Raw genomic sequence first — 54,887 nt, 5'->3', positions numbered from 1 at the left:
CGCGCTCGGACTGGCCGCCGGGGCGGCCGCGCCGGCGGGCGAACTGGCGGCAGCGGAGAAGCACCTGGGGATCGGCCGGGACGAGGTGGAGAAGCTCTGCCTGGCCGTCGAGCGGGTGCTGTCCGAGCACCGGCCGCTGGCCCCCGCGGCGATCCGGGAGGCGGTCGGCGACGCCGTCCGACCGCTCGGCGAGGCGGGGCGCAGGCGCGGCCTCACCAGCACCCTGCCGCTCGCCCTCGGGCTGATGCAGTCCCGCGGGCGGATCCGCCGGGTGCCCGTCAACGGCCGTCTGGACCAGCAGCGTTACGGCTACGTCGGCTGGGACCAGCCGGTCGCCGGGGACGCCGTCGACCTCGCCCACCGCTACTTCTCCTGGGCCGGCCCGGCCACCCTGCGGCACTTCCGCTGGTTCTCCGGCTTCACCGCCGCCACCGCCCGCCGGGCCGTCGCCGAGGCCGGCCTGGTACCGCTCGGGCCCGGCTCGGAACTCCTGCTGCCGCCCGGACTCGCCGAGGAGTTCGCCAGGTTCGAGGTGCCGGACGAGCCGCACTACACCCTGCTCTCCGGCATCGACGGCATCCACCTGCTGCACCGCGACCTGCCCCGGCTGCTCGACCCCGCCGACGCCGCCCGCCCGCTGCCCACCGGCCGGGCCGGGCGGGTCTTCGGCACCGAGGCGGACCCGCAGACCCACGTGGTGCTCGACCGCGGCCGGATCGTCGGCCTCTGGGAGTACGACACCGAGCGCTCCGAGCTGGTCCTGCTGCCCTTCGTCCCGCTCGACGACGCCCTGCGGGAGGCGGTCGCCCGCACCGAGGCCTTCGTCCGGGACGACCTGGGCGACGCCCGCGGCTTCAGCCTCGACTCGCCGAAGAGCCGGGCCCCGAAGATCGCGGCCCTGCGGGAGGCGGCCGCGCGGGCCCCCGGTGCCCGGGGCCCGGCCGCGGGTGTCCGGGGTCCGACCGCGGGCGTCCAGCGTCCGGCCGCGGGTGTCCGGGGCCCGGCCGCCGGGTAGCGTACGGGCCATGCCGACCACCCCGACCGACGAGGTCCTGATCATCACCGGCGCGAGCCGCGGCATCGGTGCCGCCACCGCCCTGCTGGCCGCCCGCCGCGGCTACCGGGTCTGCGTCAACTACCGTACGGACGAGGCCTCGGCGGCCGCCGTCGTGGACGCGATCCGGGCCGAGGGCGGCACCGCCCTCGCGGTCCGCGCCGACGTCTCCCGCACCGCCGGGGTGGAGCGGCTGTTCACCACCGTCGACGACGAACTCGGCCCGCTCACCGGGCTGGTGAACAACGCCGGCACGCTGGAGAAGCAGTGCCGGCTGGAGGAGATCGACGAGGACCGGCTGAACCGGATCTGGGCCGCCGACATCACCGGCCCGTTCCTGTGCGCGGCGCAGGCCGTCCGCCGGATGTCCACCCGGTACGGCGGGCGCGGCGGCGCCATCGTCAACGTCGGCTCGGCCGCCTCCCGGATCGGCTCGCCGAACGAGTACGTCGACTACGCGGCCGCCAAGGGCGCGGTGGACTCGATGACCCGCGGCCTGGCCCTGGAAGTCGCCGCCGAGGGCATCCGGGTCAACGCGGTACGGCCGGGGCTGATCCACACCGGCATCCACGCGCTCGGCGGCGAGCCCGGCCGGGTCGACCGGGTCGCGCCGAACCTGCCGATGCGCCGCGGCGGGCAGCCGGAGGAGGTCGCCGAGGCGATCCTCTTCCTGCTCTCCCCGGCGGCCTCGTACACCACGGGGGCGTTCCTGGAGGTATCGGGCGGGCGCTGAGCAGCCCGCTCCGCCCCGGCCGGGAGCGGTTTCGGCCGACGTCGTCCCGCCACCGGACGACCCGCTCCGGTTTCCTTCCGCCGGTACGCCCCCGCCCGTACGGTGGTGGCCATGACCGACGCCTTCATCGACATCCCCGGGGTGCGCAACTTCCGTGACGCGGGCGGGATCGGCGCTCTCCGCCGGGGCGTGCTGTACCGCTCCGGGTCCTTCCACACCCTCACCGAGGAGGGCGCCCGGCGGCTCGAAGCCCTCGGCCTGCGGACGGTGTTCGACCTGCGCAGCGCGTACGAGCTGGAGTCCTGGCCGGACCAGCGGCACGGCCTCGACCACGGCGCCGTCAACCTGCCGACCCTGCCCCCGCACCCCAGGAACGGCGACCGGCCCTGGCCCGAGGACCAGGCCGCCCTCTACCCCTTCATGGCCGAGACGGCCGGCCCCTCGATCGCCGCCGTCGTGCGCCGCCTGGCCACGCCGGACACGCTGGCCGCCGTCGTCCACTGCGCCGTCGGCAAGGACCGCACCGGGCTCACCATCGCCGTCCTCCAGTCCCTGCTGGGAGCCTCCGAGGCCGAGATCACCGCCGACTTCCTGCTCTCCAACATCGGCCTCGGCCTCGACAAGGGCCCCATCCCGTACTTCGACGAGACCGGCACCGAGCGCCTCTCCCGCCCGGTCGACGCCGAGCTCCTGGCCTCCTCCCTGGCCTGGATCCACGACCACCACGGCACCGTCCCCGACTACCTCCGCCACCACGGCACGACGGACGCCGAACTCGACGCCGTCCGCGCCCACCTGTCGGACTGAGCGGAACTCAGCCCGCCCGGCGCTCGAAGCACCACCACTGGGTCGGGGCGTCGACGTCCTCGTGCTGGTGGACGTCGGCGTCCGGGGCGTCGCCCGCCGTCAGGGGCTTGCCACTGATGAAGCTGCTGACCGTGTAGGTGCCGGGGGCGTCGACGTGGGCCTCCAGCAGCCACTCCTGGGCGCCGAAGGCGTTCGCCCACCACTGCTGGATCCGGACGCCGTCCTGCGTCGAGGCTCCGGTGACGTCCAGGCGCTTGCCGCTGTGGACGTTCTCGATGTGGAACAGCGCGCCGCCCGGGTGGACGGCGGTGAGGCGCCAGAGCTGGGCGTCGCCGCCGTCGTCCGCGCCGAGGACGATCCGGGCACCGCCGCGCCGGGAGGCGCCCGCGACCTGCAGCAGCAGGCCGCTGCCGACGTTGCGGACGAGGTAGTTGCCGTCGGTGATCTCGGAATCCGTCACGCTCGCAGTCTGCCACCGGGCACCGACAGGCCCCGTACGGCCGGGGAAGCGGAGGAGTTTCCACCGGACCGGCTGCGCCCCCTATGCTGCGGCGAATGTCCACCGAGCAGATACCGTCGCACCGTCAACAGCCCACCTTCGCCGAAGCCGTGGCCGCCCTGGAGGCCGTGGTCGCGGCCGGGGACGACGAGCAGTTCGGGCCCGCCCTCGGGCTGGTCGGCGGGCTGTTCGGCGCGGCCGACCCGGCGGAGCGGGTGGCGGCCGGCCCCCGGCTGGCCGCGCTGCTGCCGGACGCCCCGCCGTTCCCCCGCGCGCACCTGGCGATGGTGGTGGGCGCCTGCGTCGAGCACGGCGCCGACCCGGTCGCCTGCTCCGGCCCGGTGCTGGCCGGCCTGCGCGGGGCGCTGACCGGCGCCCAGCTGCTGGTGCGGCGGTGGGTCTCCACCGGCGGCGGCCCGCTGCCCGACGCGGAGCAGGACGATCCCGCCGAGGCGCACGAGCGGATCGCCGACCCGGCGCACCTGGACGAGTGGCACGCGCACCTGGCCGTGGTCGCCTGGTGGACGCTGCACCTGTGGCAGCAGGCGGCCTGGGCGGTGTACGCGCACGCCGAGGTCCGGGCCGAGGCCCGCGCCTCGGGCGTGACCGAGGTGCTCCTGGAGCTGTTCGACCGCTACCGGGGCGAGCAGCACGACTTCAAGGGCCTGGTCCACCTGGCGCTGATGCTGGACGACGAGCCGCTGCTGGTCCTCGACCGCCCCACCGGCACCGGCTACCTGCTGCGGATGAGCGGCCTGAGCGACACCTTCCAGCTGCACACCCTGCTCGCCGACGTGCTGATCGGCGGCGGCCACCTGCCCGGCGCCCCGCAGGACCGGGAGGTGGTGGCGCTGGCCCGGACGGCGTTCCTGGACGGCCGCCGGGTGATCGCCACCGGCGCCTTCAACCTGGTCGCGCCGGACGGCTCCTGGATCTGGAACGAGGGGACGCCGAGCGACGTCCCGGTGGTGGACGGGGTGCGCACCCTGGTGCTGGAGCCGCTGCCGTACGAGCGGAGCTGGTCGGCCGGGCGGTTCATCCAGGAGGTCCCGGGCGACCTGCGGCTGGAGCGGGTGCTCGACCCGGCGGAGGCCGCCCGCCGGCTGGCCGCCACGGTGCCGGGGCAGACGCCCGCCGAGGCGTTCCGGTAGGAGGCCCCGACGGCCCCGCAGGTCCACCGGGTTATGGTCGGAAACCGACACAGCCCCTACGAGTGGAGTCGACGATGGCGAAGGTCCCGAACGTTCTCGCGGCGGCCGCGCCCGCCGCGCTGACCGCGGCGAGCGGTCTGGTCGGCGGTTACGGCGTCGCCCGCTGGAGCGGCCGGCGCGAACTGGGCGGCGCGGTGCTGGCGGTGGCCGGTGCCGGGGCGGCCGCGCAGTGGCGCCGCAGCTCGGGCACGGGCACCGCGGCGGCGCTGACCGGCCTGTACGTGGCCGCCTTCGGCGGCTCGCACCCGCTGGCCAAGCGGATCGGCGCCTGGCCGTCCGTCTTCGCCGTGACCGGCGTGGTCGCGGCGGCCTCCACGGCCGCGACGGCGCTCTCGGCCCGCCGGAAGTAGCCCGCCGGAGGCGGCCTTCCGGAAGCAGCCGGCCGGACGCAACCTTCCGGAAGCAGCCGGCCGCCGCCGGGGGCGGCCGGCCCGGCCCGCGGGCGCGGCCGGCTACCGGACCGCCGCGCCGAACCGGGCCTCGAAGGCGGACCGGTTCGCGGAGACCGGCGAGCGGTCCCAGACCGCGAACACCACCCGCTCGAAGGCCGCCCCGTACCGGGCCAGCGCCCCCTCGAAGGCCTCGGCGACCTGCGCCGGGTCGTTGCGGAACACCCCGCAGCCCCAGGCGCCGAGCACCAGCGTGCGCACCTCGTGCCGGGCGGCCGCCGCGAGCACCCGCACGGCCCGCTCGGCGAGCACGTCCCGGACGTCCGCACCCGGCGAACGTCGTTCCAGCTGACCGGCGTTGGGCGCGGGCGAGGTCAGGAAGGTGACCGGGTACAGCTGTGCCAGCAGCTCGCCGCGCCCGTCCCGGATCACCGGCACCGCCGGCGAGACGATCACCCGGTGGCTGTACCGGAGGTCGGTCGAGGCCCGGTGCGCCTCGTAGTAGTCCGGCGCCTCCAGCAGGCAGCTGTACAGCAGCGCGCTGCGGCACAGGTCCTCCTCCTGGGCGCGGGCGCCGCGCAGGTAGCCGCCGCCGGGGTTGCGCGCGGAGGCGAAGTTCAGCACCCCGACCGGCCCCGCCCCGGCCGCGACCAGCCGGCGGGCGGCCTGGATGCTCCCCTCGGCCGTCACCTCGATCCGCCCGGCCGCCGGCCCGGGACCGGCCTCCCCCGCGGCCAGCAGCGCCGCCAGGCCCTCCGGCGCGTACGACACCGTACCGGCCTTCGCCGCCGCCAACTCCTCCCCCACCTGCACGAGTTCGCCCCCGGTCGTCCGGTAGCTCCCCCGCTCGGCGATCCCCTCGTTCACCCGTGCCACTTCGTGCAGTCTGCTGCTCATGGCCGCGACGCTACGGGACCGCCGCGCCCGCGCGCCACAGGTTATTCTCACCCCCAGAACAACACCTCGGGGCGCCCCGGGGAAGCGCGAAGGGCCCGCTCCGGGGGACGGAGCGGGCCCTTCGTGCGTTTCAGCCGGGTCGGCGGTCGACTACCGCCGGTGCGGCGTCAGTTCTTCCAGCGCGGCTTGCGGTCGTCGCGGTCGAAGCCGCCCGAACGGCGGTCGTCGCGGTCACGGCCGCCACCGAAGCCGCCACGGTCACGGTTGAAGCCACCGCGGTCGGACTGCGGACGGCCGCCGGAGCGGTGGTCGTCGCGGCGCGAGAACGGACGGCTGCTGCCGCCGCGCTCGTCGCGGTCCCGGCCGAAGGACGGGCGGTCGCCGAAGGAGCGGGCCGGACGGTCGCCGAAGGAGCGGCCGCCGCGGTCGTCGCGGTCACGGCCGCCACCGAAGCCGCCGCGGTCGCGGTCGAAGCCGCCCGAGCGACGGTCGTCGCGGTCACGGCCGGCGCCGAAGCCGCCACGGTCACGGTTGAAGCCACCGCGGTCGCGGTCGAAACCGCCCGAACGGCGGTCGTCGCGGTCACGGCCGGCGCCGAAGCCGCCACGGTCACGGTTGAAGCCACCGCGGTCGCGGTCGAAACCACCGGAGCGACGGTCGTCACGGTCGCGGTCGCGGCCGCCACCGAAGCCACCGGAACGGCGGTCGTCGCGGTCACGGTCGCGGTCACGGCCGAAGCCGCCCGAACGGCGGTCGTCACGGTCACGGTCACGGTCCCGGTCGCGGTCGCGGTCACGACCGAAGGCCGGGCGCTCGCTGCGCGCCTCGCGGTACGACGGGGCGCGGTCCTCGGCCTGCGGCGCGGCGGCCTCGGCGGCGGCCGGAGCGGCCTCGGTCCGCTCACCGGACTCGGTCTCGGCCTCGGCGGCCGGCTCCTCGTCCTCGATGCCCAGCTCGGCCCGCTCGCGCGCCGCACGGGCGGCCAGACGGTCGGCCTCCTCGCGCAGCTCGGTGGCGCGGCGCTGCGCGCGCTCCAGCTGGCGGGTCATGTCGGCGAGCTCGCGCTCGGCGGCACCGGCGATGTTGGCGGCGCTCTCGGCCTGGACCTCGGTCAGCGAGCGGGCGCCGGTGATCTTGGCGACCTCCGCGTCGAAGGCGTGGTCCAGGATGTGGCGCGAGGCGTCGACGCCCGCGTCCTCCATCAGACGGAAGACGCCGCGGCGCTGGTGCGGCAGCACCAGGGTGACGACGGCGCCGGAGCGGCCGGCCCGGGCGGTGCGGCCGGAGCGGTGCAGGTAGTCCTTGTGGTCGCCGGCCGGGTCCACGTTCAGGACCAGGTCGATGCCGTCGACGTGGATGCCGCGGGCGGCGACGTCGGTGGCGACGACGACGTTGGTGTAGCCGTCCTTGAAGTCGCCGAGGACGCGGGTGCGGGCGCCCTGGGTCATGCCGCCGTGCAGCGCGTCGGCCTTCACGCCGGCCTCGATCAGCTGCTCGGCGACGCGGTCGGCGCCCATCTGGGTGCGGACGAAGATGATCGTGCGGCCCTTGCGGGCGGCGATCGCGTTGGTGATCGGCGCCTTGTCCTTGGGCTTCACCACGAGGATGTGGTGGGTCATCGTGGTGACGGCGCCGGCCGACGGGTCGACCTCGTGGGTGACCGGGTTCTTCAGGTAGCGCTTGACCAGGGTGTCGATCTCGTTCTCCAGGGTGGCGGAGAACAGCAGGCGCTGGCCGCCGGCCGGCACCTGGTCGAGGATCTCGGTGACCTCGGGCAGGAAGCCCATGTCGGCCATCTGGTCGGCCTCGTCGAGCACGACGGTCTTGACGTCGTCCAGCTTGGCGGAGCCGCGGTTCAGCAGGTCGCGCAGACGGCCGGGGGTGGCGACGAGGATGTCGACGCCGCGCTCCAGCGCGTAGATCTGGTTCGACATCGAGGTGCCGCCGCAGACGACCTTGAGGCGCAGGCCGAGCACCGAGCCGAACGGCTCCAGGGCGTCGGCGACCTGCATGGCCAGCTCACGGGTCGGGACCAGGATCAGGCCGCGCGGGTGCTTCGGCTTGGTGCGCTCGCCGTCGGCGAGGCGGGTCAGCAGCGGCAGACCGAAGCTGAGGGTCTTGCCGGAGCCGGTGCGGCCGCGGCCCAGCACGTCCTTGCCGGCCAGGGCGTCCGGGATGGTCGCGGCCTGGATCGGGAACGGGGTGGTGACGCCGCGCTTGGCGAGGGCGCGCACGACGTCGTCGTGCAGGCCCAGGTCGCCGAAGGTGACGGTCGGCTCGGCGGCCGCCTCCTCGGTGGCCTCCACGGCCTCGGCGATCACCTCGTCCGCGGCGGTGTCGAGGGTGTCGGTGGCGTCGGTGACATCGGCGGCGGCCTCGTTCGCGGGCATGGCGAAGCGGGCGTCGTCAACGAGAGACATGCAAAACCTTCCGGAAGTGGCACGCGCCAAAGTCCGGGGTTCTGTTTCACAACCGCCTCTATGCGGTCAGCCACGGATCGCCGGAACGCGCCAAGGGCGCCAGATGGGAGTAGGGCGCCAGTCAAATGGATCAAACGAACGATCTACCACCATAGACGAGCCTGGGGATCGGAGGCAAACTCCCTGCTCAATCCGCTAATGCCCGAGCACGCGAGGGCTCGGGGCCGAGGAACCGGAGCTGCCGGAGGACGGGTCCGGAGCCGGCGGGACGGTCGCGGCGGGCGAGCTGTGCTCGGGCGCGGGAGTGCCGGACGGGCGGCTGCTGGGGGTGGCCGAGGGCGACCCGGCCGAACCGCCGCCGGAACGGCCCTCGCCGGTGCCGCCCGCCCCGCCGGTACCGCCGGAGCCCGCCGCACCGCCGGACCCGCCGACGCCACCGCCCGGGTGCGGCGCGGGACTTGTGTTCGCACCGCCCGCCGCACCGCCGCCCGCACCGCCGTCGGGAGCGCCCGGCCCCGGCACCGGGACCACCCCGGCCCCCGCGCCGCTCGACCCCGGCGCCGAGTCGCCGGGCGCCGGGACGGTGGCCCCGTTCGACCCGGCGTCGCCCTGGAGGCCCCCCGGCCGCTCGGGGTGGCCCGAGGCCCCGCCCGCACGCCCCGTCCCCGGGGAGGCCGAGGACCCGCCCGTCGCCCCCGGCCGGACCGCCGGACCGGCCTGCCCGACCGGCGCCACGCCGTGCTTCTCCTCCGCGGCCGGGCCGACCGACATGCACCCCGTCAGCCCCAGCCCGGCCATCGTCAGCAGCGCCGCCGCCCGTACCGCACGCGAGCGCGGGACCGTCGCCGCCCGCCCCTGAGCCGTACGGGCGGCGGCCAGCCGCACCCGCACCGCCCGTACCGCCCGCACCGTCCGCGCCGCCCGCACCGAAGCCACTGAGGTCCCTCTCTACCGCCCCACCCGGGCCGCCCACTCGCGCGCGGCCGCTTTCGGTGCCCAACGCGCGCCCGGCCCGGCGGGACACGGGCAGCGGGCAAGCTCGCCCGGCGGAGGCGGTGCGGTGCCCGCTCCGCCGCCCGCTTCGGCCCCGCTCCGGCGCCCGCGCCGCCGGCCGCCTCGGCGCACGCTCCGGCGCCCGGTCAGCCCCAGAGCGCCGAGGCCAGCTCCGCGCCCGCGAACACCGCGGCCAGCCCCGCCGCCACGCTGCCGGCCACATTGGCCAGCGCGTACCGCCCGGCGCCGGTCTCGGCCAGCCGCAGGGTCTCGTACGAGAAGGTCGAGTAGGTGGTCAGTGCCCCGCAGAGCCCCGTCCCCAGCAGCAGCTGGACCTGCGAGGAGGCCGCGCCCGCCGCCACCGCGCCGGTCACCAGCCCGAGGATCAGGCAGCCGACCACGTTCACCGTGAACGTGCCCCACGGGAACACCGAGTCGTGCCGGGACTGCACCGCCCGGTCGGTCAGGTACCGCAGCGGCGCGCCGACCACCGCGCCCGCCACCACCAGCAACCAGTTCACTCCGCCGTCTCCCCCGGGCCCGCCGTCCCCCCGCGGCCCGGTCCCCTGCCCGGGCCCCGGCCCGCGTAGGTGACCACCTCGCAGCGGTCCAGCAGCACCAGGCCCTCCGCCACCATCCCGTCCAGCTGCGGCAGGAACGCCCGCACCCGCTCCTCCTCGTCCACGATCACCACCGCCACCGGCAGGTCCTCGCTCAGCGACAGCAGCCGCGTGGTGTGCACCAGCGACGACGCCCCGAACCCCTCGATCCCCCGGAACACGCTCGCCCCGGCCAGCCCGGCCGCCCTGGCCCGGTGCACGATCTCGCTGTACAGCGGGCGGTGGTGCCACCGGTCGCTCTCCCCGACCAGCACCGTCAGCCGCAGCGCGGGCCCGCCCAGCCGGCTCACCGCGCACCCCGTCCGGCGCCGCGGCGGACCGCCCGGTGGATCAGACGCCGGGTCAGCCCGGCCGCCGCCCACACCGCCACCAGCGCGCCCACCAGCGTCAGCCCGAGGTAGGCCAGGGCCGGCCCGGGCCGGCCGCCCTCCAGCAACCGGCGGATGTCCACGGCGTACGTCGAGAAGGTGGTGAACCCGCCCAGCACGCCGGTGCCGAAGAACGGCCGCACCAGCGGATGCGGCTGGCGCCCCTCGGTGATCACCACCAGGAACACCCCGATCACCGCGCAGCCCACCACGTTGACCAGCAGCGTCGTCCACGGGAAGGCCGACGGCCCGGTCTGCCAGACGAGCCCGGCCGCGTACCGCGCGGTCGCCCCGATCGCCCCGCCCGCGGCGACCACCGCCACCGCCCGCCCCTGCCCGCGCAGCACCGGCGGCCGGCCGGGACCGCGGCCGGCGCGGGCCCGCACCACGGCGTCGTTCACGGCGCCCTCCGAGGTCGTCACAGCCCCATCAAACACCGGGCTCCGCCACCTGGCACACCGTCATCCGACACCGGACAATGATCCGGTGGAGATGACCCGGGAAGAGTTCGAAACGCTGGTCAGCGATGCCCTCGACCAGATCCCCCCGCAGCTCGCGGCCATGATGGACAACGTCGCGGTCTTCGTCGAGGACGAACCCGACCCGAGCGACCCGGAACTCCTCGGCCTCTACGAGGGCACCCCGCTCACCGAGCGCGGCGAGTGGTACGCGGGCGTGCTGCCCGACCGCATCCTGATCTACCGCGGCCCCACCCTGCGCCACTGCGGGACCCGCGAGCAGGTGGTCGAGGAGGTCCGCACCACGGTCATCCACGAGGTCGCCCACCACTTCGGTTTCGACGACCACGAGCTCGACGAACTCGGCTGGTCCTGACCCCGCCCCGGCCCGCACCCTCACCCGGGCGAAACCCGTTTTGTCGATCCGCCCCGAATCCCATATGCTTCTCGACGTCCCCGAACGCTGGGAGACAGCGGGACAGGCCACAAGCCCTCATCGTCTAGTGGCCCAGGACGCCGCCCTTTCAAGGCGGTAGCACGGGTTCGAATCCCGTTGGGGGCACGCAGTACCGTAGTAAAGTGCAGTGCGCAAGACCGCAAGACCCTGAGTGGTTCGCCACTTCTAGGTCCCGTGGAGCAGTTGGTTAGCTCGCCACCCTGTCAAGGTGGAGGTCGCGGGTTCAAGTCCCGTCGGGATCGCTCGTCTCGCAAGAGACGGTGCAGTACGGCCAGGTAGCTCAGTTGGTACGAGCGTCCGCCTGAAAAGCGGAAGGTCGCCGGTTCGACCCCGGCCCTGGCCACAACCGGGAAGCCCCCGTAGCGAGTTCGCTACGGGGGCTTCGTCGTTCACGCCCCTCGTCGCCGCGCCGGACCTCGGCCGGCTCCGGACGCCGGTCGGGTCGCGCTCGGCCCGTGGAGGCCCCCCTCCCCCCGCGGGCGGCTCAGGAGGTTCGGAGCCAGTGGTCCGTGGTGCGCACCTCCGAACCGTCCGCCCGGTAGTAGGTGATGGTCGCGGCGTCGGTGCCCGGCTTCGCCCCGAGGCCGAAGTAGCGGAACGGGGAGTCCCCGACCGTGACCGTCGCCGCCTCGGTGGTGCCTCCGGTCTTCCAGGCGACCACGACCCTCGTGACCTCGGCCTGGACCCCTTCGATCACCACCGCGGGCACGCCCGCGTCGTGGTGGAGGCCGAGTGACGCCCCTCCGACGGCTCCCGGGTACCCGCCCGGGGCGGAGACCGCGTGCAGGGAGTCGTCGACCTGCCGCCGGCCGTCGACGGTGAAGTAGTAGTTCACCAGGTCGGTGCCCGGGCCCCAGTTGCTCTCGACGTCCTTCGGGACGACCTGCTTCACGTCCGGGGAGGCGGCGGCCCGCTCCGCCCGGATCAGCCGGGCCTGCTTGACGGCGTCCTCCTTGGCGGCCGGGGTCGGCCACAGCGCGGCCCAGGCCTGCCAGGTGTGGCCGTTCGCCGTGCCCTCGGCGACTTTGACCCGGACGGGGGTGAACGGGTCCCGGGTCGCGGACGCGCTCGCCGCCGAAGGAGTGGCCGAGGCAGCGGCCGAAGCGGTGGCCGAACCCGCGGCCGGAGCGGTGGCCGGAGCGCCCGGGGAGCCGGGGGCGGCCGCCGCGGAGACCGAGGCCGGCGCCACCGCCACGGTCGGGACCGCCTGCCGACCGCGCTCGCCGAGCACCGCCGTCCCCCCGGCGATGCCCGCGACCAGCACCGCCGCCGCCCCGGCGGTCAGCAGCCGCCGTCGCCGCAGCCGCCGCCGGCCGCCGGCGATCAGCCGGTCGTACGGCACCGCGCCGGTCTCGACGCTCCCGGCCAGTTCGCCCAGCGCCCGTACCGTCGCCGGCCCGTCGCCGCCCTGCGTGTCCCCGGGCAGGTACCCGTCGCTCATCTTGTCCCTCCGGTGCTCGTCAGTCCGATGAGTGAGGAGGCCCCGCGGAGTTTGGCCAGCCCTCTGGCGGCCTGGCTCTTCACCGTCCCGACCGCGCAGCCCATCGCCGCCGCGGTCTGGGTCTCGCTGAGGTCCTCCCAGTACCGCAGCACCACGGCCTGGCGCTGGCGCGGTGGCAGGGTGTCGAGCGCGGCGAGCAGCACGGCCCGGTCGTCGGGGTCGGCGCCGACCGGCGCGGGCCGGTCCGGGAACGCGGTGACCGGGTGCTCGACCAGCCGCCGCCGGAACCGTCTGGCGTGCTCGTTGAAGACGATCCGGCGCACGTAGGCGTACGGGTCGTCGGCGGCACGAACCCTGTTCCAGGCCGCGTACGCCCGTTCCAGTGCTTGCTGGACCAGGTCCTCGGCGCCGTGGCGGTCCCCCGCGAGCAGGTACGCCGTCCTGAGCAGCCGTGACCACGTGCTGCCGACGAACGCCCGGAACTCCTCGTCCCGGGCGGTCTTGTGGGCTCCCATGAGCACCTCCTCACCCTCCCGGAGCCCGGGACGCCCGCGGACCGTTGCCCGTCGTTCGCGATTCGCCGCCGACGGCTGTGACACTGGAGGGGCTCGAAAACCGAGGTGCGCTCCGCCGTGCCTCCTTGCGAACCTAGAGGGATGCCCGCAGTGAGTTCTCCCGCAGTCCAGTCCGCCGCCGTACCCGCCGAGGGTCCCGGAATCGGCGAGCTGGCCGTCCGTCTGCCCGAGCTGACCCTGCGCGACCAGGTGCGGATCGGGCGCCGGCTGGAGGGGGCCCGTCGGGTCCGCAAGCCCGAGGCCCGGCAGAAGATCGCCACCGAGATCGCCGCCGACATCGACCGCGCCGAGCTGGTCGTCGAGCGCCGCCGGCAGGCCGTCCCGAAGATCGGCTATCCCGCCGAACTCCCGGTCAGCCAGAAGAAGGACGAGATCCTGGCCGCGATCCGGGACCACCAGGTGGTGATCGTCGCGGGCGAGACCGGTTCCGGCAAGACGACCCAGATCCCGAAGATCTGCCTGGAACTCGGCCGTGGCGTGCGCGGCCTGGTCGGCCACACCCAGCCGCGCCGGATCGCCGCCCGCACCGTGGCCGAGCGGGTCGCGGAGGAGCTGGACAGCCCGCTGGGCGAGGCGGTCGGCTGGAAGGTCCGGTTCACCGACCAGGTCGGCCCGGACACCCTGGTCAAGCTGATGACGGACGGCATCCTGCTCGCGGAGATCCAGACCGACCGCGACCTGCACCAGTACGACACCCTGATCATCGACGAGGCGCACGAGCGCAGCCTCAACATCGACTTCATCCTCGGCTACGTCAAGCAGCTGCTCCCCCGCCGGCCCGACCTCAAGGTCGTGATCACCTCGGCGACCATCGACCCGGAGCGCTTCGCCCGGCACTTCGGCGACGCCCCGATCATCGAGGTCTCCGGGCGCACCTACCCGGTCGAGGTCCGCTACCGGCCGCTCGTCGAGGACGGGGCCGAGGAGGACGAGGACAGCACCGAGGCCGACCGCGACCGGGACCAGGTCCAGGCGATCTGCGACGCCGCCGAGGAGCTCCAGGCCGAGGGCCCCGGCGACATCCTGGTCTTCCTCTCCGGCGAGCGCGAGATCCGCGACACCGCCGACGCCCTCGGCAAGCTGAAGCTGAAGAACACCGAGATCCTGCCGCTGTACGCCCGGCTCAGCTCGGCCGAGCAGCACAAGGTCTTCCAGCGCTCGCGCAGCCGCCGGATCGTACTGGCCACCAACGTGGCCGAGACCTCGCTGACCGTCCCGGGCATCAAGTACGTGATCGACCCGGGCACCGCCCGGATCTCCCGCTACAGCCACCGCACCAAGGTGCAGCGGCTGCCGATCGAGGCGATCAGCCAGGCCAGCGCCAACCAGCGCAAGGGCCGCTGCGGCCGCACCTCGGACGGCATCTGCATCCGGCTCTACTCGGAGGAGGACTTCCTCTCCCGCCCCGAGTTCACCGACGCCGAGATCCTGCGCACCAACCTGGCCTCGGTGATCCTCCAGATGACCGCGGCCGGCCTCGGTGACATCGCCGCCTTCCCGTTCCTGGACCCGCCGGACTCGCGCAACATCAAGGACGGCGTCCACCTGCTGCACGAGCTGGGGGCGCTCGACCCGGACGAGAAGGACCCGCGCAAGCGCCTGACCCCGCTGGGCCGCAAGCTCGCCCAGCTCCCGGTGGACCCGCGGATGGCCCGCATGGTGCTGGAGGCGGACCGCAACGGCTGCGTCCGCGACGTCATGGTGATCGCCGCCGCGCTCTCCATCCAGGACCCGCGCGAGCGCCCGGCCGAGAAGCGCCAGGCCGCCGACGAGCGGCACCGCCGGTTCAACTCGGAGACCTCCGACTTCCTCTCCTACCTGGCGATGTGGCGTTACGTCCGGGAGCAGCAGCGGGAGCTCTCCTCCTCGGCGTTCCGCCGGATGTGCAAGGCGGAGTTCCTCAACTACCTGCGGATACGGGAGTGGCAGGACATCTACGTCCAACTGCGCACCGTCGCCAAGCAGTTGGGCGTCACGATCGAGGAGCCGCACCCGGACGCCGAGCCGGACGCCGACCGGATCCACCAGTCGCTGCTGGCCGGCCTGCTCTCCCACATCGGCCTGTACGACGTGGAGAAGCGCGAGTACGGCGGCGCGCGCGGCGCCCGCTTCGCGGTCTTCCCCGGCTCCGGCCTGTTCAAGAAGCCGCCGCGCTGGGTGATGTCGGCGGAGCTGGTGGAGACCTCCCGGCTGTGGGCGCGGATCAACGCGAAGATCGAGCCGGAGTGGGTCGAGCCGCTGGCCGGCCACCTGATCAAGCGCAGCTACAGCGAGCCGCACTGGGAGAAGAAGGCCGGCGCCGTGCTGGCGTACGAGAAGGTGACCCTCTACGGGATGCCGGTCGTCGCCCAGCGCAAGGTCAACTACGGGCGGATCGACCCGGAGCTCTGCCGTGAGCTGTTCATCCGCAACGCGCTGGTCGAGGGTGACTGGGAGACCCACCACCGGTTCTTCGCGGAGAACCGCAGGCTGCTCGGCGAGGTCGAGGAGCTGGAGAACCGGGCCCGCCGCCGGGACATCCTGGTGGACGACCAGACCCTGTTCGACTTCTACGACGCCCGGCTGCCCGAGGACGTCGTCTCCACCCGGCACTTCGACTCCTGGTGGAAGAAGGCCCGGCACGAGCAGCCGGACCTGCTGAACTTCGAGAAGTCGATGCTGATCAACGACGCCGCGGACGGCGTCACCGAGGCCGACTACCCGGACCACTGGCAGCAGGGCAAGCTCCGCTTCAGGCTGACCTACCAGTTCGAGCCGGGCAGCGACGCGGACGGCGTGACGGTGCACATCCCGCTGCCGGTGCTCAACCAGGTCACCGCGGAGGGCTTCGACTGGCAGATCCCCGGTCTGCGGGAGGAGCTGGTCACGGCGTACATCAAGTCGCTGCCGAAGGCCCTCCGGCGCAACTTCGTCCCCGCGCCGGACTTCGCCAGGGCCGCGCTGCGTGCCGTGAGGGACCGCCAGGCTGATGGCACGTTCGGTTCCGCCGAGGGGCTCCTCCCGGCCCTGGAGCACGCCCTGAAGCGCCTGACGGCGGTCACCGTGCCCCCGGAGGCCTGGGACGACGAACGGGTGCCCGAGCACCTCAAGGTGACCTTCCGGGTGGTGGACGGCAAGCGCCGGCTCGCCGAGTCCAAGGACCTGGAGGAGCTGCGGCTGAAGCTCAAGCCCAAGCTCAAGGAGACGCTCTCCTCGGCCGCTTCCGGCCAGGGCATCGAGCAGAGCGGGCTGACCGCCTGGCCGGCCTCCCTGCCGGTGCTCCAGCGCACCTTCGAGCAGCGCTCGCGCGGCCACTCGATGCGCGCCTACCCGGCCCTGGTGGACGAGGGCCAGTCGGTCGCCGTGAAGCTGTTCGACACCCCGCAGGAGCAGGCCCGGTCGATGTGGGAGGGGACGCGGCGGCTGCTGATGCTGACCACCAACTCCCCGGCCAAGTCGATCCAGGGCCGGCTGGGCAACCAGGCGAAGCTGGCGCTCTCGCACAGCCCGCACGGCTCCATCGGCGCCCTGTTCGAGGACGTCGTGGCGGCGGCGACGGACCGGCTGATGACCCTGGCCGGCGGCCCGGCCTGGGACGAGGCTGCGTTCGGCAAGCTGCACGACAAGGTGCGCGCGGACCTGTACGAGCTGTCCGCGGACACCACGCTGAAGACGGCCACCGCGCTGATCGCCTTCCACAAGGCCTCGACCCGGCTGAAGACGGTGAGCAGCCCGGTGCTGCTGAACGCGGTGAACGACATCCGGCTGCACCTGGCCTCGCTGGTGCACCCGGGCTTCGTGACCGCCACCGGCTGGCAGCGGCTGCCGGACCTCAAGCGCTACCTGCTGGCGGTGGACCGCCGCCTGGAGGCGCTGCCCAACCACCCGCAGCGGGACGCCCAGCAGCTGCTGAAGGTGCAGCAGGTGCAGCAGGCGTACGGGGAGCTGCTGGCGGCCGTCCCGGCCGGGCACCAGCCCTCCGCGGAGGTGCGGGCGATCCGCTGGATGATCGAGGAGCTGCGGGTCAGCTTCTTCGCCCAGTCACTGGGCACGCCGAGCCCGGTCTCGGAGAAGCGGATCGTGAAGGCGATGGAGGCGGCTCGGGCGACGCTCTGACCCGGGCGGTGCCGCGGCCTCCCCGGGCCGCGGCCGTGAGCTGCGGGTGGGCCTTCAGGAGCCGGTTCGACCTGGGGGCCCACCATGGGCTACAGTCTGTCTTGTTCGCAGCGCGGCAAGCGAGTGAACGAGATCAGGAAAACCTGGTCCCGTGGAGCAGTTGGTTAGCTCGCCACCCTGTCAAGGTGGAGGTCGCGGGTTCAAGTCCCGTCGGGATCGCCGCAACGCGAGAGGCCCGGAACCGTTCAGGTTCCGGGCCTCTCGCTTTTGGCCTTTCGGCCCTTTTACCCCGGCCAGGTCTAGACCACAAGTGACAGACGGTGTGACAGTCGTCACGGTAACCCCTCCGGAGCCGGCCCCCCGAAGCCCCTCTCCAGAACCCCACTAATTTAATATGTAAAATTGTACAGGTATTCACTGTAAATCCCCCCCGCCCCGGGCGCATCAAATCGTTATCCGGAGTTCAGGATTCCGACCACTTGACCGACGCCGAACACCCGCGCGCGGGCACGACAAAGGGGCCGCTTACCGGACCCGGCGGAGTCCGGTAAGCGGCCCCTTTAAAGAGCCTTTGGCCTATCAGGCCTCAGTGCGCTGGGCGGGAATCCCAGCAAGCAGAGCACGCACCTCCGCCTCACGGTAACGGCGGTGACCACCGAGCGTGCGAATCGACGTCAGCTTGCCCGCCTTGGCCCAGCGAGTGACCGTCTTCGGGTCCACGCGGAACATGGTGGCAACCTCTGCCGGCGTCAGCAGCGGCTCAGCATCAGGGGTACGAGCGGTCATGAGCGGCCTCCTCGGGAGAACCGAACCAGGGCGGTTCTATCCTTCAAATTCTGCACCTTGGCCCGCGATGCCCGAAATGGCATAGACGGGCCGAGTCGGTTATAGGACGAACGGCTTGTCCTGGTGTCTACAACTACACCATCCGTCCAGCCCTATCGACCAAACCGCCAAAATTGACCCCTCACGGGTTCAAGGCCGACGGATGGCGATGGACCACCCCATAACGGACAGTCACATAGTGATGACATCCGGTTACGAGGGGACCAGACCCTCCGTTTCCCCGCAAAGCACGCATCGACTCCAGAACCACCCAAAAGTGGGCACGCTCACGTGAAGTTGGGCTGGTTGTCCCATTTTTGCACATAGGGGTAAGTTCGCGTCAACGGTGAGTAGTGTCACGTTCGGCAGCTATTGACCCGAACCAGGACCTTGGTCATCACCCTCGCAGTGCCAAGGACCCTTACAGTCATACACGCACGGTCGGACGTCAGTTCGCGTGCCGAAGTGCCAGCACCCGACGCCAGCGCACCGTCAGTTCCCCGTACACGCGCAGTGCCTCGGCCGTGTCCCCCGCCCGCAGCGCGCGCAGCCCCTCCTCCAGTTCCCCCGCCGAACGGTCCGCCAACAACCGTTCCGGGCCCAGCAGATGCACCAGGCCCCCGTAGTCCAGCTCCACCAGCGAACGCGGGTGGAACTCCTCCAGCCAGCGCCCGACCCGCTCGGCCCCCCGCACCAGCTCCCCGTCCGGCACCGCCTCGCGCAGCGCCCGGAAGGCCCGTGCCACCCGCCGCCGCGCCTGCGCCATCGGCACCAGGTAGAACAGCGCCGCCGGCCGGCCCCCGTACTCCCCTCCCCCCTCCCCCACCCCTTCCTTCCCACCCGGCGGACCGTCCACGCCCCCGTCCACCGCCGCGCCCCCGCCCGGCACGAAGCAGCGGTCCTCGTCCCCGAACGGCAGGAACCAGCGCACCGGCACCTCCCAGCGGCTGGTCAGGATCCACGGCCGGGCGTCCGGGTGCTCGGCCCGCCAACGCTCCCGGTCCGCCTCGGCGGCCGCCCGGGCCACCGGCGGCAGCGCGGTGTCCAGCAGCGCCACCGGCGCCCCGGCCCGCAGCTCCTCCAGCGCCTGCCAGCTGCGCAGCCTGGTCGCCCACGGGCAGACGTACAGTACGCCGTCCACCATCCGCAGGTACGCCCGCCCGCTCTCCCGCTCGGGCAGCGCCCGGGGCGTGCGGGCGGCCAGCCCGACCAGCGCCTCCCGCTGCTCCTCCAGCACCGCCTCCGCGACCGGCTGGGCCGCCTCCGCGGCGTCCGGCCCGTGCTCCGCCGCCCAGGCCTGCCAGTGCGCCCGCTCGGGCTCCGGATAGGCGGCCAACGGCTCGTAGACCCGCAGGTGGGCGGCGTAGGGCGGCTGTACGGAAGTACGTACGACGGTCACGTCCTGCATGGTCGCACGCGCCGCCCGGCCCGGGGAGAGCGCGCCCCCGAACCGTTCGCGTCCGCACCCGCGCACCCCTTCCCGTCTCACCCCTCGGACGACCGGCCCCAGCTCGGACAAGACAGCGGATCGACGGCCTCCGCGCGGCTACGCTTCGCCCTAGGCGCCCGCACCACAGCAGCGGGCCTTCATTACTGGAGTCACCACAGTGACCGACGTACAGACCCCCGCCACGCACCCCGCACCCGGCGTGCTCAGCAGGATCTTCCGTACCGAACAGGACGGCGCCCCCGGCGACGGTCACGAGCAGGTCGTCCTCTGCCACGACCGCAGCTCGGGCCTGAAGGCGATCATCGCCATCCACTCGACCGCCCTGGGCCCGGCCCTCGGCGGCACCCGCTTCTTCCCGTACGCCTCCGAGGAGGCGGCGCTGGAGGACGCGCTCAACCTGTCCCGCGGAATGTCCTACAAGAACGCGCTGGCCGGACTGGACCTCGGCGGCGGCAAGGCCGTCATCATCGGCGACCCGAACAAGGACAAGAACGAGGCGATGCTCCGGGCCTACGGCCGCTTCGTCGAGTCCCTGCGCGGCCGCTACGTCACCGCCTGCGACGTGGGCACCTACGTCCAGGACATGGACGTCATCGCCCGCGAGACCGAGTTCGTGACCGGCCGCTCGCCGGAGCACGGCGGCGCCGGCGACTCGTCCATCCTGACCGCCTTCGGCGTCTTCCAGGGCATGCGCGCCACCGCCCAGGCCCGCTGGGGCCAGCCGACCCTGCGCGGCAAGCGGGTCGGCGTCGCGGGCGTCGGCAAGGTCGGCCACTACCTGGTCGGCCACCTGGTCGCGGACGGTGCCACCGTCGTCGTCACCGACCCCTTCGAGGCCGCGGTCAACCGCGTGCGCGCCGCCCACCCCGAGGTGGAGGTGGTCGCCGACACCGCCGCCCTGCTCCAGGCCAAGCTGGACGTCTACGCCCCCTGCGCCCTCGGCGGCGCGCTGACCGACGACACGGTCGCCGCACTGGGCGAGTTCGGCACCTCGATCGTCTGCGGCGCGGCCAACAACCAGCTGGCCCACCCGGGCGTCGAGAAGGACCTGGCCGACCGCGGCATCCTCTACGCGCCGGACTACCTGGTGAACTCCGGCGGCGTCATCCAGGTCGCCGACGAGATCGACGGCTTCAACTTCGAGCGGGCCAAGAACAAGGCCACGAAGATCTTCGACACCACCCTGGAGATCTTCACCCGGGCCACCGCCGACGGCGTCCCGCCGGCCGTCGCCGCCGACCGCCTGGCCGAGAAGCGGATGCGCGAGATCAGCGCCCTGCGCACGGTGCTGCTGCCGAGCGCCCGCCGCGCCTGATCGGGCCGGCGACCGACCGCGTGACGCGCGGGGGGCAGTCACCACGGCCCCCCGCGCATCACGATGTGGAACCGGATTCTCACTTCTCCGCCCGAACGGGTGATCCGAGGTCCCCCTTGGGGGGATAATCGATCCCGGAACGACGGAGCCAAGCCACCACCGAACAGCGCGCAAACCGCCGCAAAACCTCCGCTGACCTGGGAAGACCCGGTCGCGGGCGCGGTCTGTGCGCGCCACGTCACACCGACGACGTACCGTCCGGCGGCGGAAACAGGTACCGTTAATGCTCCAGGGGACGGCTTCTCCACTTCGGGCAGGCCGATCCCGAACATGAACACGTGTCAGACTCGGGGCCGTGAGCCCCGCCGTTGAGGGGGTCGACCCATGGGGCGCGGCCGGGCCAAGGCCAAGCAGACGAAGGTCGCCCGCCAGCTGAAGTACAACAGCGGCGGCTTCGACGCTAACCGTCTGTCCAACGAGCTGGGCGTATCGCCGTCCACCGCTTCGATCGAGCCTGAGCCGATCGAGGAAGAGGACGACGACGACCCGTACGCGGAGTACGCAGCCCGCTACGGCGACCTCGACGACGAGGACGACAACGAGCCGGGCGCCGGGCCGTCACGGGCCTCCCGCCGCTCGTAACCACAGCATTCCCGCAGGCCGGTCCGGACGCCCAGGGCGCCGGGCCGGTCTTCGGCGTTCCCTCGTCCGGGACCGGACCCTGTCCCCGCGGTGGCCCCCACCGCACGCGAGAGGGCCCCTCCGGTGCTCCGGAGGGGCCCTCTCGACGTCACCGTGCGGGTCAGCTCGCCCGGAAGCCCTCGTAGGCGTTGTAGAGGGCAGCACCGTCCTCGTGCTCGTCGGTGCGCTCGACGATGTCGCCGAGCAGCCAGGCCTCCACGCCGCGGTCCTCCAGGATCGACAGCACGACGTCCACCGAGTGCGGCGGGACGACCGCGACCATGCCGACGCCCATGTTCAGCGTCTTCTCGATCTCCAGGGTGGCCACCCGGCCGACCTCGGCGACGGTCTGGAAGACCGGCAGCGGGGTCCAGGTGCCGCGGTCCAGGCGGGCGTGCAGGCCGGCCGGGATGACCCGGGCCAGGTTGGCCGCCAGGCCGCCGCCGGTGACGTGCGAGAAGGCGTGCACCTCGGTGGCGCGGGTGAGCGCCAGGCAGTCCAGCGAGTAGATCCGGGTCGGCTCCAGCAGCTCCTCGCCGAGGGTGCGGCCGAACTCCTCGACCTTGCGGTCCAGCTTCCAGCCGGCCTCGTTCAGCAGCACGTGGCGGACCAGCGAGTAGCCGTTGGAGTGCAGGCCGGAGGCCGCCATCGCGATCACCACGTCGCCGGCCCGGACCCGGTCCGCGCCGAGCAGCGCGTCGGCCTCCACCACACCGGTGCCGGCGCCCGCGACGTCGTACTCGTCCGGGCCCAGCAGGCCGGGGTGCTCGGCGGTCTCGCCACCGACCAGGGCGCAGCCGGCCAGCGCGCAGCCCTCGGCGATGCCCTTGACGATCGCGGCGACCCGCTCCGGGACGACCTTGCCGACGCAGATGTAGTCGGTCATGAACAGCGGCTCGGCGCCGCACACGACCAGGTCGTCGACGACCATGCCGACCAGGTCGTGGCCGATGGTGTCGTGCTTGTCCATGGCGGCGGCGATGGCCACCTTGGTCCCCACGCCGTCGGTGGCCGAGGCCAGCAGCGGCCGCTCGTAGTTCTTGAAGGCGGACGCGTCGAAGAGGCCGGCGAAGCCGCCGAGACCGCCGACCACCTCGGGGCGGTTGGCCTTCTTCACCCACTGCTTCATGAGCTCGACGGCGCGGTCGCCCGCCTCGATGTCGACACCGGCGGCGGCGTAGGTGGCGCCGTTCTGGTTGCTGGTCACTGCGTGCGGCCCTCTCGGGTCAGGTGGGGGTTGGAACAGCGGTGGGGCCCCGTTTCTCGGGACCCCACCGTGAGAACGCTTACGGCCGGCGCAGCGCGTCGGCCGCGCCCGCCCCGCCGAGCAGCGACTGGACGCCGTCCAGGTCGCTGCCGCTGGTCGGCTTGCCGCGGACGGCGGGCTGCGCCTGGCCGCCCTTGATCTCGGCCTCCAGTAGGAGCTTGCCGAGGAGCGCCGGGTCCGGCAGCTCCATCGGGTACTCGCCGTCGAAGCAGGCCCGGCAGAGCTTGTCCTTGGGCTGCTTGGTGGCCTCGATCATGCCGTCGATCGAGATGTAGGCGAGCGAGTCCGCGCCGAGGGTGCGGCCGATCTCCTCGATGGTCATGCCGTTGGCGATCAGCTCCGCGCGGGTGGCGAAGTCGATGCCGAAGAAGCAGGGCCACTTCACCGGCGGCGAGGAGATCCGGATGTGGACCTCGGCGGCGCCCGCCTCGCGCAGCATCTTCACCAGGGCGCGCTGGGTGTTGCCGCGCACGATCGAGTCGTCCACGACCACCAGGCGCTTGCCGGCGATGACCTCGCGCAGCGGGTTGAGCTTGAGCCGGATGCCGAGCTGACGGATGGTCTGGCTGGGCTGGATGAAGGTGCGGCCCACGTAGGCGTTCTTCACCAGGCCGGAGCCGTACGGGATGCCGCTGGCCTCGGCGTAGCCGATCGCGGCGGGAGTGCCGGACTCGGGCGTCGCTATCACCAGGTCGGCCTCGACGGGCGCCTCCTTCGCCAACCGGCGGCCCATCTCCACGCGGGAGAGGTGCACGTTGCGGCCGGAGATGGAGGTGTCGGGGCGGGCCAGGTAGACGTACTCGAACACGCAGCCCTTGGGCTTGGCCTCGGCGAACCGGGAGCTGCGCATGCCGTTCTCGTCGATGGCGATGAGCTCGCCGGGCTCGACCTCGCGGATGAAGGACGCGCCGCAGATGTCCAGCGCCGCCGTCTCGGAGGCGACCACCCAGCCGCGCTCCAGCCGGCCGAGCACCAGCGGGCGGATGCCCTGCGGGTCGCGGGCGGCGTAGAGGGTGTGCTCGTCCATGAAGACGAGCGAGAAGGCGCCCTTGACCTTGGGCAGCACGACCTTGGCCGTCTCCTCGATGGAGAGGTCAGGGTGGCCGGCGAGCAGGGCCGTCACCAGGTCGGTGTCGTTGGTCGCGGCGGTCCGGCCGGAGCGCGAGACGTGCTCCTCGCCGGGCAGCTCGGCGACCATGGCCGCCAGTTCGGCGGTGTTCACCAGGTTTCCGTTGTGCCCGAGGGCCAGCGAACCGTTGACGGTCGCCCGGAAGGTCGGCTGGGCGTTCTCCCAGACCGAGGAACCGGTGGTCGAGTAGCGGGCGTGTCCGACGGCGATATGCCCGTGCAACGACCCCAGCGAGGCCTCGTCGAAGACCTGGGAGACGAGTCCCATGTCCTTGAAGACGAGAATCTGGGAGCCGTTGCTCACTGCGATGCCCGCGGATTCCTGACCGCGGTGCTGCAGGGCGTAAAGGCCGAAGAACGTGAGCTTGGCGACCTCCTCGCCGGGAGCCCAGACACCGAAGACGCCACAAGCGTCCTGGGGGCCTTTCTCACCGGGAAGAAGATCGTGGTTGAGTCTTCCGTCACCACGTGGCACGCCTTCGAGTCTAGGGCAGTTGACCAGGGCTTCCGGACCCCGGGACTGGGGGTTTGTCCGCCGACCCGGAGTTAACGCGCGTAGACAAAACCCCTTACAGGTCCGGGATTTCGGGTGGGGGGAATTCCGGCGGGTGGCGGTTGGCCTTGCGGTTCGCGCCTGTTGGGAGGTTCGGTGCGTGCGGCGGAGGGGTTCGGGGCACGGAGGAACGTGAGCCTGCTCACCCGGGCTTCCCCCGCCGGTCGCCCGCCGGTCATGTCTCCTTCGCCGCTGCCGTCACGCCGCCGGCAGCAGCAGGCCCCAGGCCCCCGGGTGCACCGTCCAGGTCCGGGCCCGGACCGGGCCGACCGGGCGGCCGTCGGCCTCGTAGCCGAAGCCGCGCCCGACCACCGAGACGCTCGCCGCCCGGGCGCGCACCAGGTCGCCGGAGGCGGCGACCACCACCTCCATCTCGCCCGTCCCGTCCGAGGCGCCGGACGGGAGCGTGACCTGGACCAGCCGGACCGGCCGGTGGACGTCGGCGAGCAGCCTGCCGTCGGCCTCGACCCGGACCCGGGAGCCGTGGTCGGTGCCGTCCGGGGTGAGCACGTTCGCCTGCTCGGCCGCAGCCAGTTTCGCCCATAGCGAACGCCAACCGCCCGTACGGCCCACCGGCCGACGCGTGCCCCCGCCGGTGATCCGGACCCCGCCCAGGGCCACCCCGCCGCCGTCGTCCACCAACAGGTCCAGCCGGCGCGGCGCGCCCGACAGCACCGCCCGCGCGGCCCCGACCGGCTCCCCCGGCACGCCGAGCGCGCGGGCCGCGACCAGCTCCTCCGAGCGCCCGACCGGAACCATCCCCACCGGTTCGGCGCCCAGCTCACGCTGGCGATGCAGGGCCTGGAGCACCCTCTGCAGCGCGAGGTCGGAACCGATCACGACCGGTCGCCTCCGACCCCGGTGCGAAAGCACCCGGTCGAGCTCGGACGGGTTCTCCGGAAAGGCCACCTTGGCGTCCGCACCCCCGCAGAGCACGTCCTTCGCGATCCGCACCGACTCGCCGTCGGTCTGCCGGGCCACCGGGTCGAGGAGCAGCAGGAGCGGCTCCGGGCCGCCGGTAGCAGGCGTGGACAGGGACGACACGACCGGTCCTTCCTCAGGTAATCTCTCGGTGCAAGAGCCCCTTGCGCCATTGCGCCAGGGGCTTCGTCTATCTCGGGGCAGACTGCGGCCTACGCAGGATGCCCCAACCGGAAGGGGTGTACGCCTGTGCCGGCACTCGTGCTCGTTGGCGCTCAGTGGGGAGACGAGGGCAAGGGGAAGGCCACCGACCTCCTCGGCGGCTCCGTCGACTACGTGGTCCGCTACCAGGGCGGCAACAACGCCGGTCACACGGTGGTCATCGGCGACCAGAAGTACGCCCTGCACCTGCTCCCTTCCGGAATCCTCAGCCCGAACGTCACGCCGGTCATCGGCAACGGCGTCGTGATCGACCCGGCCGTGCTGCTCTCCGAGCTGGCCGGCCTGAACGAGCGCGGCATCGACACCTCGAAGCTGCTGATCTCGGGCAACGCCCACCTGATCACGCCGTACCACCGCACCCTGGACAAGGTCACCGAGCGCTTCCTCGGCAAGCGCCGGATCGGCACCACCGGCCGCGGCATCGGCCCGACCTACGCGGACAAGATCAACCGCGTCGGCATCCGGGTCCAGGACCTGTTCGACGAGTCGATCCTGCGCCAGAAGATCGAGGCGGCGCTGCACGACAAGAACCAGATCCTGGTCAAGCTGTACAACCGCCGCACCATCCCGGCCGACCTCGTGGTCGAGGAGTACCTGGGCTACGCGGAGAAGATCAAGCCCTTCCTCTCCGACACCACCCTCGTCCTGGACGAGGCGCTGAAGGCGGACAAGGTCGTCCTGCTGGAGGGCGGCCAGGGCACCCTGCTCGACGTCGACCACGGCACGTACCCCTTCGTGACCTCGTCGAACCCGACGGCGGGCGGCGCCTGCACCGGCGCCGGCATCGGCCCGACCAAGATCGACCGGGTCATCGGCATCCTCAAGGCCTACACCACCCGCGTCGGCTCCGGCCCGTTCCCGACCGAGCTGCTCGACGAGGACGGCGAGGCGCTGCGCCGGATCGGTGGCGAGCGCGGTGTCACCACCGGCCGCGACCGCCGCTGCGGCTGGTTCGACGCCGTCATCGCGCGCTACGCGACCCGGGTCAACGGCCTCACCGACTTCTTCCTCACCAAGCTGGACGTGCTGACCGGCTGGGAGCAGATCCCGGTCTGCGTCGCGTACGAGATCGACGGCAAGCGGGTCGAGGAGCTCCCCTACAACCAGTCGGACTTCCACCACGCCAAGCCGGTCTACGAGACGCTGCCGGGCTGGACCGAGGACATCAGCAAGGCGAAGTCCTTCGCCGAGCTGCCGAAGAACGCCCAGGCGTACGTGAAGGCGCTGGAGGAGATGTCGGGCGCCCCGATCTCGGCCATCGGCGTCGGCCCGGGCCGCGACGAGACGATCCAGATCAACTCGTTCATCTGAGCCCGAGCGCTTCGAGGGCCCCGCAGGGACGCACCGTCCCTGCGGGGCCCTTCGCTTCGCCCATCCTCAAAATTTTGCACTAGTTCAAACACCTATTGCCTCTAGTGCAGAGCAGGGCTACTTTTGGATCATGACCGCGAAGCTGCCCTCCCCCGTCGCCCTCACCGGCCGCCACATCCGCCTGGAGCCCCTGGAGCGCCGCCACCTCGCCGACCTCTGGGCCTCCGTCGGCTCCGAGCCCGAGGTCTGGCGCTGGACCATGCACCTCCCGCCGAGCTCGGAGGAGGAGCTCGGCGCGATCATCGACACCCGGATCGCGGAGGCGGCCGCGGGCGAGTCGGTGAACTTCGCCGCCGTCGACCTCACGACCGGCCGGGCCGTCGGCGCCACCGGCTACCACGACTTCACCGCAGAGGACGAGTTCGTGGAGATCGGCGGCACCTGGTACGCCCGCTCGGTCTGGCGCACGGCGGTCAACACCGAGGCCAAGCTGCTGCTGCTCGACCACGCCTTCGAGGACCTCGGCATGGGCCGCGTCTTCTGGAAGACCGACGCCCGCAACGAGCGCTCCCGCACGGCGATCCAGCGCCTCGGCGCCCAGTACGAGGGGACCTTCCGCCGCCACCGCCGGCGCCCCGACGGCACCTGGCGGGACAGCGCCTACTTCTCGATGCTCGCCGACGAGTGGCCGGCGGCCAAGTCCCGTCTGACCGAACGGCTCTCCCGGGGCTGAGGCGCAGCCCCGGCGCCGGGCCGCACCCCGGCGGCCCGGCCCGCAGCGGCTACTTCCGCTTGCCCCGGGCGGCATGGGCCGCGGCCAACTCGCGTTTCGCCGCGCGGAGTTCGTAGGGCTGGACGTTCACCAGCCAGACCAGCCAGCCGACGAACAGGACGGCGAGCAGGAGCGCCGACAGTCCGGCGACGAGAAGCGCATTCACCGGGAGGCGGAAAAGCGCTGGGGAGGGTGGGGCCGGCGGGGAAGGCCTGGTGGCGAGGGGAGGGGCATGGCAGTCTCCGGTCGGTGATTTCGGGCGCCGCGACCATGCATCTGGTGTGTCATTACGGCCATCAAGGGCCGATTGACGACTGTTTAGACGGCAACAAGTCAGCGAGTGACACGGACGACCATAGGGTCAAGGTGCCAGAGTTGCTACCGAGCGCGAGGACGTTCACTCCATCGTGGGGTATCCCCCGTTTCAGTAGCTAGGGCCCTGTGTGCGCGGCACACTTCACCGGAAGCATCGACGCCAGCCGCGACCCGGAGAAGAGAGTCATGCCACCCCGCTTGTCGCCGACCGTGCGCCAGCAGCGCCTCGGGATCGAGTTGCGCAGGATGCGCGAACGCGTGGGCGTCACGCCCAAGAGCCTGGCCGCCACCATCGGCACCGACCTGCCCAAGATCTCCCAGATGGAGAACGGGAAGTCGGGGATCAGCGCCGAGCGGCTCCGGATCTGGGCCCACACCTGCGAATGCGAGGACGGCCCTTATCTGGAAGCCCTGTTGGCGATGACCCAGGACCGGCGCAAGTACTGGTGGGACGGCTACCGCGGCCGGCTGCCGAACGCGATCATCGACATCGCGGAGATGGAACACCACGCGGCCTCCCTGTCCATCCTGAACAGCACCTTCATCCCCGGACTGCTGCAGACCCCGGAGTACGCCGCCGCGGTGTTCGAGCGGCTGCCCCCGCAGTACCGGCAGGAGGCGGAGGTCCGGAAGGCGTTCCGGATCCGGCGCCAGCAGATCTTCGTCGACCACCCGAAGCCGTACAGCGCGTTCCTGCACGAGTCCGCACTGCGCATGCAGTTCGGCGGTCCTGACGTGCTGCGCGACCAGTTGAGGAGCCTGCTGGCGAATTCCGAGAGGCCCGCGGTGGAGATCCGGGTGATCCCCTTCAGCGTGCCCACCTACACCGGCTCCGGGGAGAGCCTGTACCTCGCCCGCGGTCCCGTCCCGGAACTCGACACCGTCCAGATCGATCTCTCCCACGGGCCCACGTTCGTGCACAACCAGGTCGAACTGGCCTCCTACCGCCGGATCAAGGAGGAGACCGCGGCGATCGCACTCGGCCCGGACGAGTCCCGGGACTTCATCCGGGCCTTGCTGAAAGACTTCGCATGAGTGGCTGGCGCAAGGCCTCGGCCAGCGGTGAGAGCACCGACTGCGTCGAGGTCAGGTCGGCGGGCGAGCTGGTGGAGATCCGCGAGTCGGACCGGCCCGAGGTCGTCGTACGGACCACCCCGCGCAAGTGGGCCGCCTTCGTCCGCGGGGTGAAGTCCGGGGAGTTCGACCGGTACGGCGACTTCACCCGGCCCTGACGTCCGGGCCCGGTGCCCGACGAGGGCTAGGCTTGCAGCCCACAGTGGATCCCTGCGCCTGGCACGGCACTCCGGGTGGGGGTGCGCGTGCGGGAGAAATCGGAGCATCCGAGGATGGCTCGGCACCTGATCACCAGCGCCCTTCCGTACATCAACGGGATCAAGCACCTGGGCAACATGGTCGGGTCCATGCTCCCGGCGGACGTCTACGCGCGCTACCTGCGCCGGCGCGGGCACGAGGTGCTGTTCATCTGCGCCACCGACGAGCACGGCACGCCCGCCGAACTCGCCGCCCAGGAAGCCGGGTTGCCCGTCGCCGAGTTCTGCGCCCGGGCGCACGACGCGCAGCGGGCGGTGTACGACGGCTTCGGGCTCTCCTTCGACCACTTCGGCCGCAGCTCCTCCCCGCAGAACCGGGAGATCACCCAGGAGATCGCCCGCGAACTCCAGCGCAACGGCTTCATCGAGGAGCGCGCGATCCGCCAGGTGTACTCCAACGCCGACGGCCGCTTCCTGCCGGACCGCTACATCGTCGGCACCTGCCCGCACTGCGGCTACGACAAGGCCCGCGGTGACCAGTGCGAGAACTGCACCCGGGTGCTGGACCCGACCGACCTGCTGGAGCCGCGCTCGGCGATCAGCGGCAGCTCCGACCTGGAGGTCCGGGAGACCCGCCACCTGTTCCTGCTCCAGTCCAAGCTCACCGAGGAGGTCGAGGACTGGGTCGCCGGCCACGCCGACGACTGGCCGGTGCTGGCCTCCTCGATCGCCCGCAAGTGGCTGACCGAGGGCCTCCAGGACCGCTCGATCACCCGCGACCTGGAGTGGGGCGTCCCGGTGCCGGCCGACGTGTGGCCCGAACTGGCCGCCGAGGGCAAGGTGTTCTACGTCTGGTTCGACGCCCCGATCGAGTACATCGGCGCCACCAAGGAGTGGGCGGACGCGGCCCCGGCCGGGCAGCTGCGGGACTGGAAGTCCTGGTGGTACGAGGCCGACGAGACCGTCCGGTACACCGAGTTCATGGGCAAGGACAACGTCCCGTTCCACACCGTGATGTTCCCGGCCACCCTGCTCGGCTCACGCCGCCCGTGGAAGAAGGTCGACTACGTCAAGGCCTTCAACTGGCTGACGTACTACGGCGGCAAGTTCTCCACCAGCCGGCGACGCGGCGTCTTCGGCAACGACGCCCTGGACCTGCTGCCCGCCGACTACTGGCGCTACTTCATGATGGCGCAGGCACCCGAGTCGGACGACTCCAGCTTCACCTGGGACCTCTTCGCCTCGGTGGTCAACAAGGACCTCGCCGACACCCTCGGCAACTTCGTCAACCGGGTGCTCTCCTTCAGCCGCAAGCGCTTCGGCGACGACGTCCCCGGCGGGCACGCGCCGGGCGAGGCCGAGCAGCGCCTCGGCGAGCAGATCGCCGGCCTGCTCGCCGAGTACGAGGCCCAGCTGGACGCACTCAACTTCCGCAAGGCGGCGCAGGCCCTGCGCGCGCTGTGGAGCGCGGGCAACGCCTACCTGGACGAGAAGGCGCCCTGGCTCCAGGTGAAGACCGACCCGGACGCGGCGGCGCTGACCCTGCGCACCGCGATGAACCTGATCCACCTGTACGCGGTGGTCTCCGAGCCGTTCGTCCCGACCACGGCCGCGGCGATGCGCGGGGCCTTCGCGCTGCCCGAGGACTCGCCGGCCGCCACCCGCGACTGGATCACCCCGCAGGAGGCCCGGGCGCTCGACCTGGTGCCGGCCGGGACGGCGTTCACGGTGCCGCCGGTGCTGTTCGCCAAGGTCACGGAGGACGACCTGGCGGCCTGGACGGAGCGCTTCGGCGGCTCGGCGGAGTAGCGGACGCACGGCGCCGCGCCGCCGGTCAGTCCCGGCGGGCCGTGTGGACGGTCATCGCGGAGAGGTAGAAGGCGTCCGGGCGGTGCAGGATGCCGGTCGGGGCGTCCTCGGCGAGCAGGGCCTCCAGGGTGGCCCGGTCCTCGGCGTCGAGCTGCTCGGCGAGCTGGTCGTACCGCCGGGTCAGCTGGGTGTGCAGGTAGCCGCGCACCGGTCCGGAGAGCGGGGCCGGGCGGTCGACCAGGAAGGTGCGGGTCCCGGTCGGGGTCAGCCCGGCCCGCCGCAGCATGGCCGGCCAGTCCTCGATCTCCCGGGTGCTGTCGGGCAGTTCGGCCCGCATGGCGCTGAAGCCGTCCTCGTGCGCGGCGTCCATCCGGGCCTGGAAGCCGGGCCGGCCGAGGCCGAAGTCGCGCGGCAGGTAGCGCGCCGACAGGCCGCCCTCGGCGACGGCGAGCAGACCGCCCGGCCGCAGCACCCCGGCGAGCGAGGTGAGCGCGGCCTGCTGGTCGCCCAGGTGGTGGAGCGCGTTGCCGGACCAGATCAGGTCGGCCTCGCCGAGCTTGCCGAACTCGGCCGGCAGGTCGGCCTGTTGGATGCCGAGCCGGCCGCCGGAGCGGGTCCGGGCGCGCTCCAGCAGGGCGGCCGACTGGTCGACGGCCACCACCTCGGCCGCCGGGAAGACCTCCGCCAGCAGCCCGGCGATCACCCCGGGGCCGCTGCCGACGTCGAGGACCCGCCGTACCGCGCCCTCCCCGTGCAGGCCGAGCAGCCACCGGCCGGCCTCGGTGACGGCGTCGGCCCGCAGGTCGGCCTCCAGCTCCAGGTGCGCGGCGAGCGCGTCCCAGTCGAAGTCGGCGGCGGGGACGTGCCCGTGGGCGTGGGAGTGCCCGTGCGAGTGCCCGTGCGAGCGGGCGTGGTCGTGCTGGTGCGCTGACATCCGGATTCTCCGATCGTGGGTTGACGAAGGCTTCCCCGCTCAGGCGGGCAGAGCGGCACCGGACGCGCGGTACCGCCGCACCGCCCGGTCGACCTCCTCCGCCACGAGGTCGTGGTCGAGCGCGAAGGCGACCGCCGCGCCCGCCCCGGCGGCGGTGACCACCTGGGCGCGTGCAGCACCGGGTCGCCGGCCAGGTGGACCACGAAGCCCGGACCGGCCGTCTCGCCCATGGCGCTCACCTCCACCGCCAGGCTGCGGCCCGCCTCACGGCACTGGCAAGCTTTGTTGCTGCCTCGGCAAACCCAGGCCCCGGCGGAGCGCGTCGGCTCACCCCCTCGTCCGCCGCCAGTACGACCGGGCGGCCACCACCAGCGCGACCCCGTACCCGGCGAACCCGCACATCCCGACCCAGCCGACCTCCAACGCGCTCCGCTCACTGGCGAAGGCGCCCAGCCTGATCCGCGTCACCCCGGCGGTGCACAGCGTCAGGTAGCCGATCCCGACCACCCCGTACGGCGCCAGCGTGGCCGCGCCCAGCAGGGCCGGGGCGAGCGGCAGCCAGCGCGGCACCCGGCGGCCGCGCAGCGGCAGCGTCCAGCGCGGGAAGACCTGCCCCCACGGCCGGACCAGCCCCCAGAGCAGGAACACCCCGAGCAGTGCCAGCAGCATCGTGCCGTCGAGCCCCCAGCGCTCCAGGGCGAGCCAGAGCCCGGAGGATCCGTTGCGCACGTAGTCGGCGTACATCCGGTCGCCGCCGACTCCGGCGAACGAACCGCCGAGCGCCCAGACCAGCTTCATCAGCACGTACGGCGCGAACGCCAGGGTCCCCGCCCAGGCGGCGAGTTGGACGAGCGGCGGAGCCGCCGTGGGAGCGGGAACGGTCCTACCGCCCCGGCCACCGCGGGCGCCGGGCCGCAGCCCCAGGGCGGTGCGGGCCAGCAGCACCGCCCCCACCGCCGCCAGCGCGCGCTCCACCGAGTCGGGGACGCTGTCCACCGACTGGCCGAACAGCAGCGTCACCCCGTCCATCAGCAGCCCCCAGGCCCCCACCGCGGCCACCCCGCACAGCGCCCACAGCAGCCACCGGAGCCATCGGTGCCATCGGTGCCGGAGCACCGGCTGCCGCCGCACCACCGCCAGGCCGGCGGCGGCCGAGGCCACCCCCACGCCGGCCACCACCCACCCCGGCCACCCCGCCCCGAACAGCTCCGTCCCGCTCAGCGCGCACCCCAGCCCGAACCCGGCGGACCCGAGGCCCCAGCCGGTCACCGCCCACCCGTTTGTCACCATGCCGCCAGGCTCGCCCGCGCCGCCCGCACCGGCCCTCCCCCGACGCGGTGATCCGGCTCCCCCACCCGGGGGAACCGGGCGGCCCCCGAAGCGCGACACGGTGCTCCACGGCGCGAGACGGCGGCGCCATCGAGACGGCGGTGCCACGAGAACCATCACGCAGCGCGAACTCGTGGCGCGGTCCAAGGCCGTACTCGACGACGTCGAAGCCGGCGAGACCCACCGCATCACCCGCGACGGTGCGCAGATCGCCGAGAGCCGGCCGATCGGCAACCGCCGACGCCTCGTTCCCGTGGCGGAGCTCCAACGCAGGTGGCGGGGCGTCCCGCGGTCGATGCCGCGCACATGCGGGCCGGGGCCGACGCCTTCCACGGCGACGAGGACCGAGTCAGCGGCGCCCCCTGGGGCGCGCGTGAACGGACGGCGCCGGCCCGGCCGACTCGACGCCCACGCGGCGACCGGTCTTCCTCGACTCCCACCGGTCGAGGCCGCTGTGGCTTCCGTCCTGCCGGCCGAGTCCTCCCGGGACGTCGCCACGGCCGAGGCTCCGGTACGGACAGCGGCCGGGGCCCGACGGCCGGCGGGCGTGGAGGCGGGTGCGCCGTCCTCCCGGCCGACCGTGAGGCCCGCCCGGCCGCGGCGGCCGGGCGGGCCTGGGCTCACCCCCTCGGCGCGGCGAAGCAGTGGACGGTGACGGTCCGCCCGGAGGCCCAGCGCTGGTCGCCGCCGCCGAGGTGGGTCCAGCCGAGGCGGCGGTAAAGGGCCACGGCTGCGGTGTCGGTGGCGAGCACGTCGAGCACCGGGTGCAGGCCGAGCGCCCGCGCGTGCGCCACGGCGCAGGCCAGCAGCCGGGCGCCGATGAGGCGGCCGCGCGCCCCGGGGGCGACGTACAGCCGGCCGATCACGGTGGCGAGTTCCGGGCGGCCGCCGGTGCGGTGGCTCCACAGGGCGGGGGCGAGGTCGCCCGGGGCGCTGCGGGCGACGCCCACGTGGCCGACGAGTCGGCCGTCCGACTCGGCGACCCAGGCGGCCAGCAGGCCGTCCGGGGTCAGCCAGGCGGCGGGCCGGTCAGGCCAGTCGGCGGGGTAGCCGTCGGCGGCGTGGACGTCGGCCAGCACCCGGACGCAGTCGGCGAGGTCGTCGGCGCGGCGCGGTCGGACCACCACCCCCGCCCCGGCCTGCCGCGGGTCGGACGCGACGACGGTGGCGCGTTCTTCTAGGTCTGCCATGCCGGTACGTTACCGGCCTGGCCTCACCGTCGCAGCAGGTCGACGACCCCGGACAGGTCCTCCTCGCCGCTGCCGATCTCCAGTCGACGCTCCATCAACCGGAAGTACGGCTCGATCAGTTCGGGGCTCACGCCCTGCTCCTCTGCGGTGCGCAGCAGCGTCCCCTTGGCGGCCACCTGCATCGCCAGGTTGGACACCACGCCCTTGGTGTAGTCGCCGCTCTCCAGATGTTCCGCGGTCGTGCCCACCGAGTGGGACATCGCGGAGATCCAGCCGCCCAGCAGCGGCGCCAGCTCGCTCGGGGCCACGGACTCGCCCCGGATCAGCGCGAAGGCGTGCGCGACCCCGGCGAACATCCCGTACATCCCGCTGAGCAGCGCCACGTCGTACAGCGCCGCGTGCCCGGCGTCCGCGCCCACGTACCGGGTGCCGGCCGGGGCGGTGAGGGTGTCCCGGTGCTCCTCGAACAGCTCGGCCGAGCCACCGTAGAACACGTACCCGCCGGAGGTCGGGACGCCGATCATCGGCGGGACGGCCATGATCGCGCCGTCCAGGTAGCGGGCGCCGTGCCGCTCGGCCCAGGCGGCGCGCAGGCGGGACTGCCCGGGGGTGGTGGTGACCAGGTTGACCAGGTCCTTGCCGGTCAGGTCGGCGCCGTCGAGCGCCTCCAGCACGGAGTCGTCGTCGAGCAGGCAGACGACGACCAGCCGGTTCGCGGCGACGGCCTCCGCGGCGGTGGCGGCGACGGTGGCGCCGCGGGCGGCGAGCGCTTCGGCGCGGGCGGCGGTGCGGTTCCAGACGGTCAGCGGGTGCCCGGCGGTGAGCCAGGCCTCGGCCAGCGCGGTGCCCATCGCACCGAGGCCGAGCAGGGTGAGCGGGGTCTTCGACGGGTTGTCAGCGGGGTTGGTTGCCATGGCAGACAGCCTCCGCGCGACCCCGGCAAACGATCAAGTACGCACTTCGAAGTGGGCGGTTACCCTGGGGTGAGCATCGAGCTCGCGGGGCCGGGAGGGGTGGGGATGGCGATCGTGCCGAGGCCGGGGGCGCACGTCTGCGGGACGGACGCCGCGATGGACGTGATCGCCGGCCGGTGGAAGGTGTCGATCCTCTGGGCCCTGGGCGAACGCCCGCGCTGCCGCTTCGGCGAGCTGCGCCGGCTGCTGCCGGGCATCACCGAGAAGGTGCTGGCCGCGCACCTGCGCGAGATGGAGGCGGACGGCATCGTGCACCGGGAGGCGTACGAGGAGGTGCCGCCGCGGGTCGAGTACGAGCTGACCGAGGCGGGGCGCCGGCTCAACACGGCGCTGGGGCCGCTGGGGGACTGGGGGGAGCAGCACCTCCTGAGCAAGGCGCCGCACCCGGCGTAGCGCCCCCGAACGCCCGGCCCTGCCCCCGGGCGGCCCGGCCCTGCCCCGGAGGCCCGGCCCGGCGCCCGGAGCGGCCGTCAGGCGATCGCGGCCGACACCACCGCCGCCACCGCGATGTTGCAGGCGGCGGAGACCCACACCGCCGGGTGCGGCTCCGGCTCGACCAGGATCGCGCCGAGCTTGCCCGGCGTCAGCAGGTCCACCAGCCAGAACGCGACGGCCATCAGCACCAGCCCGAGCAGGCCGTAACAGGCCGTCGAGACCAGGCCCTTGGCGAAGTCGGCGTAGGTGTACATGATCGCGGTGAAGACGATGCCGCCGATGCCGAGCAACGCGGAGCTGAGCAGGACGGCGGCGTTGCGGTTGCGCTCGACCCAGATCTGGTGGCCGAGCCTGCCGGGCGTCAGCAGGTCGACCAGGCCGATGCCGAGGAGCAGCAGCACCACGCCGAGGGCGCCGTAGGCGGCCGCCGCGCCGAGCCCGTGCAGGATGTCGTTCATCGTGGTTCCAGCCCCCGGTCCGCTCACGCCGTACCCCTCGACCGCGTCGGTCAGGGCCCCGACCGGCACGGTCAAGGGTTGGCAAAAGATACCCCACCCGGGTGAGGGGCGGACCGGGATCCGGAAACCGGGGACGGGTCAGTCCTCCTCCCCCACCAGGTGGTCGACGCAGGCCGCGACGGCCAGCAGCAGCCCGGTGTCGGCGCCGTCGGATCCCGTTCGACCCCGGGCCCCGGCCGCGGAGAAGCACCGCCACGGGGACACCGGCCGGAAACCGCGTCGCGCGGCGGCCCCCGATCCCCTTCAATACCGCCATGCACCCCCGCCTCACCACCGCCGAGCTGCGCAGCGAGCGCCTCGACCTGCTGCCGATCGCCCCCGCGCACGCCGAGGAGCTGGCGGCCGCGCTCGCCGACCCGGCCCTGCACACCCACACCGGCGGCCGCCCGGCCACCGTCGAGGAGCAGCGCGCCCGCTGCGCGCGGCTCGCCGCGGGCTCCCCCGACCCGGCCGAGGCCTGGGGCAACTGGGTGCTGCGGCTGCGCGCCGACGGCGCCCTCACCGGCTACGTGCAGACCACCGTCCGCCCCGACGAGGCCGAACTCGCCTGGGTGGTCGGCACCCCCTGGCAGCGCCGCGGCCTGGCCACAGAGGCCGCCCGCGCCCTGCTCGCCCACCTCGCCGCCGCCGGCGTCCCCACCGCCGTCGCCCACATCCACCCCGACCACCACGCCTCCGCCGGGGTCGCCCGCGCCCTCGGCCTGCGCCCCACCGCCCGCACCCGGGACGGCGAGACCCGCTGGCAGGCCGACCTCACCCGGAATGCGGGCCCCCGCCGTGCGGTTTGATTGACGCATGGCATCTCGTGCACGTGTACGCGCCCCCGAACTCGTCGGGGCAGGCGGTTGGCTGAACACCGGCGGCAAGGAGCTCACCCTCGCCGACTTCCGCGGGAAGATCACCATCCTGGACTTCTGGATGTCCTACACAATGTAGGGATCTCCAGAGGGGGCGTACGTGCACCACCACACCCTGTGTGACCTGTACCTTCGACTGTCGCTCGATCGGGACGGCAAGACGGCGATCGAGCGGCAGGAAGCCGACTGCCGTGCATGGGCCGAGCGAAACGGTCTGACGGTCCGCAAGGTCCACATCGACCGAGGGCGCTCCGGCTTCAAGGACGTTGAGCGCAAGGGGTTCGACTCGGCTCTTGCCGCCGTCACGGCGGGCGTCGTCGGGACGCTGATCGTGTGGAAGCTCGACCGGCTGTCCCGCAAGGGCATCGGCCAGGTGGGCAAGGTCCTGGACAACATCGAGAAGGCGGGCGGCCGTCTGGTCTCCGTCGTCGACGGCCTCGACACCTCGAACGACTCGGCCCGCATGGTCGTCGCCATGCTCGCCGAACTCGCCCGGTCCGAGTCGAAGAACCTCGGCACCCGCGTGGCCCACGCGAAGCGGCACCTGCGCCGACAGGGCCAGTGGATCGGCGGACAGCCCCCGTACGGCCTGCTGGTCGACCCCACCACGAAGAAGCTGGTGCACGACCCCGACACCGCCATCTACGCCCGCCTCATCGCGGATGACGCGCTGGCCGGCAGGTCCCTCGTACAGATCGCCCGGCTGCTCAACGAGTACGACATCCCCTCAGCGCGGGGTGGCCAGTGGAACGCCGCGAGCATCATGAACCTGGTCAAGTCGCCCGCCTTCGCCGGCCTCATGCCCGAGACCGAAACCATCGAAGCCGAGGACGGCAGCCGGAAGTTCACCAGCCGGGTGTTCCCCTACCGAGACCCCGAGACACTGGACACGGTCAGCATCGGCGAGGGGATCATCACGGTCGGCGAGCGCGAACGGATCATCCGGCAGCTCGAATCCCGGACCCGCGTCCACGCGGGCAAGCGAATGCCGAAGCCGAACGGCACGGCGCTGCTCACCAGCCTGATCTTCTGCGACGTACCGGGGTGCGGTCGTCGGATGCACAAGGTCGGCAACAGCTACCAGTGCATGGCCCGCCGAGCGGGCAACCAGTGCCCCGGCGCCAGCGCCATGGCCGACCGGGTGGACGACTACGTGTCCGAGCGTTTCCTCTCACTGCTCCCTGCCCTGGAGTTGGACGACCCCCTGTTGGTGACCATCGCTGACCGGTGGGTGAAGCGGACCGACCCCGAGACCTTCGCCAAGCGAGACGCCGTAGCCGACGAGATCACTGACCAGGAGGCCCGGTTGGCTGACCTGGAAGACGCACGCTACGTCCGTGGCGAGTTCGATCGCCCCGGCGCACTCGATCGCTACGACCGCCTCGCCGCCCGACTCCAGAGCCGCATCGACGGCCTGCGCGCCGACCTCGCCAACATCCCGCTGCCCGCCGTCGACATCACTCCGATGCTGGACAGCGAATTGCTGTACCCGGCTTGGGAGGCTTCGACGCAGGATGAGAAGCGGGACCGCCTGTCCCTGGCCATAGACGGCGTGTTCATCAGCAAGGGCGAACGCGGGAAGCGCTTCATCCCGGAGCAGCGGGTCCGCATCAAGTGGGCCGAGATCAAGGAATAGTCTCCACCGCCACAGCGGGGCCGATGGTGGTTTGGTGTTTTGACGCCTCTTCTCAACTCACCATAGAGATTTCTAAGGGAAGCCAGGATCGACGTCCCGAACACCAAACCACCACTGGAAGGGCTTGCGCTCCAGACAGCCAGAGCCGCAGCGCATGGAGAGAAGCGAACGCGGGAGTCGTCACGGTACGTCATGACTCCTCCATCGTCGTCACTCCTCGTAGCGCCAGGGGTGAAAGTGCCGAAACTTTGGGCCTCTCCAGGTTTCTTCTTACTCGTGTTAAGAGGTTTAGAAATAAGGGGCTACTCGGGCACTGTGGCCACTCCAGGACCATGGGGGAGGGGGATGACCCCGACGATGCATCCCGCCGACCGCTTAGGTGCTGGTTCTCCCAAGCCGTACGAGTCTGGGAAAAGTGGCTGCTCCCAAGGCGCCCGCATGAGTCGCCCGCCACGTCGACCTCCGTGACGCTGGGTCACCCTCGGAGGGCGTCTCGGAAACGATGGTTTGTGAGACGGTCCGCCAACGGGGCGCAGCGATCCCGTTTCGGTGTTCAAAACACGTCTCAAAACCCCCTCGGGACCCCTGTTGTTATGAGACGAGTTCTGAGACAGTTGAGACATGACGACGACCAAGAGCACCGGCCACCTGATCGGCTACGCGCGAGTCTCCACCGACGACCAGGAGGCGCAGCTTCAGCACGACGCGCTCACCGAAGCGGGCTGCGCCCGGATCTTCACGGACAAGGCCAGCGGGAAGAGCACCGACCGCCCGGAGCTGTCGGCCGCCCTGGACTACGTCCGGCCCGGCGACACCCTGTGCGTGTGGAAGCTGGACCGTTTCGCCCGCTCGCTGATCGACCTCGTAACCATGGTGGACGCACTGTCGGCACGCGGGATCGGCTTCAAGGTCCTCACGGGCGCTCTGGCCAGCATCGACCCGAACACTCCGGACGGGCGGCTCATGCTTCAGGTCGTCGGCGCGATGGCCGAGTTCGAGCGTTCATTGATCAAGGACCGGACCCGCGCCGGGCTGGAAGCGGCCAAGGCTCAGGGGCGGACCGGTGGGCGGCCGTCCGTGATCAGTGAGGACAAGCTGACCGTTGCCCGTGCCCGCCGAGCGAAGGGGGAGAGCGTGAGCAGCATCGCGAAGGCGCTCGGGATCAGCCGGGCGACGCTGTACCGGCACCTGGAGAACGCCGAGTCGTAGCCGCTACGCCTGCCGTGAGAGCCGTCTGCCCGCCATGGGCGGGCGGCCTTCGCTGGCATCCAGGGGCGTAGGGGTTGTGAAAGTTCACAGCCGTGGCCGTTGGCGGTCCCGGCCCCAGCTCGCCACACGCGCCCTGGGTGTACTGCTGATTCCCTTCCCCCCACGGTGACCAACTAGCCATTTCTGCCAGCGACTTCGTTTCGATAGGCGCAGGGAAACAGGTCTCGAAGACACCTCTGACCGTCGTTAGCGGGTGCTCAAGGCACTCAAAGCGAGTCCGTGGACACGTCAGCGCCAGGGGTGGTTGGCTTCCCGCAGCCTGGCGAGCAGAGCTGCCCGCCGGTCGCGTTCCTCGGGCGTCAACGGGACTTCGCTGAACTCCTCCGGAGGGAGGACCGGTCGAAGCCCGGCGGACCGCGCAGGGGGCCACGGATGAGACTCCATCCAGCCGTACGGGTCCACAGGCGCAGCACCCCCACAAGGGCCCTCCAAGGGGGCCTGAGGGTCCTCCTGGACGTCATCCGTCATCGCGCACCGCCAGACATTCCCCGTCATCCACGTGCTGGGCGCGCCACTTGGCGACCTTGCGCAGGATCGTCGGGTTGTCCGGGTACTGCGCTGCCATACCGTCGAAGAGTTTGCACCCGGGACACTGGCCGGCGTCCAGGGCGGTCTCGGCGGTGATCGGCAGGATGCGCCCGACCAGCGCCATCCGACTATCGCCCGCCACAGGGCACCGCCGTATCGCCAGGGGCCTCCCGGGTGACCATCAAGACCGACACCTCGGCATGGTGGTCGCCGAGAACGTGGAAGGACGCCAACGCCCCGCTGCGCGCCTCCTTCCGCTCGGAGAACGTCCGCATACCCCAGTTCTTCGCCTTCATCGGCCTCCTCCCGTTGAACTGTCACCAAGATCTGACAGCGCCCGGGACGGTGAAACCTCGTGCAAAGGACACTTCAGAACGTCCCTCGGGCGGTACAACGTCCCTACAAGAGTCCGGACTTTGCGGGGAGACACGCGAGATGCCGAACGAAAGACTGAAAGCCGTTATGGCGTCGGGTGGTTGGACGTGCGCCGCCCTGGCAGACAAGGCCGGCGTCGACACCAAGTCGGTTGAGCGCTGGGCCAATCAGAACCGGACGCCCCGGTTGGGGACGGCCCGTGTGGCTGCCGAAGCGCTGGGAGAAGACATGTTCGCACTGTGGCCGAGTCTGCGGCAGCCACGTGCCGCGCGAGCGATAAGCCCCGAGCTGGTGGCCCTGTACAAGCAGCGGGCCGACCTACCAGTGTCCGTCATCGTGGACTTGCTGGAGAAGGCAACCCAGCGCATCGACGTGTTGGTCTACGCCGCCGTCTTTCTCCACGAGGCCTACCCACGGCTCAATGAGCTGCTCCGGGAGCGCGCCGCCGAGGGCTGTGCGGTCCGGATCGCGATTGGCGACCCCGACAGCGAGAACGTGCGGCAGCGCGGGGAGGAAGAGAAGTTCGGCCACGGCATCAAGTCCCGGTGCAGGCTCGCCCTCATGCACTACCGGCCGCTCCTCGGCACGCCCGGCATCGAGGTCCGGACCCACGGGACCACGCTCTACAACAGCCTCTACCGGGCCGACGACCAGCTGTTGGTAAACGCCCACGTGTGGGGCGTGAACGCCTTCGGGGCGCCGGTCTGGCATCTTCGACGGACAGGTGCGGGAACGCTGTTCGACACCTACGCTTCGAGCTTCGATGCGGTGTGGAGCACCGCCCGACCGGTCGAGGAGAGCTGATCCGTGGCACGGACCGAGTACTACGACGATCCCGAGGCCCCCAAGCCCAACCGACTGGTGGTCGCGGCATCCGCCGTCGTGACGGACGAGACCGGGCGCATCCTGCTCCAGCGACGGGTCGACAACGGTCTGTACGCCCTGCCCGGCGGGACGATGGACCTCGGCGAGTCGCTTCCGGGCACGGCTGTGCGGGAGGTCTTCGAGGAGACCGGCCTGGAAGTCGAGATCACCGGCCTGGTCGGCACGTACACCGACCCGCGCCACGTCATCGCCTACTCCGACGGCGAGGTACGGCAGCAGTTCAACGTCTGTTTCACCGCCCGGGTGACGGGCGGCTCGCTGCGCATCTCCGACGAGTCCACCGACCTCCGCTTCGTCCTCCCTGAGGAGATCGCCGACCTGCCGATGCACCACACCCAACACCTACGGCTCCGGCACTTCTTGGAGCAGAGGACTTCGCCCTACCTTGGCTAGATCGGCGGCACGAGCCTCAGCCAGCACCGGTGACCAGCCCTGCACCGGAATTTGGCCCGGGGCGTGGGGCTTGATTTGGGCATGGCTTCTCGTACAGGCGTCCGACAAGGAACTGAGGCTCGCCGATCCGCGAGGTAGGTGTGCCGCACTTGGCTCCCGTCGATATTTCACCCGTACATCGGGAAGTCCTTCCCAAGGATGATCCGCCAGAGCCTTATTGCTTCCCGGTGGTCACCCTGATTCTCGGCTTCCAGTGCGAGATCCGCCCTGTCCCGAGCTACCTTGAGACTTTCGTTTGCAGCCTCCCTGTTCGACTGGGTCAGGTACGATGAGAGATCGCCGCTACACCCCGCCGGGTCCTGCACCGAGAGATTGTAGAGGTTGTGGTCGAAGAACAGTCGAAGCGCTGCTCGCGAGTCACTTCCTAGCGTGGCGTACGTGCGGGCTACCATCATTTCGAGATGGAACGAAGCCAGGCGCGAGCTGTGCGCCTTGTTCCATTTCTTGGCGAACCGAATTATTTTCTTGAGGTCGCCACTTATGGCATTGTTTCGTTCCGTCAGGTGCGCCTCATGCTTCGCAGGGTTTGTGGTGAGCCATTTCCCCGACCCATCAGGTATGCCATAATCTCCGCTCTTATATTTTTCGACCGGCGCCACATCTACACTAAGGCCATCAGCATAGAAGAACCGAACGGCTTGACCCCGTGCACCGATCTTGCGCACGGGGGAGTATTCGTTAAGGACTCGTCGAACCCTGTACAGGAACTCGGAGGAGTCGTCTCGATACTTCTGGGCCCACAGGTCCGCGTCAATGTGCAGGTGGACCATGAGGTCGATGTCATCGACAGGGTTACAAGCGGTGTTCCGCCCCAGCGATCCGATGATCTTGTGCGATTGGTAGCTGATGTCACCACCGGCAGGGAATGCCGCCTTTATAACCTTGAGGACGGCATCCCGCCGCTCATAAACCTTGGTCCACGTGGCGGACGACGGCTTCACTGCGGCATCGAACTCATTGAATGCCGACACGATGGTTAGCGCCATTCTCACTCATCCCCATCCACAGAGTAGCTTTGGCCTCCGCCGCTGATGTTCTTCTCCGACTTTCTGTAGGCCAGCCGGCCTGGGGGGTCGGATGTCTTGTTCAACTCATCCCGAGTGTTAGTGAGATTGCGCAACGTGTCCCGCGCATCCTCGCGAGTCAAGTCGGCAAGGTCGATTGTAAGGAACTGTCGCGCGGCCGTCTGTAGCTGAAGATAGGCGTTTGCCGATGCTTGCGCCTGCGTCATGCGGCGCGAGGCATTGACTGTAGTCAATGTTGCAGTTAGCGCCGCCGAGGCGAGAGCCAGAACTCCGGGCCAGATTCCAAGGTCCCCGCCAAGGGCGGTTCCACCGGAGATGGCGGCAAGTGCCGCCGCTGGAACACCAAGAAAGAGGTTGATGAGGCGCCACAGCTTTGCTTGCTCGAACTGGCCTTGAGCGCTCCACAGCGCGCTTTCATGGATGCGGTCAGCTTCCACAGCAATTGATTGGTGTGACTCGGGTAGGCCCGCAGGGATAAGTGACACGAACACCTCATCTGGCCGAAGCGCGTGAGCAAGCGGATGTGCGCTGGAGGGAAATCCCACCCGTGTTGGCAGTCGACTCTACCGAAAAGTTACGAAAGCGGAAGATGTCGCGTCAGTTTTTTCGGGTGCACCTGCAATGGCTGCCGACAGCCCCAGCCGCGAAGGTGATGATCTTGACCCGTGCTTCGATGTCATGATCTCGACAGCACCTCCGCGAGTTGTCAACCAGACACCATTCGTCTCGGAATGAGTGACGGCCCGATGAGGTTGGATGTGTGCATGGCTTCTCGTGCACGTGTACGCGCCCCCGAGCTGGTCGGCGCTGGTGGATGGCTCAACACAGGCGGCAAGGAACTCAAGCTTGCCGACCTGCGAGGTAAGTGTGTCGTACTAGACTTCTGGACCTTCTGCTGCATCAACTGTCTGCACGTCCTGGACGAGCTGCGGGAGCTGGAGGAGAAGCACCGCGACACCGTGGTGATCGTCGGGGTGCACTCCCCGAAGTTCGTGCACGAGGCCGACCACGAGGCCGTCGTCGACGCCGTCGCCCGCTACGAGGTGCACCACCCCGTGCTGGACGACCCGGCGCTGGCCACCTGGAAGCAGTACGCCGTACGGGCCTGGCCGACGCTGGTGGTGATCGACCCGGAGGGCTACGTGGTCGCCCAGCACGCCGGCGAGGGCCACGCCCACGCGCTCGCCCGGCTGGTCGAGGAGCTGGAGGCCGAGCACGCCGCGAAGGGCACGCTGCGTCGCGGCGACGGCCCGTACGTGGCGCCGGAGCCGACCGCCGGGGACCTCAAGTTCCCCGGCAAGGCGCTCCGGCTGCCGAACGGCCACTTCCTGGTCGCCGACTCCGGCCACCACTCGCTGGTCGAGCTGGCCGAGGACGGCGAGACGGTGGTGCGCCGGATCGGCGACGGGCGGCGCGGTCTGGTGGACGGCGACGGCGCGGACGGCGTCGGCCCGCGGTTCAGCGAGCCGCAGGGCCTCGCGCTGCTGCCGGAGGGCTCGGAGTACGACGTGATCGTCGCCGACACCGTCAACCACGCCCTGCGCGGCGTCCGGCTCGCCGACGGCCTGGTGACCACCCTGGCCGGCACCGGCCGGCAGTGGTGGCAGGGCTCGGCCACCGAGGGCCCGGCCCGCGAGGTGGACCTCTCCTCGCCGTGGGACGTCGCCTGGTTCGACGGCCGGGTGTGGATCGCGATGGCCGGCGTGCACCAGCTATGGTCGTACGACCCGGCCGCCGGCACGGTCGCGGTCGCGGCCGGCACCACCAACGAGGGCCTGGTGGACGGGCCCGTCGCCGAGGCCTGGTTCGCCCAGCCCTCCGGCCTCGCGGTCTCGGCGGACGGTGAGCGGCTCTGGGTGGCGGACTCCGAGACCTCCGCGCTGCGCTGGGTTTCACGTGAAACACGAACGGTCCACACCGCCGTCGGCACCGGGCTGTTCGACTTCGGCCACCGCGACGGCGCGGCCGACCAGGCGCTGTTCCAGCACCCGCTGGGCGTCACCGTGCTGCCGGACGGCTCGGTGGCCGTCGCCGACACCTACAACCACGCGCTGCGCCGCTACGACCCGGCGAGCGGCGAGGTCGGAACGCTGGCCACCGACCTGCGCGAGCCCTCGGGCGCGGTGCTGGTGGACGGCGACGTGGTGGTGGTCGAGTCAGCCCGGCACCGGCTGACCAGGCTGCGGCTGCCGGAGGAGGCGGTGCGGGTCGAGTCGGTGGCGCACCGCACCCAGCGCGCGGCCACCGAGGTCGCCCCGGGCGCCTTCCGGCTGGACGTGGTCTTCGAGGCGCCGAACGGCCAGAAGCTGGACGAGCGCTACGGCCCGTCCACCCGGCTGCTGGTCAGCGCGACCCCGCCCGAGCTGCTGGTCTCCGGAGCCGGCGCGGACATCGACCTCTCCCGCGAGCTGGTGCTCTCCGCCGAGGTCACCGAGGGCGTGCTGCACGTCTCGGCGATGGCCGCCTCCTGCGACGACGACCCGGAGATCGAGTACCCGGCCTGCCACGTGCACCAGCAGGACTGGGGCGTGCCGGTGAAGCTGGTCGCCGACGGCGCCCGCCGCCTCCCGCTGGTCCTGGCCGGGATGGAGTAGACCCCCGGAGCACACGGAGCGGAGCAGGCGGGAAGGGGCCCGGCGAACGAACGCCGGGCCCCTTCCGCGAACCGTGCTCAGCTTCCGCGAACCGTACTCAGCCCTCCAGGAAGGCCTTGAGCGCGCTCGCCAGCAGGTACGGGTCCTCCGCCCCGCACAGCTCGCGCGCCGAGTGCATGGAGAGCGCCGCGATGCCGCAGTCCACCGTCCTGATGCCCAGCCGCGCCGCCGTGATCGGGCCGATCGTCGTCCCGCAGGGCATGGCGTTGTTGGAGACGAAGGACTGCCACGGCACGCCCGCCTTCTCACAGGCGGCCGCGAACACCGCCCGGCCGACGCCGTCGGTCGCGTAGCGGTTGTTGACGTTGACCTTGAGGATCGGCCCGCCGTTCGGCATCGGGTGGTGGCCCGGCTCGTGCCGCTCGCTGTAGTTCGGGTGGACGGCGTGGCCCATGTCCGAGGAGAGGCAGACGGTGCCGGCGAGCGCCCGGGCCCGGTCCTCGGTGGTGCCGCCGCGCGCGTGGATCGTCCGGTCCAGCACGTTGCCGAGCAGCGGGCTCTGCGCGCCGGTGTCGGACTCGCTGCCGGTCTCCTCGTGGTCGAAGGCGGCCAGCACCGGGATGTACGGCAGCCGGGCGGCGCCGTCGGCGGTGGCGACCGCGGCGAGCGCGGCGGTCGCCGCGTGCACCGAGAGCAGGTTGTCCAGGCGCGGGGCGGCCAGCAGCTCGCGGTCGCGGCCCAGGTAGGAGGCGGGCTGGACGTCGTGGGTCATGAGGTCCCAGCCGACCACGTCGGCGGCGGCCAGGCCGGCCCGCTCGGCGACGTAGGAGATCAGCGCGCCCTCGTCGACCGGGCCGAGGCCCCAGATCGGGGTGAGGTGGCGCTGCTTGTCGAGCTTCATGCCCTCGTTGACCTGGCGGTCCAGGTGGATGGCGAGCTGCGGCACGCGCAGCAGCGGCTCGTCCAGCTGGACCAGCCGGACGGTGCCGTCCTTGAGCGCGAGCCGGCCGGACAGGCCGAGGTCGCGGTCCAGCCAGGTGTTCAGCGGGACGCCGCCGTAGATCTCCACGGCGACCTGCCGCCAGCCCTCCGAACCGGTGTCAGGGACCGGCTTGACCCGCAGGTTGGGCGAGTCGGTGTGGGTGCCGACGATCCGGAACGGCGTCTCGGGGCCCGCTCCCTCCGGCAGGTACCAGGCGATCAGCGCACCCCCGCGGATCAGGTAGCGCCCGCCGGCCGCGGTGTCCCACGCGTCCGTCTCGGCGACCTGCCGGAAGCCCGCCTTCTCCAACCGCTCGGCGGCGCTCGCCACCGCGTGGTACGGAGACGGCGAGGTGCCGAGGAACGCGATCAGGTCGTCGCTGTGCGTCCGGTCGAAGAATGCCTGGCGGGCGGCGGTCGACATACTGCTCCTGGGTCGAGTGAGGGCCGAAGCCGGATGGGGGTCGACTTCGCACCTGAGCATATGCCCGTACACAGACAGGGCATTCGGAACACCTCGTTCGAGATGTGCCCCGTACGTGCCCGCGTACCGCCCTGCGCGACCGGGGGGTTCCGCCCCGGGGCGCCACGGCTCATCAGCAGCTCGACGCCGCGGCACCTCGGCACCACGACGCCGAAGCGCCAACGGCACCTCCACCACGACGCCGAAGCACCGACACACCGAAGGGCCCGGTGGCAGCCGGGCCCTTCGGTGTGAGGGTGTGTCAGGCGGTCCGGTCAGCGACCGAGGCTCAGAAGGCCTCCTCCGCCAGCTCCATGATCTCGTTGTCGACGCCCTCGGCGATCAGGCGCTGCGGGGCGACGGTCGGCAGGACGTTCTTGGCGAAGAAGCGGGCCGCCGCGACCTTGCCCTGGTAGAAGGGGACGTCCTTCTCCGAGGCGCCGGCCTCCAGCTTGGCCAGGGCCACCGCGGCCTGGCGCAGCAGCAGCCAGCCGACCACGACGTCGCCGGAGACCATCAGCAGGCGGGTGGTGTTGAGGCCCACCTTGTACATGTTCTTGACGTCCTGCTCGACCGAGGAGAGGTCGGCCAGGAGCTTGCCGATGATGGCCTCGAGGTCGCCCGCGGCCTTGGCGAGCAGGTCGCGCTCGGCGGCCAGGGCGTCGCCGCCGGCGGCGGAGCCGATGAACTTCTGGATCTGCTCGGACAGCGCGGTGAGCGCCTGGCCGCCGTCCTTGACGATCTTGCGGAAGAAGAAGTCCTGGCCCTGGATCGCGGTGGTGCCCTCGTACAGGGTGTCGATCTTGGCGTCCCGGATGTACTGCTCGATCGGGTACTCCTGCAGGTAGCCGGAGCCACCGAAGGTCTGCAGGGACTGGGCGAGCTGCTCGTAGGACTTCTCCGAGCCGTAGCCCTTGACGATCGGCAGCAGCAGGTCGTTGAGGCGCTCGGCGGCCTCGTCGCGCTCGCCGCGCAGCTTGGCGGCCATCATGTCGTCCTGGGTGGACGCGGTGAACAGCACCAGCGCGCGCATGCCCTCGGCGTAGGCCTTCTGGGTCAGCAGCGAGCGGCGCACGTCCGGGTGGTGGGTGATGGTGACGCGCGGAGCGGTCTTGTCCAGGAACTGCGAGATGTCGGCGCCCTGCACGCGCTCCTTGGCGTACTCCAGGGCGTTCAGGTAGCCGGTGGAGAGGGTGGCGATGGCCTTCGTGCCGACCATCATCCGGGCGAACTCGATGATCTTGAACATCTGGCGGATGCCGTCGACCTTCTCGCCGAGCAGCCAGCCCTTGGCCGGGTGCTTGGCACCGAAGGTCATCTCGCAGGTGTTCGAGGCCTTGAGGCCCATCTTGTGCTCGACGTTGGTGGCGTAGACGCCGTTGCGCTCGCCCAGCTCGCCGGTCTCCCAGTCGAAGTCGAACTTGGGGACGATGAACAGGCCCAGGCCCTTGGTGCCGGGCTTGCCGCCCTCGGGGCGGGCCAGCACCATGTGGATGATGTTCTCGGACATGTCGTGCTCGCCCGAGGTGATGAAGCGCTTCACGCCCTCGATGTGCCAGGAGCCGTCCTCCTGCTGGATCGCCTTGGTGCGGCCGGCGCCCACGTCGGAGCCCGCGTCGGGCTCGGTGAGGACCATGGTGGAGCCCCACAGGCGGTCGGTCATCCGCTTGGCGATCTCGAGCTGCTCCTCGGTGCCCTCCTCGGCGATGACGCCGGCGAAGGCCGGGCCGGAGGAGTACATCCAGATGGCCGGGTTGGAGCCCAGGATCTGCTCGGCGAAGGCCCAGATCAGCGAGTTCGGGGTGACCTGGCCACCGATCGACTCCGGGATGCCCAGACGCCACCACTCGGCGTCCATGAAGGTCTGGTAGCTCTTCTTGAAGGCGGCCGGGATCGGCGCGGTGTTGGTCTCCGGGTCGAAGACCGGCGGGTTGCGGTCGGTGTCGGCGAAGGACGCCGCCAAGTCGTTCTCGGCGAGGCGCGAGATCTCGCTGAGGATGTTCTTCGCGGTCTCGACGTCCATGTCCGCGAACGGTCCGGTGCCGTACACCTGCTCGCGGCCGAACACCTCGAAGAGGTTGAACTCCACGTCCCGCAGGTTGGACTTGTAGTGACCCATCGCCGTTATCTCCGGTTCGTCGCTTCCGGGAGACCGCCGCGTTCCGGCGTCCCGTACCCACCAGTAGGCATCATGATGCTACCCAGCGGTAACTTGGGCAAGCCCCCGCCGGGGAATCCGCCGCTATGAACGTGGTCACGTCCCACAGCCGGGACGGCCACTCCTTGTCAGGATCGGCGCCAGCGGAGGAGGGTGCGCGACCGCTAGCCTGTCCGTGTGTACGGATATGACCAGAACACATACCCGGGCGACCCCTACCAGCAGCAGGCGGGACCGCAGCAGGGCATGAACGGCATGCCCGGACCGGACGCCTACGGCGGGCAGGCGCAGGCCCCCCAGCAGTCCCTGTACCCCGAACCCTCGCCGCCCTCACTCGCGGACGCCGTGCGGGCCTTCACCACCGGCTCGATGGCGGTCGAGGACTTCCAGGCGATCTTCATCACCTCGAAGGTGCACTGCCCCCGCGGCGACCGCCCCGGCTTCCTGGCGCTGCACAACACCCCGACGCCGGTGATCCCGATGTTCAGCTCGCTGAAGGAGCTGCGCCGCTACGCGGGCAAGGACTCCAAGCACTTCACCGTCACCGGCGCCGAGGTCCTGGACCTGCTGCCGACCGGCTACGGCTTCGCGCTGGACATGGAGGGCGAGCACCGGATGGTGTTCGACGCCAAGGCCGTCGAGCAGATGGTCGACTTCACGATGCGCCGGATGTACGGCTGATCCATGCTGGACGAGGGGCCCGCGCTCCTTCGTCACTACATAGTTCAACATTCAACTTGCTTGTTGTTGAGAATTGAACTAACCTCGTGCACGTAGGCCAGACACCCCCCGAAGGAGGCCGACATGCCCGCCGTGACCGTCGACAACCCGCTGACCCTCCCGCGCGTCACCACGCCGAACCCCGCCGTCACGAGCACCCGGCCGGTCCTCACCGTGGCGACCGCCCCCGAGGGCTTCGAAGGCGAGGGCTTCCCCGTCCGCCGCGCCTTCGCCAAGATCAACCAGAAGTACCTCGACCCGTTCATCATGATGGACCAGATGGGCGAGGTGGATTATGCGGCTGGGGAGCCGAAGGGGACCCCCTGGCACCCGCACCGCGGTTTCGAGACCGTCACCTACATCATCGACGGAACGTTCATCCACCGGGACTCGCACGGCGGTGGCGGCACCATCACCGACGGCGACACCCAGTGGATGACCGCCGGCTCCGGCCTCCTGCACATCGAGACCCCGCCGGAGTCCCTGGTGCAGTCCGGCGGCCTCTTCCACGGCCTCCAGCTGTGGGTCAACCTGCCCGCCTCGGACAAGATGATCACCCCGAAGTACCAGGACATCCGCGGCGGCAGCGTCAAGCTGCTCAGCACCGAGGACGGCGGCGCGCTCCTGCGCGTCATCGCCGGCGAGATGGACGGCCACCAGGGCCCCGGCACCACCTTCACCCCGATCACCATGATCCACGCCTCGATCAACCCCGGCGCCCAGATCACCCTGCCCTGGCGCTCCGACTTCAACGCCCTCGCCTACGGCCTCGCCGGCAACGGCTCGGCCGGCACCGAGCACCGCCCCTTCCACCGCGGCCAGGCCGTCGTCTACGGCGACGGCGACTCCATCACCCTGCGCGCCGACGAGAAGCAGGACTCCCGCGACAACAACTTCGAGGTCGTCCTCCTCGGCGGCCTCCCGATCCGCGAACCCGTCGCCCACTACGGCCCGTTCGTCATGAACAGCCACCGCGAACTCCAGCAGGCCATGGAGGACTTCCAGGCCGGCCGCCTCGGCACCATCCCCGCCGACGGCCACTGAGGCTCCGGAGTCGGAACGGCGGAGCGGCCGCAGGTGGCACCTGCGGCCGCTCCGCCGTTCTCGCCGTCCCCCGCTACAGCACCGCGTAGAGGGCCGAGGCGTCGTCGTGCGTCTTGCCGCGCGGCCAGCGCGCGCAGTCGGCGTCCGCCCGCTCCACCGCCCTGACCTGGGCGATCAGCTCGCCCGGCCCCGACTCGGCGAGCAGCCGCAGTGCGTCGCCCCAACTGCCGAGACCGAAGCGCTCGGTGTAGCGCGAGGCGCCGTCGGTGAGGGCCGCCAGCGCGTGCAGCCGGTCCAGCCGCACGAAGCCGGTCTCGGCGTGCTCGGCCGCCCGCGGAATGGCGGCGGCGATCCACGGGCCGTTGCCCCGGTTGCGGGCGGCGCGCACGGCCAGCGCGTACTCCAGGTGCAGTGCGGCCCGCTCGGCCGAGCCGGGGACGGTCTCCCAGACCTGGCGGCGCAGCTCCTCCCCGCCGGGGAAGCGCTGGTTGTCCCCGATCACCCTCGGCGGGCCGTCCTTGAACTCCAGCACCAGCAGGGAGTCGCCGAGCACCAGGTACTCCAGCGCCTCGCCGTGCCGCCGGGCCGCGACGACCATCGCGGCGGGGGTGTTGGGGTGGGCCAGGTCGCAGCGGCCGCCGTGCAGCGCGGCCGTCTCCACGATGGCGTCGGCCAGGCACTCGGCGATCGAGCGGTCCGCCCGGTCGGTGAGCCGGGCGAGCAGGTGCACGCCCAGCCGGCGCACGTACCAGGCCGTCCCGTGCCGGCACCCTGACTCCAGGCCGGCCGGCGAACTCGCGCCGTCCAGCAGGACCAGCGCCTCCGGCGAAGCCGCCGCGAAGTCCTCGCTCTCGCGGTCGGGCCGCCGTGCTTCCCCTGCGAGCTGTAGCTGCATCCCGACAGTGTGGCCGCCGCCCCCGGTCCGCGCCCAGCCCCGTGCGCCGGTGTGGCGCGGTCCGGGGCACGGCGCCCGGTGGCAGCCGGGGCGGTTCGGCCATACCGTCGGACAGTGACCGGACGATTCGGCCCATCGGAGCGGGCCGGGTCCGGGATCACCTTCGGGTGTCCGGGCCGCCCGCGACTGACGAGGAGCGGAAGATGTTCTGGGAGTTCATCGTGTTGCTGGCCGCCTCGCTCGGCTTCCCGACCGCCGCCCTGCTCTACCTGATCGGCGGGCCGCGCTTCCCCGACGAGCCGCGCGGCCCCGACACCGCCCGGCGCGCGGGCACCGGGGGCACCGGCGCCTCCCGGACCTCCTGAGGGACAGCGCACAGCCCCGGCAGCGCGCAGCCCGGCAACAGGCAGCCCCGGCGGCTTCCCTAACGCTCCGCCAGGACGCTCTCGAGCAGCGCCGCCTGCGCCAGCAGCCGCTCGTCCCCGCCCTCCGCGCCGACCACCTGGAGCCCCAGCGGCAGCCCCCGAGCGGTCCGCCCGGCCGGCAGGCTGAGCGCCGGCCGCCCGAGGAAGCTCCACGGCAGCGACATCACCGCGTCCCCGGTGCTGTGCAGGCCCTCCGGCGCCCCGCCGGTGGCCGAGGGCGCCAGCCACAGGTCCACCCCGGCCGCCGCACCCGCCGCGGCAACCCGCTCGCCCAGCTCCTCCCGGAACCGCAGCCCGGCTGCCCGGTCCTCGGCCGCGACGCCCTGCCCGGCCCGGATGCTCGCCACCGTCTCCGGCCGGTAGAGCCCACCGAAGCGGGCGAACCAGTCGGCGTGGCTACGGGCCAGCTCGAAGCGGTTGACCGCCTGCAACTGCCGGGTGATCCCGGCGAAGTCCGGGAACAGCTCGACCCGGCGCACCGTGAACCCGGCCCGCACCAGCCGCGCCAGTCGCTCCTCGAACGCGCGCAGCGCGGCCGGTTCGGCATGCTCCAGGTACGTCCCTTCCGGCACCCCGAGCACGGGCGCGGACGGCGCCGCGGGCTCCGCGCGCCAGCCGTCGCAGAGCAGCGGGGCCACCAGGGCCGCGCCCGCCAGGTCGGCGGTGAACGTCCCGAGGGTGTCGAGGCTCGGCGCGTTCGGGATCACCCCGCTGATCGGGATCCGCCCGTACGTCGGCCGGAAGCCCACCACCCCGCAGTACGCGGCCGGGCGGACCACCGAGCCGACGGTCTGGGTGCCGATCGCCAGCGGCACCAGCCCGGCCGCGACCGCCGCCGCCGAGCCGCTGCTGGAACCGCCCGGGGTGTGCCCCGGATGGTGCGGGTTGCGGGTCGGGCCCGGGGCGCTCGCGGCGAACTCGGCGGTCACCGTCTTGCCCGCGACCAGCGCCCCCGCCACCCGCAGCCGGTCCACCACCGCGGCCTGCGGCCCGGCCAGCACCCCGGGCGGCAGCGCCGAACCGCCGTGCGTGGGCAGCCCGTCCACGTGCACGATGTCCTTGACCCCCACCGCCACCCCGTACAGCGGCGGCCGCCCGCCCGGCTCCGGGTACCGCTCGGCCAGCTCCCGCGCCTGCGACCGCAGCCGCCCGTACCGGCCGGGCTCCGGCACGAACGCGTGGATCATCGGGTCCACCCGCTCGACCAGCGCGCACAACCGGTCGACGTACTCGGGAAGTTCGGGCACACCGGCGCGCAGTCCGGCGGCCTCGTCGGTCAACGGCCGCGGCCGGGCAAGGGGTTCCTCCATGCCGGTCACAGTAGACGGCCTCACACGACCGGCCTCACGGGTGGTGTTCGGCCGCCAAGTACGGTGCCTCGCGCAGGAAGTACGCCCCGCAGGTGTGGCAGCACAGCTCCGGGGTCTTCCCCCAGTCCACCGCCTCCCGCACCCGCGCGCCCGGATCGAGTTCGCGCCCGCACATCGCGACGCTCTCCTCGCCCCGGACCACGTGCCACAGCCGCACCCCCGCGGTCGCACCGCCCTCGCCGTACTCAGCCCGCATCTGGTGCCTCATGCCCCCATCGTCCGGCCCGCCCCCACCCCCGGCAACCGCAGGCCGGGGGCCGCGCTCCCGGCTCCGCGCCGACGCCCGCGCGTTCTCAGGACGCCGCGCGCAGGAGGGCGTCGTCCTGCCACTTGAGGATCTTGTCGAAGCTGACGATCGCTCCGCGCAGGGGGTGGTTGCGGAGCTGGACGTGGTCGGTGAGGGCGTGGATGAGGAAGAGGCCCCGGCCGGATTCGGCGGTGAGGTCGGGGAGGGTGTCCAGGTCGACCGGGCGCAGCGTGGGGGCGCTGGGGCGGAACGGCAGGACGTGGGTGTCGTACGGGTGGCCGTCGCGGCGGGGGCGGTGGGCGGCGAGGACGCGGACCGGGACGGTGGCGCGGCCGCGGCGGGTGCGCCGGGCCGCCCGGCCGGCCGCCGCCGGGCGGGCCTCGGCCGGGGCCGCCGGGCGGCGGGCGGGCGCGGCGGGCACCGCGGGGGTGGGCAGGCCGGGCCCGGAGTCGGTGACCTCGATCCGCAGCCGGTCGCCGCAGATCGAGGCGGTGACCTGGAAGCCGTCGTCGGGCCGCCCGGTGGCGCCGTGCTCGACGGCGTTGGCGCAGGCCTCGGTGAGGGCGATGCCGAGGTCGTCCGCGATCTGCGGGTCGACGCCCGCGGTCGCCATCGCACCGAGCAGGATGCGCCGGGCCAGCGGAACGCTGGCCGGGTCGCGCTTGAGGTGCAGAGTCCACCAGATGTCCACGGGAGGTCCCTCCTGGCTGCGGCTCCACATACAA

The 54,887-nt window shown here is 72.0% G+C and carries 55 protein-coding genes, 4 tRNA genes and 1 pseudogene (1 of these 60 only partly in view); 30 read left to right on the top strand and 30 right to left on the bottom strand.

Features of this window, described 5'->3' with window-relative positions; genetic code table 11:
- The 3 genes from ACWDBB_RS03725 to ACWDBB_RS03715 form a co-directional block, all read left to right on the top strand.
- On the top strand, positions 1 to 1,015 hold the 3' portion of the coding sequence (locus ACWDBB_RS03725; protein WP_449788057.1) for a DNA glycosylase AlkZ-like family protein. 293 nt of this gene lie to the left of the window's left edge; only the last 1,015 of its 1,308 coding nucleotides appear in the window; its start codon lies beyond the left edge, outside the window; its stop codon occupies positions 1,013 to 1,015.
- Positions 1,016 to 1,025: 10 nt separating this feature from the next.
- The gene (locus tag ACWDBB_RS03720) at positions 1,026 to 1,787 is read left to right on the top strand and encodes an SDR family oxidoreductase (RefSeq protein WP_449788056.1); all 762 of its coding nucleotides are present in this window, start codon (positions 1,026 to 1,028) and stop codon (positions 1,785 to 1,787) included.
- A 111-nt stretch (positions 1,788 to 1,898) separates the two neighbouring features.
- Positions 1,899 to 2,594 (top strand): tyrosine-protein phosphatase, encoded by a 696-nt coding sequence (locus ACWDBB_RS03715; protein WP_449788055.1) that lies wholly within the window; start codon positions 1,899 to 1,901, stop codon positions 2,592 to 2,594.
- 7 nt (positions 2,595 to 2,601) lie between these two features.
- Here the strand turns inward: ACWDBB_RS03715 and ACWDBB_RS03710 are convergent.
- Positions 2,602 to 3,060, bottom strand: a pseudogene (locus tag ACWDBB_RS03710) (RICIN domain-containing protein); the annotation flags it as partial.
- 89 nt (positions 3,061 to 3,149) lie between these two features.
- Between ACWDBB_RS03710 and ACWDBB_RS03705 the strand changes: the two are divergent.
- Complete coding sequence (locus ACWDBB_RS03705) at positions 3,150 to 4,244, top strand: hypothetical protein (protein WP_449788054.1); 1,095 nt, start codon at positions 3,150 to 3,152, stop codon at positions 4,242 to 4,244.
- Positions 4,245 to 4,318: 74 nt separating this feature from the next.
- Positions 4,319 to 4,654 (top strand): hypothetical protein, encoded by a 336-nt coding sequence (locus tag ACWDBB_RS03700; protein ID WP_392881812.1) that lies wholly within the window; start codon positions 4,319 to 4,321, stop codon positions 4,652 to 4,654.
- A gap of 102 nt (positions 4,655 to 4,756) precedes the next feature.
- Here the strand turns inward: ACWDBB_RS03700 and ACWDBB_RS03695 are convergent, their stop codons facing one another.
- Positions 4,757 to 5,590 carry a TIGR02452 family protein gene (locus ACWDBB_RS03695; protein WP_449788053.1) on the bottom strand — a complete coding sequence of 278 codons (834 nt, stop codon included), beginning with the start codon at positions 5,588 to 5,590 and terminating at the stop codon, positions 4,757 to 4,759.
- Positions 5,591 to 5,757: 167 nt separating this feature from the next.
- The gene (locus tag ACWDBB_RS03690; RefSeq protein WP_449788052.1) at positions 5,758 to 8,010 is read right to left on the bottom strand and encodes a DEAD/DEAH box helicase; all 2,253 of its coding nucleotides are present in this window, start codon (positions 8,008 to 8,010) and stop codon (positions 5,758 to 5,760) included.
- Between the two features lie 460 nt (positions 8,011 to 8,470).
- Between ACWDBB_RS03690 and ACWDBB_RS03685 the strand changes: the two genes are divergently transcribed.
- A complete protein-coding gene (locus tag ACWDBB_RS03685) occupies positions 8,471 to 8,869 on the top strand; it encodes a hypothetical protein (RefSeq protein WP_449788051.1) in 399 nt (132 codons plus the stop codon).
- A gap of 280 nt (positions 8,870 to 9,149) precedes the next feature.
- Here the strand turns inward: ACWDBB_RS03685 and crcB (ACWDBB_RS03680) are convergent, their stop codons facing one another.
- Genes crcB (ACWDBB_RS03680) through crcB (ACWDBB_RS03670) form a run of 3 tightly spaced genes read right to left on the bottom strand, consistent with a single transcriptional unit; the run spans position 9,150 to position 10,413 of the window.
- Entirely contained in the window at positions 9,150 to 9,524 is a 375-nt protein-coding gene (gene crcB / locus ACWDBB_RS03680) for a fluoride efflux transporter CrcB (protein WP_392919057.1), read from the bottom strand.
- Positions 9,521 to 9,913 (bottom strand): DUF190 domain-containing protein, encoded by a 393-nt coding sequence (locus ACWDBB_RS03675; RefSeq protein WP_449788050.1) that lies wholly within the window; start codon positions 9,911 to 9,913, stop codon positions 9,521 to 9,523. Before ACWDBB_RS03675 ends, crcB (ACWDBB_RS03680) begins: the two co-directional genes overlap by 4 nt.
- Positions 9,910 to 10,413 (bottom strand): fluoride efflux transporter CrcB, encoded by a 504-nt coding sequence (crcB, locus tag ACWDBB_RS03670; protein ID WP_449788049.1) that lies wholly within the window; start codon positions 10,411 to 10,413, stop codon positions 9,910 to 9,912. Before crcB (ACWDBB_RS03670) ends, ACWDBB_RS03675 begins: the two co-directional genes overlap by 4 nt.
- A gap of 70 nt (positions 10,414 to 10,483) precedes the next feature.
- Here crcB (ACWDBB_RS03670) and ACWDBB_RS03665 point away from each other — a divergent pair, with 70 nt between their 5' ends.
- The 4 genes from ACWDBB_RS03665 (at position 10,484) to ACWDBB_RS03650 (ending at position 11,249) form a co-directional block, all read left to right on the top strand.
- Positions 10,484 to 10,825, top strand: a complete 342-nt coding sequence (locus tag ACWDBB_RS03665) for a metallopeptidase family protein (protein ID WP_449788048.1) — start codon at positions 10,484 to 10,486, stop codon at positions 10,823 to 10,825.
- 113 nt (positions 10,826 to 10,938) lie between these two features.
- Positions 10,939 to 11,011 (top strand) — tRNA-Glu (locus ACWDBB_RS03660).
- 63 nt (positions 11,012 to 11,074) lie between these two features.
- Positions 11,075 to 11,148 (top strand) — tRNA-Asp (locus ACWDBB_RS03655).
- 27 nt (positions 11,149 to 11,175) lie between these two features.
- Positions 11,176 to 11,249, top strand: a tRNA-Phe gene (locus ACWDBB_RS03650).
- 141 nt (positions 11,250 to 11,390) lie between these two features.
- Here the strand turns inward: ACWDBB_RS03650 and ACWDBB_RS03645 are convergent.
- Both ACWDBB_RS03645 and ACWDBB_RS03640 read right to left on the bottom strand, forming a co-directional pair.
- Positions 11,391 to 12,347: a hypothetical protein gene (locus ACWDBB_RS03645; RefSeq protein WP_449788047.1), complete on the bottom strand. Its 957-nt coding sequence runs from the start codon at positions 12,345 to 12,347 to the stop codon at positions 11,391 to 11,393.
- Entirely contained in the window at positions 12,344 to 12,862 is a 519-nt protein-coding gene (locus ACWDBB_RS03640; protein ID WP_449788046.1) for a SigE family RNA polymerase sigma factor, read from the bottom strand. The genes ACWDBB_RS03645 and ACWDBB_RS03640 overlap by 4 nt, the downstream gene beginning before the upstream one ends.
- 141 nt (positions 12,863 to 13,003) lie before the next feature.
- On the opposite strand from ACWDBB_RS03640, the gene hrpA reads away from it, so the two are divergent.
- Positions 13,004 to 17,017 (top strand): ATP-dependent RNA helicase HrpA, encoded by a 4,014-nt coding sequence (gene hrpA, locus ACWDBB_RS03635; RefSeq protein ID WP_449788045.1) that lies wholly within the window; start codon positions 13,004 to 13,006, stop codon positions 17,015 to 17,017.
- Positions 17,018 to 17,162: 145 nt separating this feature from the next.
- A tRNA-Asp gene (locus tag ACWDBB_RS03630) sits at positions 17,163 to 17,236 on the top strand.
- Positions 17,237 to 17,596: 360 nt separating this feature from the next.
- On the opposite strand, the gene bldC is transcribed toward ACWDBB_RS03630, so the two are convergent.
- Together bldC and ACWDBB_RS03620 are read right to left on the bottom strand one after the other, a co-directional pair.
- Entirely contained in the window at positions 17,597 to 17,803 is a 207-nt protein-coding gene (gene bldC, locus ACWDBB_RS03625; protein ID WP_014137253.1) for a developmental transcriptional regulator BldC, read from the bottom strand.
- 487 nt (positions 17,804 to 18,290) lie between these two features.
- Entirely contained in the window at positions 18,291 to 19,241 is a 951-nt protein-coding gene (locus tag ACWDBB_RS03620; RefSeq protein WP_449788044.1) for a hypothetical protein, read from the bottom strand.
- 208 nt (positions 19,242 to 19,449) lie between these two features.
- Between ACWDBB_RS03620 and ACWDBB_RS03615 the strand changes: the two genes are divergently transcribed.
- Positions 19,450 to 20,607 (top strand): Glu/Leu/Phe/Val dehydrogenase dimerization domain-containing protein, encoded by a 1,158-nt coding sequence (locus ACWDBB_RS03615; protein WP_449788043.1) that lies wholly within the window; start codon positions 19,450 to 19,452, stop codon positions 20,605 to 20,607.
- A 384-nt stretch (positions 20,608 to 20,991) separates the two neighbouring features.
- Positions 20,992 to 21,249: a DUF3073 domain-containing protein gene (locus ACWDBB_RS03610; protein WP_449788042.1), complete on the top strand. Its 258-nt coding sequence runs from the start codon at positions 20,992 to 20,994 to the stop codon at positions 21,247 to 21,249.
- A 160-nt stretch (positions 21,250 to 21,409) separates the two neighbouring features.
- Here ACWDBB_RS03610 and purM read toward each other — a convergent pair whose 3' ends face one another.
- From purM to ACWDBB_RS03595, 3 genes are all read right to left on the bottom strand, one after another.
- A complete protein-coding gene (gene purM, locus ACWDBB_RS03605) occupies positions 21,410 to 22,495 on the bottom strand; it encodes a phosphoribosylformylglycinamidine cyclo-ligase (RefSeq protein ID WP_449788041.1) in 1,086 nt (361 codons plus the stop codon).
- Between the two features lie 79 nt (positions 22,496 to 22,574).
- Positions 22,575 to 24,158, bottom strand: a complete 1,584-nt coding sequence (purF, locus tag ACWDBB_RS03600; RefSeq protein ID WP_392881767.1) for an amidophosphoribosyltransferase — start codon at positions 24,156 to 24,158, stop codon at positions 22,575 to 22,577.
- Between the two features lie 276 nt (positions 24,159 to 24,434).
- A complete protein-coding gene (locus ACWDBB_RS03595; protein WP_449788040.1) occupies positions 24,435 to 25,280 on the bottom strand; it encodes a diacylglycerol kinase in 846 nt (281 codons plus the stop codon).
- 126 nt (positions 25,281 to 25,406) lie between these two features.
- Here ACWDBB_RS03595 and ACWDBB_RS03590 point away from each other — a divergent pair, with 126 nt between their 5' ends.
- Both ACWDBB_RS03590 and ACWDBB_RS03585 read left to right on the top strand, forming a co-directional pair.
- A complete protein-coding gene (locus ACWDBB_RS03590) occupies positions 25,407 to 26,690 on the top strand; it encodes an adenylosuccinate synthase (RefSeq protein ID WP_449788039.1) in 1,284 nt (427 codons plus the stop codon).
- Between the two features lie 130 nt (positions 26,691 to 26,820).
- Positions 26,821 to 27,423: a GNAT family N-acetyltransferase gene (locus ACWDBB_RS03585; protein WP_449788038.1), complete on the top strand. Its 603-nt coding sequence runs from the start codon at positions 26,821 to 26,823 to the stop codon at positions 27,421 to 27,423.
- A 49-nt stretch (positions 27,424 to 27,472) separates the two neighbouring features.
- Here ACWDBB_RS03585 and ACWDBB_RS03580 read toward each other — a convergent pair whose 3' ends face one another.
- On the bottom strand, positions 27,473 to 27,628 hold the full coding sequence (locus ACWDBB_RS03580; RefSeq protein WP_449788037.1) for a hypothetical protein: 156 nt from the start codon (positions 27,626 to 27,628) through the stop codon (positions 27,473 to 27,475).
- A gap of 335 nt (positions 27,629 to 27,963) precedes the next feature.
- Here ACWDBB_RS03580 and ACWDBB_RS03575 point away from each other — a divergent pair, with 335 nt between their 5' ends.
- The 3 genes from ACWDBB_RS03575 to metG all read left to right on the top strand — a co-directional run bounded on the left by ACWDBB_RS03575 (position 27,964) and on the right by metG (position 30,857).
- On the top strand, positions 27,964 to 28,812 hold the full coding sequence (locus ACWDBB_RS03575; protein WP_449788036.1) for a helix-turn-helix domain-containing protein: 849 nt from the start codon (positions 27,964 to 27,966) through the stop codon (positions 28,810 to 28,812).
- Positions 28,809 to 29,009, top strand: a complete 201-nt coding sequence (locus ACWDBB_RS03570; protein ID WP_392881754.1) for a DUF397 domain-containing protein — start codon at positions 28,809 to 28,811, stop codon at positions 29,007 to 29,009. The genes ACWDBB_RS03575 and ACWDBB_RS03570 overlap by 4 nt, the downstream gene beginning before the upstream one ends.
- A gap of 114 nt (positions 29,010 to 29,123) precedes the next feature.
- Complete coding sequence (gene metG / locus ACWDBB_RS03565) at positions 29,124 to 30,857, top strand: methionine--tRNA ligase (RefSeq protein WP_449788035.1); 1,734 nt, start codon at positions 29,124 to 29,126, stop codon at positions 30,855 to 30,857.
- 25 nt (positions 30,858 to 30,882) lie between these two features.
- Here the strand turns inward: metG and ACWDBB_RS03560 are convergent, their stop codons facing one another.
- The 5 genes from ACWDBB_RS03560 to ACWDBB_RS03540 all read right to left on the bottom strand — a co-directional run bounded on the left by ACWDBB_RS03560 (position 30,883) and on the right by ACWDBB_RS03540 (position 35,224).
- Positions 30,883 to 31,791 (bottom strand): class I SAM-dependent methyltransferase, encoded by a 909-nt coding sequence (locus ACWDBB_RS03560; RefSeq protein WP_449788034.1) that lies wholly within the window; start codon positions 31,789 to 31,791, stop codon positions 30,883 to 30,885.
- A gap of 39 nt (positions 31,792 to 31,830) precedes the next feature.
- Positions 31,831 to 31,953, bottom strand: a complete 123-nt coding sequence (locus ACWDBB_RS03555; RefSeq protein WP_449788033.1) for a hypothetical protein — start codon at positions 31,951 to 31,953, stop codon at positions 31,831 to 31,833.
- Between the two features lie 165 nt (positions 31,954 to 32,118).
- Positions 32,119 to 33,081, bottom strand: coding sequence for a hypothetical protein (locus ACWDBB_RS03550; protein WP_449788032.1), 963 nt, complete (start codon positions 33,079 to 33,081; stop codon positions 32,119 to 32,121).
- 659 nt (positions 33,082 to 33,740) lie between these two features.
- Positions 33,741 to 34,310 (bottom strand): N-acetyltransferase family protein, encoded by a 570-nt coding sequence (locus ACWDBB_RS03545; protein ID WP_449788031.1) that lies wholly within the window; start codon positions 34,308 to 34,310, stop codon positions 33,741 to 33,743.
- A gap of 23 nt (positions 34,311 to 34,333) precedes the next feature.
- Positions 34,334 to 35,224 (bottom strand): NAD(P)-dependent oxidoreductase, encoded by an 891-nt coding sequence (locus ACWDBB_RS03540; protein WP_449788030.1) that lies wholly within the window; start codon positions 35,222 to 35,224, stop codon positions 34,334 to 34,336.
- Between the two features lie 105 nt (positions 35,225 to 35,329).
- On the opposite strand from ACWDBB_RS03540, the gene ACWDBB_RS03535 reads away from it, so the two are divergent.
- A complete protein-coding gene (locus ACWDBB_RS03535; RefSeq protein WP_449788029.1) occupies positions 35,330 to 35,677 on the top strand; it encodes a winged helix-turn-helix transcriptional regulator in 348 nt (115 codons plus the stop codon).
- 77 nt (positions 35,678 to 35,754) lie between these two features.
- On the opposite strand, the gene ACWDBB_RS03530 is transcribed toward ACWDBB_RS03535, so the two are convergent.
- Together ACWDBB_RS03530 and ACWDBB_RS03525 are read right to left on the bottom strand one after the other, a co-directional pair.
- Complete coding sequence (locus tag ACWDBB_RS03530; protein WP_392881730.1) at positions 35,755 to 36,177, bottom strand: DUF350 domain-containing protein; 423 nt, start codon at positions 36,175 to 36,177, stop codon at positions 35,755 to 35,757.
- A 138-nt stretch (positions 36,178 to 36,315) separates the two neighbouring features.
- Positions 36,316 to 36,441: a hypothetical protein gene (locus tag ACWDBB_RS03525; protein ID WP_449788028.1), complete on the bottom strand. Its 126-nt coding sequence runs from the start codon at positions 36,439 to 36,441 to the stop codon at positions 36,316 to 36,318.
- Between the two features lie 50 nt (positions 36,442 to 36,491).
- Between ACWDBB_RS03525 and ACWDBB_RS03520 the strand changes: the two genes are divergently transcribed.
- The 4 genes from ACWDBB_RS03520 (at position 36,492) to ACWDBB_RS03505 (ending at position 39,939) form a co-directional block, all read left to right on the top strand.
- On the top strand, positions 36,492 to 37,025 hold the full coding sequence (locus ACWDBB_RS03520; RefSeq protein ID WP_449788027.1) for a GNAT family N-acetyltransferase: 534 nt from the start codon (positions 36,492 to 36,494) through the stop codon (positions 37,023 to 37,025).
- 7 nt (positions 37,026 to 37,032) lie between these two features.
- Positions 37,033 to 37,173: a thioredoxin domain-containing protein gene (locus ACWDBB_RS03515; protein ID WP_329885017.1), complete on the top strand. Its 141-nt coding sequence runs from the start codon at positions 37,033 to 37,035 to the stop codon at positions 37,171 to 37,173.
- Between the two features lie 21 nt (positions 37,174 to 37,194).
- A complete protein-coding gene (locus ACWDBB_RS03510) occupies positions 37,195 to 38,730 on the top strand; it encodes a recombinase family protein (protein ID WP_449788026.1) in 1,536 nt (511 codons plus the stop codon).
- 621 nt (positions 38,731 to 39,351) lie between these two features.
- Positions 39,352 to 39,939, top strand: coding sequence for a recombinase family protein (locus ACWDBB_RS03505; protein ID WP_449788025.1), 588 nt, complete (start codon positions 39,352 to 39,354; stop codon positions 39,937 to 39,939).
- A gap of 517 nt (positions 39,940 to 40,456) precedes the next feature.
- On the opposite strand, the gene ACWDBB_RS03500 is transcribed toward ACWDBB_RS03505, so the two are convergent.
- On the bottom strand, positions 40,457 to 40,651 hold the full coding sequence (locus ACWDBB_RS03500; protein WP_449788024.1) for a hypothetical protein: 195 nt from the start codon (positions 40,649 to 40,651) through the stop codon (positions 40,457 to 40,459).
- A gap of 311 nt (positions 40,652 to 40,962) precedes the next feature.
- Between ACWDBB_RS03500 and ACWDBB_RS03495 the strand changes: the two genes are divergently transcribed.
- On the top strand, positions 40,963 to 41,706 hold the full coding sequence (locus ACWDBB_RS03495; protein ID WP_449788105.1) for an XRE family transcriptional regulator: 744 nt from the start codon (positions 40,963 to 40,965) through the stop codon (positions 41,704 to 41,706).
- Between the two features lie 3 nt (positions 41,707 to 41,709).
- Positions 41,710 to 42,180 carry an NUDIX domain-containing protein gene (locus ACWDBB_RS03490; RefSeq protein WP_449788023.1) on the top strand — a complete coding sequence of 157 codons (471 nt, stop codon included), beginning with the start codon at positions 41,710 to 41,712 and terminating at the stop codon, positions 42,178 to 42,180.
- 167 nt (positions 42,181 to 42,347) lie between these two features.
- Here the strand turns inward: ACWDBB_RS03490 and ACWDBB_RS03485 are convergent, their stop codons facing one another.
- Positions 42,348 to 43,226: an SMODS domain-containing nucleotidyltransferase gene (locus ACWDBB_RS03485; RefSeq protein ID WP_449788022.1), complete on the bottom strand. Its 879-nt coding sequence runs from the start codon at positions 43,224 to 43,226 to the stop codon at positions 42,348 to 42,350.
- Between the two features lie 2 nt (positions 43,227 to 43,228).
- Entirely contained in the window at positions 43,229 to 43,702 is a 474-nt protein-coding gene (locus ACWDBB_RS03480; protein WP_449788021.1) for an SLATT domain-containing protein, read from the bottom strand.
- A gap of 327 nt (positions 43,703 to 44,029) precedes the next feature.
- Between ACWDBB_RS03480 and ACWDBB_RS03475 the strand changes: the two genes are divergently transcribed.
- Positions 44,030 to 45,859: an NHL domain-containing thioredoxin family protein gene (locus tag ACWDBB_RS03475; protein ID WP_449788020.1), complete on the top strand. Its 1,830-nt coding sequence runs from the start codon at positions 44,030 to 44,032 to the stop codon at positions 45,857 to 45,859.
- A gap of 97 nt (positions 45,860 to 45,956) precedes the next feature.
- Here ACWDBB_RS03475 and ACWDBB_RS03470 read toward each other — a convergent pair whose 3' ends face one another.
- Positions 45,957 to 47,264: a M18 family aminopeptidase gene (locus tag ACWDBB_RS03470; protein WP_449788019.1), complete on the bottom strand. Its 1,308-nt coding sequence runs from the start codon at positions 47,262 to 47,264 to the stop codon at positions 45,957 to 45,959.
- Between the two features lie 328 nt (positions 47,265 to 47,592).
- A complete protein-coding gene (locus ACWDBB_RS03465) occupies positions 47,593 to 49,422 on the bottom strand; it encodes an acyl-CoA dehydrogenase (protein WP_449788018.1) in 1,830 nt (609 codons plus the stop codon).
- Positions 49,423 to 49,638: 216 nt separating this feature from the next.
- On the opposite strand from ACWDBB_RS03465, the gene ACWDBB_RS03460 reads away from it, so the two are divergent.
- Both ACWDBB_RS03460 and ACWDBB_RS03455 read left to right on the top strand, forming a co-directional pair.
- Entirely contained in the window at positions 49,639 to 50,142 is a 504-nt protein-coding gene (locus ACWDBB_RS03460) for an SseB family protein (RefSeq protein WP_392881702.1), read from the top strand.
- Positions 50,143 to 50,265: 123 nt separating this feature from the next.
- Positions 50,266 to 51,225: a pirin family protein gene (locus tag ACWDBB_RS03455; RefSeq protein ID WP_449788017.1), complete on the top strand. Its 960-nt coding sequence runs from the start codon at positions 50,266 to 50,268 to the stop codon at positions 51,223 to 51,225.
- Positions 51,226 to 51,298: 73 nt separating this feature from the next.
- Here ACWDBB_RS03455 and ACWDBB_RS03450 read toward each other — a convergent pair whose 3' ends face one another.
- Positions 51,299 to 52,120: an integrase gene (locus tag ACWDBB_RS03450; protein ID WP_449788016.1), complete on the bottom strand. Its 822-nt coding sequence runs from the start codon at positions 52,118 to 52,120 to the stop codon at positions 51,299 to 51,301.
- A gap of 203 nt (positions 52,121 to 52,323) precedes the next feature.
- On the opposite strand from ACWDBB_RS03450, the gene ACWDBB_RS03445 reads away from it, so the two are divergent.
- Positions 52,324 to 52,485, top strand: a complete 162-nt coding sequence (locus ACWDBB_RS03445; RefSeq protein WP_449788015.1) for a hypothetical protein — start codon at positions 52,324 to 52,326, stop codon at positions 52,483 to 52,485.
- Between the two features lie 59 nt (positions 52,486 to 52,544).
- On the opposite strand, the gene ACWDBB_RS03440 is transcribed toward ACWDBB_RS03445, so the two are convergent.
- From ACWDBB_RS03440 to ACWDBB_RS03430, 3 genes are all read right to left on the bottom strand, one after another.
- Positions 52,545 to 53,855: an amidase gene (locus ACWDBB_RS03440; protein ID WP_449788014.1), complete on the bottom strand. Its 1,311-nt coding sequence runs from the start codon at positions 53,853 to 53,855 to the stop codon at positions 52,545 to 52,547.
- A gap of 34 nt (positions 53,856 to 53,889) precedes the next feature.
- Positions 53,890 to 54,123, bottom strand: coding sequence for a hypothetical protein (locus ACWDBB_RS03435; protein ID WP_449788013.1), 234 nt, complete (start codon positions 54,121 to 54,123; stop codon positions 53,890 to 53,892).
- A gap of 85 nt (positions 54,124 to 54,208) precedes the next feature.
- Entirely contained in the window at positions 54,209 to 54,853 is a 645-nt protein-coding gene (locus ACWDBB_RS03430; protein WP_449788012.1) for an ATP-binding protein, read from the bottom strand.
- Positions 54,854 to 54,887: the final 34 nt, after the last annotated feature.

This window comes from Kitasatospora sp. NPDC001095 (assembly GCF_053598615.1).
This window is presented reverse-complemented; position numbering and strand designations above follow the sequence as displayed.

Coding starts and splice junctions, on each gene's coding strand:
- ACWDBB_RS03610 (WP_449788042.1), top strand. CDS start 20,992: ATGGGGCGCGGCCGGGCCAAGGCCAAGCAGACGAAGGTCGCCCGCCAG.
- metG (WP_449788035.1), top strand. CDS start 29,124: ATGGCTCGGCACCTGATCACCAGCGCCCTTCCGTACATCAACGGGATC.
- ACWDBB_RS03695 (WP_449788053.1), bottom strand. CDS start 5,590: ATGAGCAGCAGACTGCACGAAGTGGCACGGGTGAACGAGGGGATCGCC.
- ACWDBB_RS03550 (WP_449788032.1), bottom strand. CDS start 33,081: ATGGTGACAAACGGGTGGGCGGTGACCGGCTGGGGCCTCGGGTCCGCC.
- ACWDBB_RS03535 (WP_449788029.1), top strand. CDS start 35,330: ATGGCGATCGTGCCGAGGCCGGGGGCGCACGTCTGCGGGACGGACGCC.
- ACWDBB_RS03530 (WP_392881730.1), bottom strand. CDS start 36,177: ATGAACGACATCCTGCACGGGCTCGGCGCGGCGGCCGCCTACGGCGCC.
- hrpA (WP_449788045.1), top strand. CDS start 13,004: ATGCCCGCAGTGAGTTCTCCCGCAGTCCAGTCCGCCGCCGTACCCGCC.
- ACWDBB_RS03440 (WP_449788014.1), bottom strand. CDS start 53,855: ATGGAGGAACCCCTTGCCCGGCCGCGGCCGTTGACCGACGAGGCCGCC.
- ACWDBB_RS03720 (WP_449788056.1), top strand. CDS start 1,026: ATGCCGACCACCCCGACCGACGAGGTCCTGATCATCACCGGCGCGAGC.
- ACWDBB_RS03545 (WP_449788031.1), bottom strand. CDS start 34,310: ATGGCAGACCTAGAAGAACGCGCCACCGTCGTCGCGTCCGACCCGCGG.
- ACWDBB_RS03705 (WP_449788054.1), top strand. CDS start 3,150: ATGTCCACCGAGCAGATACCGTCGCACCGTCAACAGCCCACCTTCGCC.
- ACWDBB_RS03700 (WP_392881812.1), top strand. CDS start 4,319: ATGGCGAAGGTCCCGAACGTTCTCGCGGCGGCCGCGCCCGCCGCGCTG.
- ACWDBB_RS03585 (WP_449788038.1), top strand. CDS start 26,821: ATGACCGCGAAGCTGCCCTCCCCCGTCGCCCTCACCGGCCGCCACATC.
- ACWDBB_RS03640 (WP_449788046.1), bottom strand. CDS start 12,862: ATGGGAGCCCACAAGACCGCCCGGGACGAGGAGTTCCGGGCGTTCGTC.
- ACWDBB_RS03540 (WP_449788030.1), bottom strand. CDS start 35,224: ATGGCAACCAACCCCGCTGACAACCCGTCGAAGACCCCGCTCACCCTG.
- ACWDBB_RS03690 (WP_449788052.1), bottom strand. CDS start 8,010: ATGTCTCTCGTTGACGACGCCCGCTTCGCCATGCCCGCGAACGAGGCC.
- ACWDBB_RS03665 (WP_449788048.1), top strand. CDS start 10,484: ATGACCCGGGAAGAGTTCGAAACGCTGGTCAGCGATGCCCTCGACCAG.
- ACWDBB_RS03435 (WP_449788013.1), bottom strand. CDS start 54,123: ATGAGGCACCAGATGCGGGCTGAGTACGGCGAGGGCGGTGCGACCGCG.
- ACWDBB_RS03570 (WP_392881754.1), top strand. CDS start 28,809: ATGAGTGGCTGGCGCAAGGCCTCGGCCAGCGGTGAGAGCACCGACTGC.
- ACWDBB_RS03515 (WP_329885017.1), top strand. CDS start 37,033: ATGGCATCTCGTGCACGTGTACGCGCCCCCGAACTCGTCGGGGCAGGC.
- ACWDBB_RS03575 (WP_449788036.1), top strand. CDS start 27,964: ATGCCACCCCGCTTGTCGCCGACCGTGCGCCAGCAGCGCCTCGGGATC.
- ACWDBB_RS03520 (WP_449788027.1), top strand. CDS start 36,492: ATGCACCCCCGCCTCACCACCGCCGAGCTGCGCAGCGAGCGCCTCGAC.
- ACWDBB_RS03645 (WP_449788047.1), bottom strand. CDS start 12,347: ATGAGCGACGGGTACCTGCCCGGGGACACGCAGGGCGGCGACGGGCCG.
- ACWDBB_RS03470 (WP_449788019.1), bottom strand. CDS start 47,264: ATGTCGACCGCCGCCCGCCAGGCATTCTTCGACCGGACGCACAGCGAC.
- ACWDBB_RS03495 (WP_449788105.1), top strand. CDS start 40,963: ATGCCGAACGAAAGACTGAAAGCCGTTATGGCGTCGGGTGGTTGGACG.
- ACWDBB_RS03500 (WP_449788024.1), bottom strand. CDS start 40,651: ATGGCGCTGGTCGGGCGCATCCTGCCGATCACCGCCGAGACCGCCCTG.
- ACWDBB_RS03715 (WP_449788055.1), top strand. CDS start 1,899: ATGACCGACGCCTTCATCGACATCCCCGGGGTGCGCAACTTCCGTGAC.
- bldC (WP_014137253.1), bottom strand. CDS start 17,803: ATGACCGCTCGTACCCCTGATGCTGAGCCGCTGCTGACGCCGGCAGAG.
- ACWDBB_RS03560 (WP_449788034.1), bottom strand. CDS start 31,791: ATGTCAGCGCACCAGCACGACCACGCCCGCTCGCACGGGCACTCGCAC.
- ACWDBB_RS03455 (WP_449788017.1), top strand. CDS start 50,266: ATGCCCGCCGTGACCGTCGACAACCCGCTGACCCTCCCGCGCGTCACC.
- ACWDBB_RS03450 (WP_449788016.1), bottom strand. CDS start 52,120: ATGCAGCTACAGCTCGCAGGGGAAGCACGGCGGCCCGACCGCGAGAGC.
- ACWDBB_RS03445 (WP_449788015.1), top strand. CDS start 52,324: ATGTTCTGGGAGTTCATCGTGTTGCTGGCCGCCTCGCTCGGCTTCCCG.
- ACWDBB_RS03465 (WP_449788018.1), bottom strand. CDS start 49,422: ATGGGTCACTACAAGTCCAACCTGCGGGACGTGGAGTTCAACCTCTTC.
- ACWDBB_RS03485 (WP_449788022.1), bottom strand. CDS start 43,226: ATGGCGCTAACCATCGTGTCGGCATTCAATGAGTTCGATGCCGCAGTG.
- ACWDBB_RS03475 (WP_449788020.1), top strand. CDS start 44,030: ATGGCTTCTCGTGCACGTGTACGCGCCCCCGAGCTGGTCGGCGCTGGT.
- ACWDBB_RS03505 (WP_449788025.1), top strand. CDS start 39,352: ATGACGACGACCAAGAGCACCGGCCACCTGATCGGCTACGCGCGAGTC.